The 40,679-nt window shown below is 39.2% G+C and carries 37 protein-coding genes, 1 tRNA gene and 1 pseudogene; 32 read left to right on the top strand and 7 right to left on the bottom strand.

Going from position 1 to position 40,679, the window contains the following annotated elements; translation table 11 throughout:
* Positions 1-144: 144 nt before the first annotated feature.
* Positions 145-735 (bottom strand): TetR/AcrR family transcriptional regulator, encoded by a 591-nt coding sequence (locus tag M0Q46_04450; GenBank protein MCK9582851.1) that lies wholly within the window; start codon positions 733-735, stop codon positions 145-147.
* 269 nt (positions 736-1,004) lie between these two features.
* On the opposite strand from M0Q46_04450, the gene M0Q46_04445 reads away from it, so the two are divergent.
* The 9 genes from M0Q46_04445 to M0Q46_04405 all read left to right on the top strand — a co-directional run bounded on the left by M0Q46_04445 (position 1,005) and on the right by M0Q46_04405 (position 14,140).
* On the top strand, positions 1,005-2,627 hold the full coding sequence (locus tag M0Q46_04445) for a peptide chain release factor 3 (protein MCK9582850.1): 1,623 nt from the start codon (positions 1,005-1,007) through the stop codon (positions 2,625-2,627).
* Between the two features lie 242 nt (positions 2,628-2,869).
* Positions 2,870-4,963: a U32 family peptidase gene (locus M0Q46_04440; protein ID MCK9582849.1), complete on the top strand. Its 2,094-nt coding sequence runs from the start codon at positions 2,870-2,872 to the stop codon at positions 4,961-4,963.
* Positions 4,964-5,277: 314 nt separating this feature from the next.
* On the top strand, positions 5,278-7,014 hold the full coding sequence (locus tag M0Q46_04435; protein ID MCK9582848.1) for a hypothetical protein: 1,737 nt from the start codon (positions 5,278-5,280) through the stop codon (positions 7,012-7,014).
* A 2-nt stretch (positions 7,015-7,016) separates the two neighbouring features.
* Positions 7,017-7,937: an NADH-quinone oxidoreductase subunit H gene (locus M0Q46_04430; protein MCK9582847.1), complete on the top strand. Its 921-nt coding sequence runs from the start codon at positions 7,017-7,019 to the stop codon at positions 7,935-7,937.
* A 7-nt stretch (positions 7,938-7,944) separates the two neighbouring features.
* Positions 7,945-8,571, top strand: a complete 627-nt coding sequence (locus M0Q46_04425; protein MCK9582846.1) for a hypothetical protein — start codon at positions 7,945-7,947, stop codon at positions 8,569-8,571.
* Positions 8,572-8,611: 40 nt separating this feature from the next.
* Positions 8,612-10,021: a hydrogenase 4 subunit F gene (locus tag M0Q46_04420; GenBank protein ID MCK9582845.1), complete on the top strand. Its 1,410-nt coding sequence runs from the start codon at positions 8,612-8,614 to the stop codon at positions 10,019-10,021.
* A 7-nt stretch (positions 10,022-10,028) separates the two neighbouring features.
* A complete protein-coding gene (locus M0Q46_04415; GenBank protein ID MCK9582844.1) occupies positions 10,029-11,612 on the top strand; it encodes an NADH-quinone oxidoreductase subunit C in 1,584 nt (527 codons plus the stop codon).
* Positions 11,609-12,136 (top strand): NADH-quinone oxidoreductase subunit B family protein, encoded by a 528-nt coding sequence (locus M0Q46_04410; GenBank protein MCK9582843.1) that lies wholly within the window; start codon positions 11,609-11,611, stop codon positions 12,134-12,136. The genes M0Q46_04415 and M0Q46_04410 overlap by 4 nt, the downstream gene beginning before the upstream one ends.
* Before the next feature lie 330 nt (positions 12,137-12,466).
* Positions 12,467-14,140 (top strand): diphosphate--fructose-6-phosphate 1-phosphotransferase, encoded by a 1,674-nt coding sequence (locus tag M0Q46_04405; GenBank protein MCK9582842.1) that lies wholly within the window; start codon positions 12,467-12,469, stop codon positions 14,138-14,140.
* 358 nt (positions 14,141-14,498) lie between these two features.
* Here the strand turns inward: M0Q46_04405 and M0Q46_04400 are convergent, their stop codons facing one another.
* Positions 14,499-16,463 (bottom strand): APC family permease, encoded by a 1,965-nt coding sequence (locus tag M0Q46_04400; protein ID MCK9582841.1) that lies wholly within the window; start codon positions 16,461-16,463, stop codon positions 14,499-14,501.
* A 218-nt stretch (positions 16,464-16,681) separates the two neighbouring features.
* Between M0Q46_04400 and M0Q46_04395 the strand changes: the two genes are divergently transcribed.
* The 20 genes from M0Q46_04395 to hydG all read left to right on the top strand — a co-directional run bounded on the left by M0Q46_04395 (position 16,682) and on the right by hydG (position 37,058).
* On the top strand, positions 16,682-17,173 hold the full coding sequence (locus M0Q46_04395; protein ID MCK9582840.1) for an LEA type 2 family protein: 492 nt from the start codon (positions 16,682-16,684) through the stop codon (positions 17,171-17,173).
* Positions 17,174-17,181: 8 nt separating this feature from the next.
* On the top strand, positions 17,182-18,129 hold the full coding sequence (locus M0Q46_04390; GenBank protein MCK9582839.1) for a WD40 repeat domain-containing protein: 948 nt from the start codon (positions 17,182-17,184) through the stop codon (positions 18,127-18,129).
* A gap of 107 nt (positions 18,130-18,236) precedes the next feature.
* Entirely contained in the window at positions 18,237-18,743 is a 507-nt protein-coding gene (locus M0Q46_04385) for a Spy/CpxP family protein refolding chaperone (GenBank protein ID MCK9582838.1), read from the top strand.
* 138 nt (positions 18,744-18,881) lie between these two features.
* Positions 18,882-19,820, top strand: coding sequence for a PorV/PorQ family protein (locus tag M0Q46_04380; GenBank protein ID MCK9582837.1), 939 nt, complete (start codon positions 18,882-18,884; stop codon positions 19,818-19,820).
* A gap of 228 nt (positions 19,821-20,048) precedes the next feature.
* Positions 20,049-22,397: a T9SS type A sorting domain-containing protein gene (locus M0Q46_04375; protein ID MCK9582836.1), complete on the top strand. Its 2,349-nt coding sequence runs from the start codon at positions 20,049-20,051 to the stop codon at positions 22,395-22,397.
* Between the two features lie 20 nt (positions 22,398-22,417).
* The gene (locus tag M0Q46_04370; protein ID MCK9582835.1) at positions 22,418-23,092 is read left to right on the top strand and encodes a sulfite exporter TauE/SafE family protein; all 675 of its coding nucleotides are present in this window, start codon (positions 22,418-22,420) and stop codon (positions 23,090-23,092) included.
* Between the two features lie 112 nt (positions 23,093-23,204).
* Positions 23,205-24,242 carry a deaminase gene (locus M0Q46_04365; GenBank protein ID MCK9582834.1) on the top strand — a complete coding sequence of 346 codons (1,038 nt, stop codon included), beginning with the start codon at positions 23,205-23,207 and terminating at the stop codon, positions 24,240-24,242.
* 49 nt (positions 24,243-24,291) lie between these two features.
* On the top strand, positions 24,292-24,558 hold the full coding sequence (locus M0Q46_04360) for a hypothetical protein (GenBank protein MCK9582833.1): 267 nt from the start codon (positions 24,292-24,294) through the stop codon (positions 24,556-24,558).
* The gene (locus tag M0Q46_04355; protein MCK9582832.1) at positions 24,559-24,834 is read left to right on the top strand and encodes a hypothetical protein; all 276 of its coding nucleotides are present in this window, start codon (positions 24,559-24,561) and stop codon (positions 24,832-24,834) included.
* Between the two features lie 12 nt (positions 24,835-24,846).
* Positions 24,847-25,302, top strand: coding sequence for a transcriptional coactivator p15/PC4 family protein (locus tag M0Q46_04350; GenBank protein MCK9582831.1), 456 nt, complete (start codon positions 24,847-24,849; stop codon positions 25,300-25,302).
* Between the two features lie 14 nt (positions 25,303-25,316).
* Positions 25,317-25,616, top strand: coding sequence for a YbaB/EbfC family nucleoid-associated protein (locus M0Q46_04345; protein MCK9582830.1), 300 nt, complete (start codon positions 25,317-25,319; stop codon positions 25,614-25,616).
* A 230-nt stretch (positions 25,617-25,846) separates the two neighbouring features.
* Positions 25,847-26,317: an NAD(P)H-dependent oxidoreductase subunit E gene (locus tag M0Q46_04340; protein MCK9582829.1), complete on the top strand. Its 471-nt coding sequence runs from the start codon at positions 25,847-25,849 to the stop codon at positions 26,315-26,317.
* 1 nt (position 26,318) lies between these two features.
* Positions 26,319-26,648 carry a (2Fe-2S) ferredoxin domain-containing protein gene (locus M0Q46_04335; GenBank protein MCK9582828.1) on the top strand — a complete coding sequence of 110 codons (330 nt, stop codon included), beginning with the start codon at positions 26,319-26,321 and terminating at the stop codon, positions 26,646-26,648.
* A gap of 5 nt (positions 26,649-26,653) precedes the next feature.
* Positions 26,654-28,399 carry a 4Fe-4S binding protein gene (locus M0Q46_04330; GenBank protein MCK9582827.1) on the top strand — a complete coding sequence of 582 codons (1,746 nt, stop codon included), beginning with the start codon at positions 26,654-26,656 and terminating at the stop codon, positions 28,397-28,399.
* Between the two features lie 11 nt (positions 28,400-28,410).
* The gene (locus M0Q46_04325) at positions 28,411-30,159 is read left to right on the top strand and encodes an NADH-dependent [FeFe] hydrogenase, group A6 (GenBank protein ID MCK9582826.1); all 1,749 of its coding nucleotides are present in this window, start codon (positions 28,411-28,413) and stop codon (positions 30,157-30,159) included.
* A 597-nt stretch (positions 30,160-30,756) separates the two neighbouring features.
* Positions 30,757-31,005: an iron-only hydrogenase system regulator gene (locus M0Q46_04320; GenBank protein MCK9582825.1), complete on the top strand. Its 249-nt coding sequence runs from the start codon at positions 30,757-30,759 to the stop codon at positions 31,003-31,005.
* Positions 31,006-31,017: 12 nt separating this feature from the next.
* Positions 31,018-32,382 carry an aspartate ammonia-lyase gene (locus M0Q46_04315; GenBank protein MCK9582824.1) on the top strand — a complete coding sequence of 455 codons (1,365 nt, stop codon included), beginning with the start codon at positions 31,018-31,020 and terminating at the stop codon, positions 32,380-32,382.
* 168 nt (positions 32,383-32,550) lie between these two features.
* Positions 32,551-33,606, top strand: coding sequence for a [FeFe] hydrogenase H-cluster radical SAM maturase HydE (gene hydE / locus M0Q46_04310; GenBank protein MCK9582823.1), 1,056 nt, complete (start codon positions 32,551-32,553; stop codon positions 33,604-33,606).
* Between the two features lie 378 nt (positions 33,607-33,984).
* A complete protein-coding gene (gene hydF / locus M0Q46_04305) occupies positions 33,985-35,226 on the top strand; it encodes a [FeFe] hydrogenase H-cluster maturation GTPase HydF (GenBank protein MCK9582822.1) in 1,242 nt (413 codons plus the stop codon).
* A gap of 347 nt (positions 35,227-35,573) precedes the next feature.
* Positions 35,574-37,058 (top strand): [FeFe] hydrogenase H-cluster radical SAM maturase HydG, encoded by a 1,485-nt coding sequence (gene hydG, locus M0Q46_04300; protein MCK9582821.1) that lies wholly within the window; start codon positions 35,574-35,576, stop codon positions 37,056-37,058.
* On the opposite strand, the gene M0Q46_04295 is transcribed toward hydG, so the two are convergent.
* The 5 genes and pseudogenes from M0Q46_04295 to M0Q46_04275 form a co-directional block, all read right to left on the bottom strand.
* The gene (locus M0Q46_04295; protein ID MCK9582820.1) at positions 37,049-37,261 is read right to left on the bottom strand and encodes a hypothetical protein; all 213 of its coding nucleotides are present in this window, start codon (positions 37,259-37,261) and stop codon (positions 37,049-37,051) included. The two genes, hydG and M0Q46_04295, sit on opposite strands and share 10 nt — an antisense overlap.
* A 3-nt stretch (positions 37,262-37,264) precedes the next feature.
* Positions 37,265-37,426 carry a rubredoxin gene (locus tag M0Q46_04290; protein ID MCK9582819.1) on the bottom strand — a complete coding sequence of 54 codons (162 nt, stop codon included), beginning with the start codon at positions 37,424-37,426 and terminating at the stop codon, positions 37,265-37,267.
* Between the two features lie 63 nt (positions 37,427-37,489).
* A complete protein-coding gene (locus tag M0Q46_04285; protein MCK9582818.1) occupies positions 37,490-37,783 on the bottom strand; it encodes a GIY-YIG nuclease family protein in 294 nt (97 codons plus the stop codon).
* A gap of 187 nt (positions 37,784-37,970) precedes the next feature.
* A pseudogene (locus M0Q46_04280) lies at positions 37,971-38,482 on the bottom strand (flavin reductase family protein).
* A gap of 2 nt (positions 38,483-38,484) precedes the next feature.
* Positions 38,485-39,177 (bottom strand): N-glycosylase/DNA lyase, encoded by a 693-nt coding sequence (locus M0Q46_04275; GenBank protein MCK9582817.1) that lies wholly within the window; start codon positions 39,175-39,177, stop codon positions 38,485-38,487.
* A gap of 256 nt (positions 39,178-39,433) precedes the next feature.
* Between M0Q46_04275 and M0Q46_04270 the strand changes: the two genes are divergently transcribed.
* The 3 genes from M0Q46_04270 (at position 39,434) to M0Q46_04260 (ending at position 40,401) form a co-directional block, all read left to right on the top strand.
* Complete coding sequence (locus M0Q46_04270) at positions 39,434-39,721, top strand: hypothetical protein (protein ID MCK9582816.1); 288 nt, start codon at positions 39,434-39,436, stop codon at positions 39,719-39,721.
* A 62-nt stretch (positions 39,722-39,783) separates the two neighbouring features.
* A complete protein-coding gene (locus tag M0Q46_04265) occupies positions 39,784-40,077 on the top strand; it encodes a YtxH domain-containing protein (protein ID MCK9582815.1) in 294 nt (97 codons plus the stop codon).
* A 251-nt stretch (positions 40,078-40,328) separates the two neighbouring features.
* Positions 40,329-40,401, top strand: a tRNA-Phe gene (locus tag M0Q46_04260).
* Positions 40,402-40,679: the final 278 nt, after the last annotated feature.

The raw sequence follows: 40,679 nt of genomic DNA, 5'->3' as shown, positions 1-40,679 counted from the left end.
TAGTATTCACTTCGTTCATACTTGGTTTGGCTAATATGATTTCGCCAAACCGCTCTACAAGGGAAAACCTATGGTTTTCCCGTTTCGTCGTCGCTCACTTCGTTCGCTGAACCCTTTCCTAAGTTGTGTAAAGACATTATAAGGTTATTTCAAATTTATTCCATTCATAAATATATCTGCTATCATGTCTGTGGTAACAGTGCGTGCTCCAGGCCTGTTAATCTGTTTATATTTTGATATGGTTAACATTGATGTCATAACAAGCGCTCCCATTAAAACCGGCGGATATTTCTTAAACATTTTTCTGTTAACTCCGTTTTCAAATATTTTTCCTATCTGTTTCAATAGTCCGCCATACATTTCTGTATACATCAACTGTATTTTCCCTTTAAGGTTTCCGGCTTCTGCCTTAGCTATTATAAATGCGTTACTATGTGAATCTGTGAACTGGTTCATTTTTTCAAGAAGTATTCGTACCTGTTCGGATGGATGGTTACTGCTTTTCATAGCAGTTTTGGCTATTTCTTTCGCTGTAGTTACCAGTTCAAACAGGATTGAATAATAAAGTTCCTGCTTGCTTTTAAAATACAGATAAATGGTACCTTTCCCTATATCTGCGGTTTTTGCAATCATGTCAATGAGACATTCGTGGTATTCTTTATTACTGAGCACCTTGATAGCTGCATTAATAATGTTTTTGCGTGTTTTTTCTTTCTTAACGACAGCTGATGACATAGAAATACCTCCTTCTTCGTTCCCTGTTTCCAAATTGTCTTAACTATTTATGAATCATTATGACTGACCGGTCAGTCATAATAGTATATTAACCATACTTAGTCAATCACTATTGCAAAATACAATTTGATTTTTTTGTGATATCGGGAATTTTATGTTGTTCTTGTCCATATCAGACAGTCAATTCATAATTTATGTTATAATAACAAAATATAGAAAGCTTAAAGTGTATTAGTAAATTTTAAAAAGTATTTTTATAAAGGAAGTTTATGGAAATTGTTGATGTAGTGCCGCAGCTGCAAACCGAAATAGAAAAAAGAAGAACTTTTGCAATTATCAGCCATCCCGATGCAGGTAAAACCACTCTAACTGAAAAGTTTTTGCTTTTTGCTGGCGCAATTGTTAGCGCAGGGGCGGTAAAATCCAACAAAATAAAAAAGTCCACAACTTCCGACTTTATGGAAATTGAACGCCAGCGCGGTATTTCGGTTGCATCCGCGGTTATGAGTTTTGAATATAATAACTGCAAAATTAACCTGCTTGACACCCCCGGTCATAAGGATTTTGCCGAAGACACTTACAGAACGCTTACCGCCGTTGACAGTGTTATTTTAGTTGTTGATAGCGTGAAAGGCGTTGAGGAGCAAACAGAAAAGCTTATGAATGTTTGCCGTATGCGCAACACGCCTGTAATTATTTTTGTAAATAAACTTGACCGCGAAGGCAATAACCCAATTGACCTGCTTGATGAGCTTGAGAAAAAGCTAAACATAAAGGTTTGCCCGTTAACTTGGCCTATAAGCCGCGGCTCAAGCTTTAAGGGTGTGTATAATTTGCACAACAAAAAGCTTTTTCTTTTTAAATCAAACCGCACGATGGCCGAGCAAGAAGATGTGCTTGAAACAGAGCTTAAAAGCCCATTGCTTGACGAACGAATTGGCTCAGTCCTTGCAAATGACTTGCGTGAAGATGCCGCACTTTTGCACGGCGTTTATGGTGAATTTGATAAAGCAAGTTATCTTGACGGTAATTTGGCGCCAGTTTTTTTTGGCAGTGCGTTAAATAATTTTGGCGTAAAAGAGCTTTTAGATACATTTGTTGCTATTGCCCCAACTCCCATTCAAAGAGTCGCAGAACAGCGTGTTGTAAACCCATTAGAAAAAAACTTTAGCGGTTTTGTTTTTAAAATTCATGCCAATTTAGACCTGCGCCACCGTGACAGAATTGCATTTTTCAGGGTTTGTTCGGGCAAGTTTGAACGCGGCAAGTTTTATAACCACACACGGTTAAAAACAAAACTGCGTTTTACAAGCCCCGCAAGTTTTATGGGTCAGAAAAAAGACATTATTGATACGGCATTTGCCGGCGATGTAATAGGGCTTTACGATAGAGGCAACTTTAAAATAGGCGACACGCTAACCGATGGCGAAGCCCTTTCCTTCAAGGGAATACCAAGTTTCTCGCCTGAAATATTTAAAGAACTTATAAACACTTCAACAAAAGCAAAACAGTTAGAAAAAGGTATTAAACAGCTTACCGATGAAGGTGTTGCCCAGCTTTTTACAATGAACCACGGCCGAAAAAAAATAGTTGGCACCGTTGGGCAGCTGCAATTTGATGTTATTTTATACCGCCTTGAAAATGAGTATGGTGCTGCTTGTCGTTTTGAGCCGTTAAATTATTATAAAGCGCTTTGGCTTTCGTCAACAAACCCAAAACAGCTTGAAGAATTTTGTGATTATAAGTCGGACCGTATTGGTAATGACAAAAACGGGAATATTGTATTTTTTGCCGAGTCGGAGTGGATGCTTAACCACTACATTGAAAAGTATTCGGATGTAATTTTCCATACAACCTCCGAATTTAAAGATGCCCTTACAGATACAGATTAATGTCCGTACCCTTGGTTTATTACTCATTATATGTGTCTAAATTAGACAGCATGTTTCAACGAAATATTCGATTAAAGATTTGAAATGAACCGCCCCTCTCCTCTTTCCTCTTCCTTGCTCGGTGAGCTCGGCCCAAAGACTTACCCTCGAGGGGAGAGGATGAAAGGTGAGGGTGAAATTTAGTTAATTTGGACAGCTATAATTACACATCAAATATTATTTAAGGATATTCTTTAAAAACTATGGAACTTTTAGCACCTGTTGGTTCAAAAGAAGCATTTGTTAGCGCAATTCGCGCCGGCGCCAACGCTCTTTATGTTGGTATGCCTGGTTTTAATGCCCGTATGTCGGCATCCAGCCTTAGCGTGTATGATTTGAGTGTGATGCTTGCCTTCGCCAAAGAAAAAGGGGTAAAAGTTTATATTGCTTTAAACACATTAATTAAGCACGAAGAGATAGCAGAGGTTGTAAAAAGTATCGCCCGCATTGAGCCGCTTATGCCAGATGGTTTTATTGTGCAGGACCTTGGCGTTGCAAGCATAATTAAAAACTACTTCCCGCAAATTAATATGCATGCCAGCACCCAAATGGCCGTGCATAATAGCATGGGGGTGGATTTTCTTGCAGGGCATGGGTTTAAAAGAGTTGTTTTGGCGCGTGAATTATCGTTTTCAGAGTTAAAACTCATTGCCAAAAATTCAACCGTAGAGCTTGAAGTTTTTGTGCACGGAGCGCTTTGTTTTTGCATATCGGGGCAGTGTTTATTCTCAAGTTTTATTGGCGGTTTAAGCGCAAACCGGGGGCGCTGTACCCAACCGTGCCGCCGTTTGTGGAAAAGCGGCACGCAAACCGGTTACCTATTTTCACCCAAGGATTTGGAACTTGCAAGTTACATTGGCAAACTAAAAGAAATTGGCATTTCATCATTGAAAATTGAAGGCCGTATGAGAAGCAGCGAGTATGTTTATAAAACAGTTAAGGCATACCGCATACTAATTGATGCTCCTAAAAGTGGTTTTGAAGATGCCCTAAAAGAGGCAAAAAGCATTTTGTTGGAAGATACGGCAAGGGAGAAAACAACATGCCTATTTTCCGGCCGCGATACGAATATATTCGCACCAAAAGATGCACAGTGTATGGGGAATTTAATTGGTAAAATAAATAATATTTCACAAAATGGTTTGGAAATTAAAGTCGATAGCGAAAAATGCTTAATAAACGCAGGCGACCGACTTAGAGTTGCAAACCCGCAAAAAGACACAACAATTGCTTTCTCGGTTAAAGAATTCACACAAGATGGTTTGCGTTATACTTTTGAGTTTAGAGATACGGCTGAGTTTAGTGTAGGCAACCCTGTTTACAAAACGATTGATGTTATGTGCGACCAAAAAGATCTAGAAAAAGAAATTAATGGTTTATACGCAAGCTATGCGCAAAAAAACACTGGGGGAAAAATTAAAGATTCCGAGATATCGCAAAAATATACTTCGCTAATTTCAAATGTTTGGAAAGAAAATAAGGCGGCCATCGCTGAGACAGCTAAAGAGCAAACACTTTGGGTGCGCTTTGCAAATTTAGAGTGGTTTGATATTTTGCCTGCGGCAAATAAAAATTTGAAACATGCTTTTTACCTTACAAAAGAAAACCTACATGGGTGTGAAAAAATACCGGGTAAATTTCTTTCAAACATAACTTTTGAGTTGCCGCCATTTATTGCCCAGCGGGATATCCCGGTGTTTAAGGAAAAGATAGATGCGTTAGTTGCATTAGGTGTAACTTCGTGGGTGTTAAATAATGTTTCTCATTTTGGGTTCTTCAAAGTTAGTGAGTGCACTCTTAGCGCAGGGCAATTTTTATATACATGGAACGCTTATACAGCGGCATTTTTATCAACAGTTGGTGTTAAAAACATAACCGCGTCTTGGGAAGATGATTTTTTAAATATCAGAAAAATGTGTGCCCCCGGGCTTGGCAAAAACACAGTTGTTTATATTTACGGTCACGCCCCTATAGTGCGTTCGCGTATGTTAGAAAAAGAAAACATAGGGCAAGAAGTTATCAGTTCTTATAACGCTTCGCAAGAAATGGAAAGTAAAACCATAGTAGAATTATTGCCCATTTATGAATCAGGGCTTGCTTTGTTAATACCGAAAAAACCAATTAGTTTTTTAAACGCTCAAAGAAAGTTAATTGAATGCGGAATAAATAATTTCGGAGTTGACCTTACATATATTGCACCAAACAAAAAGTTTTTAGATGAGCTTTTTAATGCCTATAAAACTCAAGAAAATATGCCAGATACCATGCGTTTTAATATAAAACGCGGTGTTATGTGATGAACCTGGATTTTACAATAGTTAAGTTGCACGCTGGGAATTATTTTAAAAATAATATATAATTCAAAAGCAAAGCATTTGATATTCTGACTCACGAAGGCGATCCAACGGCAATAATCAAAAGAAGAAAGAGAATATCCGCAGAATGAACCACAGATATATCCGCTTCTGTTAAACAATCGTATCAAAAAGAATGAAAATAAATGAATTATCTTAACCCCCAGTATTCGCTTTTATTGGATCCTTTTTCCCTGTTTTTTCTTTTCGTTATTTTCCTGATATCACTACCTTCCGCTGTGTACGCAGTGGGATACATGAAAAACGAATATACCGCAAAAAAGATAACTTACGGCTGGTTTCTTTTTGCGGCTTTTGTGTTTTCTATGGCCGCTGTTGTAACTACCGCGAACGCATTCGTTTTCTTGGTGTTCTGGGAAATAATGTCGCTTGTCTCCTATTTTCTGGTTGTTTTTGACACGGGAAAAAAACAATCGGTTAATGCGGGTGCACTATACATTATTATGACGCATATAGGAACCGCGTTTATAATCGCTGCCTTCATATTAATGTATAAGCACTCAGGCAGTTTCGAGTTCTCTGCTATCAAAAATGCCGCCGCACTTATGACTTCCAGTGAAAAAAATCTTATATTCGCTTTCCTTCTTATAGGATTTGGCACAAAAGCGGGTGTTGTGCCGCTTCACCTGTGGCTTCCTTATGCTCATCCACAGGCACCGAGCCATATTTCCAGCGTAATGTCCGGAGTAATGATAAAGATAGCTATTTATGGACTCGTAAGGTTTGTCTTCTTTGTGCTGGGGGTCAATTCATTATGGTGGGGCAATATTGTACTGTTAATTGCGGCTATTTCGTGTCTTGTGGGCGTAATATACGCTCTTATGGAGCACGATATTAAAAAACTCTTAGCTTATCACAGCGTAGAAAATATAGGTATCATTCTTTTCGGCGTAGGGGCCGCGATGGTGTTTATAAAACTAAATATGCCCGTGCTTGCCGTCCTTGCTCTTAGCGCGGGACTTTATCATCTTATTAACCACGCGGTTTTTAAGTCGTTGTTGTTCCTTTGTGCTGGGAGCGTTTACAAAGCGACGGGATTGCGCGATATGGAAAAAATGGGTGGGCTTATAAAATTCATGCCATGGACGGCGGCATTTTTTCTTTTTGGGGCGCTTGCGATTTCCGCGATACCTCCGTTTAACGGTTTTGTCAGCGAATGGCTTGTATTTCAGTCCTTTTTCGCAGGGGCACTAAATTGCCCGACAGCAGGAGCGAGAATAATGATGGGGATATATGCCTCCGTTCTTGCTCTTACCGGAGGGCTTGCCGCGGCGTGTTTTGTTAAAGCTTTCGGTATAACTTTTCTTGCCATGCCAAGAAGCAAGAACGCACAGGAAGCTAAAGAAGCGCCATTTTCAATGAAAATATCCATGGCGTTCTTGGCGATACTGACACTGGTTCTTGGCCTTGCTGCGCCGTTTATCCTGAAAATTATTTCAAATATTGCGGTTACTGCCACGGGACCAAACCAAACCGGCATTTGGCCGCCAGTTTTCTCGCTGAAGGAATTTACAACTTTACCATCATCAAACGGATTAATTGGTATTTCACCGGTTCTGATACTGTTGATGCTTGTCGTAACCGTAGGCATAACAGTCGCTCTTGTCTATGTCTTTGCGCGCAAGAGAAAAGTATCTACGGGCTTAACATGGGATTGCGGTTATTACAAACTTGATTCAAGAACGGAATATACGGCCACGGCATTTTCCAAGCCGTTTAGGATAGCGTTCAGTTTTTTTCTTAAACCCTATACAAAAACAGAAAAGATTAAGGAGTCTCAGTACCACATAAAGTCTTTCAGGTACGAGCTTTATAACACATATGTTTTTAAGAAATATTTTTACAAACTGGGATTGGAAATTACTCTTCGCGCAGCGCGGTACTTAAAAAGACTTCAAGCCGGGAGTATACACCTATATATAGCGTATATATTTTTGGCAATACTGGTTCTTATGTTTTTTTATGGTAAATAAATATGAAACTGTTTAACGCGGCTTTGCAATTATCCGTGCTTATAATCATCGCGCCTCTTTTAAGCGGCATTATCCGCAAGATAAAGAATAATTTACGCCTGCGAGTCGGGCCGGGTATATTTCAGCCTTATTATAATATCGCAAAGCTTTTCTCTAAAGACGAAGTAATATCGGTCAACAGTTCATGTATATTCCGTATCGCGCCTTACGTTGTCTTAAGCTCAAGTGTGGCGGCTCTTGCGCTTGTACCTGCATTTATGCCTCAAATATCGTTTTGGGCCGCGGGCGATTTTCTCGCGGTGATATTTCTACTTGCACTCGGGCGGTTCTTTCTTGCTCTTGCGGGGCTTGACACGGGAAGCTCGTTTGGGGGCATGGGGTCGTCAAGAGAGATGTTCATATCCAGTTTTGTTGAGCCGGCGGCGATACTTGCCATTTTTGCGGTTTCAGTTGCCGGGGGAACCACGAACATGGCGTCTCTAAGCCTTGTCAGTTTCGTAAGGCCTTCAGCAATTGTCGCTGCTGTAGCTTTTTTCATAGTGTTGCTTGCCGAAACTTCCCGGTTGCCAATTGATAATCAGGAGACGCATCTTGAGCTTACGATGATACACGAAGCAATGGTGCTTGAATACTCAGGGCCTTCGCTTGCGCTTATTGATATGGCCGCGCACATAAAACAGATATTGTTCATGACAATTGCCGTTAATGCTGTCTTGCCGCCAGCTGTCTCTAATGTTTTACTGCCTTTTGCACCTTTGTCAGGTTTTGCGTTTTACTGTTTGAAAATTCTTATTGTCGGAACATGTGTCGCTTTGCTTGAAGTTTCAATCGCAAAAATGCGGCTTTTCAGGTCTGTAGATTTCCTGCTTTTCGGTTTTCTGCTTTCAGCGATAACTTTCATAATTGCCATACTGGGGTTTTAAAATGAATATGATAATGGTGTTAATTGTATTAATGACTTTCATAATGGTGCTTTCAAAAAGAATTACGCCGCTCGTGAATTCTTTTGCCGTGCAATCATTGTTTCTTGCGGTAATTGTTTTTTCGGAAGCAGTGACTACAGGATTGGCTGGTTTGTATGCGATAGCATTTCTTATATTAACACTAAAAGCTGTATTTATCCCCAAAATGCTCAAAAATGTAGCCACAAGAACCAAAGCGGGAGAACATTTAGGTCTCGTGATAAACCCTATGCTTTCAATAGTATGCGCTGTGATACTCGCTTATTTGGGATGGATATTTGCAAGAAAGATTATGGGTTTAACCTCCATAGCAGACGCAAGCGCGCTTGCGGTCTCGCTTTCAATAATGCTTACAGGCCTGTTCATTATGGTCTTCAGGCTTAAGGCGATTGCACAGGTTGTTGGGCTCCTTGTGATGGAAAACGGTATATTTCTCGCGGCGGTGGCATTATGTGGGAACATGCCGTTCTTCTTTGAAATAGCCATATTCTTTGATGTTTTCATCTGTGTATTGATACTGGGCATTTTCGTATATAGGATAAACAGCCTGTTTACTCATATAAATTTAAGTAAACTAAACACGCTGAAAGGGTAACTATTTGGAACTATTTGTATTATTAGCGATACCGTTGTTGATGTCTGTGGTACCGCTATTTATAAAAAAACAGAAAACTATAGGTTTAATAAACGCTATGGGCAGCTTTGCCGGGCTTATAATGGCGTTTCTTCTTGCCGGTGAACTTGCCGCGCACTCACAGTCGTTTTTTGGTTTTATATATGCCGATGCTTTGAGTGGTTTTTTTATACTTACAATATCGGTTGTAAACTTTGCCTCGTCACTTTATTCGGTCTCCTACATTCAAAAGGACCTTGAAGATGGAGAAATATCCGAAAAAAAATCTAGATTGTATTATACCCTGTTTAACCTTTTTACATTTACAATGTATTGTGTTACTATCTTCAATAACTTGGGTTTTATGTGGGTAGCGGTGGAAATGACAACTCTTACATCGGCTTTTCTTGTGGGTTTCTACAACACAAAAAAATCAGTTGAAGCCGCATGGAAGTACATAATAATATGCTTCGTAGGGCTGGCATTCGCTCTTTTTGGCACTATTCTTTTCTATTACGCTTCAAGCACTCGCGATGTCAGTAGCCTTAATTGGACGGATATGATGCTCGCGGCGGCGACTTTTGACCCTAAAATAATAAAAATAGCATTTTTGTTCATTATTGTTGGATACGGCACAAAAGCAGGTTTTGCCCCTATGCACACATGGCTGCCCGACGCGCACAGCCAGGCACCTGCCCCTATAAGCGCTATGCTTTCCGGCGTGCTAATTAAAACATCTATTTTCGTGATACTGCGTTTTGCGTTGATAGTCAACAAAAGCGTTCAACCGTCATTTACGGCCGGGCTTCTTATTGGGTTTGGCGTTGTTTCGCTTATCATAGCGGCGGGTTTTGTGCTTGTTCAAAAAGACATAAAAAGGCTTCTTGCATATTCAAGCATTGAACATATCGGTATTATCGCCCTTGGGTTTGGATTTGGCGGACCGCTCGGTTGCGTAGGCGCATTGTTCCATATTTTCAACCATGCTGTAACGAAAGCCGCGATGTTTTTTTGCGCGGGGAGCATTGTAAAAAGATTCGGTACGAACAATATGAGAAAAATAAGTGGTGTCGTCCGGGCGCTGCCTTTTACGGGCACGCTTGTAATGATAGTTGCTTTTGCTATCGCCGGTACTCCGCCTTTTTCAATTTTCATAAGTGAAATAATGATTATCATATCTGGTTTTTCACGCGGGAACTATACTGCTACATCTATACTGCTTGTTGCTCTTGCAGTGGTTTTTGGTTCAATTATTTATTATATTTCAAAAGTTGTTTTCGGCGTAAAACCCGAGTCTGTTCCGGTGGCAAAGGAAAGCCGGGGGGTAAAAGCCGGTCTTATTTTTCTTGTTTTAATAATGGTTGTCTTCGGTGTTGCAATGCCGCCTTTCTTTACAAATATACTTAACTCGGCGGCGGCGATATTATGGTGAAACTAAAATGAACTTTCATATAAGATTAAAAGAAATAGAACAGAAATGTTCATTTAAATTTATCGGTGTTCCGGAAGAAAAAGACGGGGTTATATACCTTGACGCGCGGAAGGAAGATTTTCTTAAAGCCTGCCTTGCGCTTCATGCGGAACTTGGCTCGCCTGTGAAAATATTTTTTGCTGATGATGACCGCGAAGACGCGGAGAATTTCCGTCTTTATTGCGGTTTTGAAGATGCCGTGCGTGGCAAATGGATGTTTGTCAGGTTGCCGGTCGCAAGATCCGCGCCTGAATTTCCTTCGTTAGCCAAAGAGATATTTTCCGCGAACTTATTTGAAAAAGAAATTCTTGAAATGTTTGGTATTATACCCGTAGGCAATCCCGATACCAGACGACTCAGGCTTCATGATGAAGTTTGGCCCCGCGGCGCCTACCCGTTAAGAAAAAACTTTAATTCAAATTCAGATTGCCAAGGTGAACGCGGGATCTATAAGTTCAAAAAAATAGAGGGCTCGGGTGTTTTTGAAGTACCTGTGGGCCCTGTACACGCAGGTATAATCGGGCCTGGGCATTTCAGGTTCAGCGTTGCAGGAGAACCCGTTATAAACCTTGAAATAAGGCTCGGGTTTACTCACAGGGGCGTAGAAAAATTGATGGAAGGGAAAAATATACATGAAGCAGTACGCCTTGCCGAATGCGTGACCGGCGATTCATCTTTCGCTCACAGCCTTGCGCTGTGCAATGCCGCAGAAAAGATATGCGGCACAATAATCCCAGAGAATGCCGAATTATCGCGCGCCATTTTCCTTGAACTTGAAAGAATGCATAATCACATTATAGATATAGGTACCATGGCGCTTGACGCGGCATACAGTTTTCCCCACGCTTACGCTTCGGTAATGAAAGAATATCTTTTAACAGTTAACGAAAAACTTACAGGTAGCAGGTATTTGAGATCCGCCTGTGTTCCCGGAGGGGTTTCCAAAGACATTTCCGGAGCAGATTCAATATTTGTCTCCGGCTGCATGGATGAAGTGATGAAAGATTTCAAAGAGCTTAAAGAAATGCTTTTGTCCAATGCTTCGTTCATGGACAGGGTTGATTCTACCGGTGTTCTCGGAAGAAAAGTCGCCGAAGATCTCGGGGTTTCGGGGCTCGCTGCCAGAGCTTCAGGAATAGATCTAGACCTCCGCAAGGATTTTTCTGGAGTATACCGCAAAGTAAAATTCAATATCGCTAAAGAGGTTTCTGGCGATGTCCTTGCCCGCCTTAGTATCAGGATAAAAGAGTTTGAAGAATCGGCAAATTTGGTAAAACAATTCGCCGCTATGCTTAAAGAGGGAGATGCTTACAGGGTGGAAATAACCGAAATAAAACAGAGTTTCGCTCTCGGGTATGTGGAAGGATGGAGAGGCCCCGTGATTTACTGGGTAAGGCTAAATTCCGAAGGAATAATTGAAAGATGCAAGATAGTTGATTCTTCATTTAATAATTGGCAAGGCCTTGCCTATGCGCTTCCCGGGAATATAATACCTGATTTTCCGCTGATAAATAAAAGTTTCAATCTTTCATATTCAGGGAACGACCTATGAAAATATTTAAAAACAGACTTAAGAAAGGGCTTGTTACCATCAACTCATCGTGTTTTAAAACAATTTCCGCAGGTGCGCTTGAAATTGAAGGGCCGGGAAACGAACTGAAACAACTTATCATAAAAAAATTTTCCAGGTCTTTACATATCCGCGAAGTTGATACCGGCTCATGCTTCGGTTGCGAGTCCGAGATAATCGCGGCCACCAACCCGATCTACGACATTCAAAGGTTTGCAATAGATTTTGTAGCTTCGCCAAGGCATGCTGACGCGCTTCTTGTGACCGGGCCGTTGTCAAAGAATATGAAAATTGCTCTTAAAAAAACATATGACGCTATGCCCGGACCCAAAATGGTGATAACCCTCGGTGATTGTGCTTTAGACGGTGGAGCGTTCAAGGGTTCGTATTACACTCTGGGCGGGATAAATAAAATACTGCCGGTATTGTTGCATATTCCCGGCTGCCCGCCGAAACCGGCGGAAATTATCGCGGCTTTATTGAGCTATATGAAAGCCGGTAAATAGAGTTTTTTTTGCTACAAGCAAATAAATAATCCTCCAGTATGCTAATGTTTTACAGGCACTTGAGCGCACAAAGTTGCTGTGCGAAAACAAAAAAAATTGTATAATAGTCACGGATTAACGCACATTTATGGTTTATTGGCCGGTCGCAAAATGCCCCCTCACCTCAATCCTCTCCCTCGAGGGGAGAGGAAGCCCGAAGGGCAGGTGAGGGTGATGTAAAAGTATCGTTGGATGTGGTTGAGGGCAAAAATATTTTGAACTTTGCAATCCTGGACGGAAAAAGAGTTTCGTGACAGACTATTATGATTTATAAAATAAAGGGGAGCAGATATGCAACAGAAGAATTTGTCTGAATTACAAGTTGAAAGGTCAAAATTTAAACCAGTTTTGCCAATAATACTAAAAAGTGGCCCCGCGGCACTTGTTGCTAAAACGGGCAAACCAACACAGAGCATTTCCAATCAGGAAAACGTTAAAAAACTATTTGGTAATACTTATGGTTTGCCAGTTGTTTCTTTTGTTAAAGGCAAAAACAGCGCCATAGCAAAAAAACCCCTTAAGGTTGGTGTTGTTCTTTCTGGCGGGCAGGCACCAGGCGGGCATAATGTTATTGCCGGGCTTTTTGATGCGCTAAAAAAAACCAATCCTAAAAATAAACTTATTGGCTTTCTGGGCGGGCCTTCCGGAATATTGGAAAATAAATGCAAAGAAATAACCGCTCAGTTAATGGATAAGTACCGCAACACGGGTGGTTTTGACATTATACAGTCGGGGCGTACAAAAATAGAAACGCCTGAACAATTTGCCCTTACCAAAAAAAAATTGGTGGATAATAAATTCAATGCTTTGGTGGTTGTCGGCGGCGATGATTCAAACACAAATGCCGCTCTACTTGCCGAATATTTTAAGAACCAAAATGCGCCCGTAAGTGTTATCGGCGTGCCAAAAACAATAGATGGCGACCTTAAAAACGAGCATATAGAAACATCGTTTGGTTTTGACACCGCGACAAAAATTTACTCAGAAGTAGTCGGCAATATATGCCGTGATGTAAACTCGGCCCAAAAATACTGGCATTTTGTGCGACTTATGGGCAGAAGTGCTTCTCACATTACTTTAGAAGTTGGTTTTAAAACACAACCAAACATTGTGCTAATTGGCGAAGAAGTGCTTGAGAGAAAGTTAACACTTGCTCAAGTTGTTGACTCAATTTGCTCCATAGTTGCAGTTCGTGCTGGCACAGGTAAAAACTTTGGTGTAATTTTGGTGCCAGAAGGTTTAATTGAGTTTATACCTGAAATGAAAGAACTTATAGGTACGCTTAACGATGTTTTAGCGGAAAATGAAGCTGAACTTTTAGTTATTAATGGACTTGAAGCCAAAAAACAGCTTGTTTGCGATAAATTGCCATCAAAGCTCGCCGCTCTTATGCGGTCGTTGCCAAGTGCGATTGCGTTTCAGCTTATGCTTGACCGCGACCCGCATGGTAATGTGCAGGTTTCTCAAATAGAAACTGAAAAGCTTCTTGTAGATATGGTGAAATCAAAACTTTCTAAAATGAAAATTGATGGGCAATACAAAGGTAAATTTGGCGCTATCACGCATTTTTTTGGATACGAAGGCCGTTGCGGTGCTCCATCAAACTTTGATGCAAATTACACTTATGCTCTTGGATATACGGCCGCGGTGCTTGCGTTAAACTCATTTACCGGCTATATATCATCTGTAAAAAAGCTGCTTAGAAATCCTGAAAACTGGGAGTGCGGTGGTGTGCCATTAACAATGATGATGAACATTGAACGCAGGAAAGGCAAAGAAAAACCAGTTATTCAAAAAGCACTGGTAGATTTAAATGACAAACCATTTAAGGCGTTTGAAAAAATGCGCCAGGTTTGGGCAAATACAGAAAGTTATTTGTTCCCTGGCCCAATACAATACTTTGGCCCGAAGCAAGTGACAGATTTAACTACCAAAACTTTGGTTTACGAACTTATAAAGAAATAAAAAGATCTTTTAACTTGATAATTTCGCCTCCCGCTAAGGCGGGACTGGGTGGAGATTCATTTCATTTTCGTTTATTAAGTTTGTTGGAAAGTTTTTTAAGTATAACGAATTTGTATTAATTGCCAAAAAGAATTAACCTTTATTAATAATAAAAAATGTCTTGCGTAAATTTACGCAAGACATTTTTGTTTTTAAAACTATTAACTTTTGGCGGGCAGGGGCAGGAAAGACCCGCAACTTAAACTAAATATATGATTAGATTGCTTGCTCAAACTGGGCAATGACATGTATATGTGAAAGCTGGAATAACGGATTTTTCTGACTGGGATGTTAGCAGTAAACCCTAATTGAATTTAAGCTAAACTCTAATAGGAAGAAGTATGAAAGGTATGCCTTTTGAGTAGAACTTTCTCTGTAAGGCAAAAACCGTGTAGTTATGCAGCCAGCGGGTAATAAATGTATCTTCAGGGAAAACTAACTGACCGCCAAAGAAAACCGCGTTTGGAAATTTCTCCATAATTCTTGGGGCAAGTTGTTCAATTTCGTCTAATACATCTGTGCCAATCAAAGCTATACCATCGGCATGGCGGCCGCTTTTGCGAATGTAGTTTACATAGTGGTTAATGTCTTCTTTTATCTTTATTTCCAAATTATCAACTTCTTGCGCGCCTTTGTAGTTTCCGGAATTTATTATACCAACCTGAACAAAAATAAAGTTTTTAAAGCTGTTATCAAAAAGTCGTATAACGCCAAAAAGTGTGTGCAAGCCAAGCCCGTTATAACCGTTAACAAGCAAAATTGCTGTTTTTGCGTTAGGGTCAAATTCGCTTTTAGGGTTTTCTATAAGCCCATCATCATTTTTGTCTGTTATTGAGTTTATGTTTGCGGCAGTAATGAGTGTGTTTAGCCGGTGTAAAAGTTTCGCGGTTTTAAAGTAATGAGTTTTTATAGTAAAAGCAAAAATCACAAGAGCGCCGGTTACCAAAAGTGTAATCCAACCGCCATCGTAAAATTTGATTATAAGCATTACAATGAGAATAGTTGAGGTAAGCAAAAGCCCAAGCCCGTTAATTAATATTTTCTTTTTCCAACGCGGCTGTTTTTTTCTTTCTATCCACCAATGCTTAACCATTCCTAATTGCGTAAGCGTAAATGTAATAAAAACATTTATACTATAAAGCACCACTAAAAATTTAACAGAACCCTGGGCAAGAAGCATAATTGCAAGAGCCGCAATTCCCATAATAAGCACGCCGTTTTTGTTTACAAACCTGTCGCTAAGCGCGGTAAAACGGGTGGGAAACCAGCGGTCAAGTGCCATGTTAGCAAGCACCCTTGGGCCACCCAAAAAGCCGGTTTGCGCGGCAACAAAGAGCAGTGCGGCTTCTGAAAAAAGTGTTATCAGTACAAATAGCTTCCCGCCTGCACCCCAGCTTGCCGTTAAATGTTCAAAAGCAATGGCATTGTAGGTTTTGCCAAATTCTGGCTGAACATTATAAAACAGGTATGTAAGCATAAGCCCAACAACCATAAAAGCAAGTGAAAGTGACATATAAACCATTGCTTTTTTAGCGTTCTTAACTTTTGGTTCCCTAATAAGTGGCATACCATTGCTTACGGCCTCAATGCCTGTAAAAGTACCTGCACCCATACTATATGCGCGCATAATAATAAAAAATATCCCAAAAAGGCCTATCTGCGAATAAGATGTGGCAACATCGGTTTTAGTAGTTTCATAAAGCGCGGGAAAAGCATTCGCGTTTGAGATTAGGGAGTATATGATTACAAAAACATGAGTTGCAATAAAAACAAGAAATATAGGAATAAGTGGTTTAACCGATTCTTTTGCGCCGCGTAGGTTAAAAATTATCAGGCAAATTAGGGCAAGCATTGCAAACTCAAGTTTGTAAATATGAAAACTTTGCGGTAAAAAACTAAAAATTGCATCCGCGCCGCTTGCGACCGACACGGTTATTGTTAGTACATAATCAATAATAAGCGCGCAGCCGGAAATCATTCCGGTATTTGGGGAAAGTAGTTTGCTTGCAACTAAGTAACCGCCGCCGCCGTAGGGGAAGGCTTCAATAACCTGCGAGTAACTTGCACTTATTAAGAAAATGGTAATAGCGGTTGCCAGAGCCACAAAAATGCTTAAATGTGTGTGTGCTCCAAGTGCGAAAAATGCTTCTTGCGGTCCGTAGCAAGATGATGTAATACCGTCAGAGCCAAAGCCAACCCATGCCAAAAATGCGACTAAAGCTATGTTGTGGAATATTTTGGGGTCGTAGGGATTATGGGCTTTGCCAATTATAAAGCTAAACATACGTCCAATCAGGCTAAATGGGCCTTTGTTTTTACTGTCACCGTTATCCATGATTGGCGCATTATAGCATTTTTGCCTCTTTTTCTGTTAAAAATATATTTTGTAAAATTCTTTCTATTTTGTACAATCGCATTCAGATTGCAAATGTTATTTGAACGAGGACTAATTATAAACGATATAAATTCAAAGACAACAGAAATAAGATTTAACGGCTTAATATGGGAATAAGATTTGTAAATTCCTATAATTTTTATGTAAAAAGTGTTGTAAAATCACTATTTATTGTCGTGCTTTTTTCTCTTGTTGGTTGTGCGACAATACAAAAACATATTGCCGTGCGTAACTGTGAGTTTGAGCTTGAAAGTGTAAAGGTTGCCTCAATTTCTTTAACTGGGTTTATACTTGCAGTTGAGTTGAAAGCTCAAAACCCAAACTTATTTGATGCAGGAGCAAACTCACTTTCTCTTGATATGTATGTTAACAACAGTAAAATAGCAAAAGCAGTGTTTCCAAAGTTTGACATTAAACCATCAGAGTCAACAAAACTAATTGGTAAGGTTGAAATTCCTTACTGGGCTATTTCAAGTGCAGCGCAGTCACTTGTAAAAAATGGGAAGGTTGATTATCGCTTTGAAGGTTTTGTAAAAATTGAAACACTGATTGGTTCTTTTGATTTTCCTGTCGCGGTTTATAAAAATAAAGAAGGTTAAGTGAAAAAATGAAAAAGATATTTTTGATTTTTATTGCGATTTTTGTTTTTAATGCCATAGTTTTATGTGCGAACTATGAGTATGTTGGTACGTTAAATGGGCATACAAACAGGGTTGTATCTTTGGCTTTTTCGCCAGATGGCAAGTATTTGGCATCCGCTTCTGAAGATAAAACTCTTATGGTTTGGTCAAGCTCATCGGCTGATTGTGTTGCGGTTTTAAATGGCCATGCAAACTATGTGACTTCTGTGGTGTTTTCAACGGATAGCGCAAAAATACTTTCAGCAGGTTATGACCAGACAATTAAGCTATGGTCTGTTGACGACTGGTTGTGTAAACAAAGCATATTTAACAATGCGGGCAGATTTGAGTCTGCCGGTTTTTCAAATGACAATAAGTTAATTTGCTCTGCAGGATGGGATAGGTGTGTAAAAGTTTACAATGCTGACACAGGTGAGATAGTAGCGAACCTTAGCGGCTTTGCCGATACCACAAACGATGCCGGTTTCACGCTGGACGGCAGGTATATTGTAGGTGCAGGTTCAGATGGTACTATAAGGGTTTGGCAAACAGGACTTTGCCAGCAAAAAACAATTATCCTGGCACATACTAGTCAAATTTGGTCTTTGGCATTTTCTCCGGATGGCACCATAATGGCAAGCGGCAGTTTTGATGGAACTGTAAAGTTTTGGGAAACTGAAAATTTTGTGCTTAAGAATAAGATTGAAACAAAACAGGATGGTGTTTTTTCTGTGGCATTTTCTCCAGATGGTGCATACTTAGCAACGGCCGGAAAGGATGGAACGGTTAAAATATGGGACACAAAATCTCTAAATTGTTTTCAAACGCTCTTGGCTCATAAAGGAGCGGCAATAGCTGTTGTTTTTTCTCCAGATTGCAAAGATATCGCAACAGGCGGTGCCGACAATTTGGTAAAAATTTGGTCAATAAGATAGATGTGAAACTTTGACGATAGAAAAATGCTGTTGTTGACAATGCATTAAAATCGTAATAAAATGCCAAAAGCGTAGAAAAGTAAAATAAAAAGACAAGGAGATAATTTATGTTTAATAAAGATTTGGTTAAATTGGTCTTGGCAGTTTTTGTTATAAGTGTTGTTGCTATTGGTAGCGGTATTTGCGCGGATGTTGTAAATCAGGATGCGAAAAAAACAGATGTTATGTCAAAGATGTCCACAAGGAATGCTATTCGTTTTTCAAAAGAAATTGGATTGAGTGATAAACAACAAGAAAAGATAAAAGCAATTCAAAAGCAGTCAAGAGAATCTATGCAAGCTTTTATGACTGATTCTAAGTCAAAAAGAGAAGAGCTTAATTTAGTAACCAAAAGCACCGATATCGCTGTAAAGATAAAAGCACAATCTGAATTTGCAGATGTTTCAAAACAGTTAATAGATATGCGTATGACTGAAGCAAATAAGATAGTGGCAGTTTTAAGCGCAGAACAGAAAGCTAAACTTGTTGAGCTTTCAGATGCTGATATGCGCAATGCAGTTGAAAAAATGAAAGTCAAAACCCAGGAAAAACCAGTGGTTGAACAGAAAAAATAATTATAGATTTGTAAGTTTTAAAGATTTCAGAGGGGGTTGGATTTTTTTCCAGCCCCCTCTGTTTTGTTTAAGTTAAAGCTTTTGTTATAATCAGACAACATTTGTATTAGGTATTTATAGTATTTGTGTAAAAATACCATGAAACTAACAATAATAATTGCTCTTCTCCTTGTAACATTTGTACACGAGCTTGCCTTCAGCGCGGGAACTGCGACCGCGCAGTTTTTAAAAATGGGGGCAGATGCCAAAGCTGCTTCGCTTGGCGGGGCTTATTGTGCCATGGCTAATGATTCAACCGCAATTTATTGGAACCCCGCGGGTATCAGCGCAATGAGCTATGGTCACTTTGCGTTCTCTCATGCAATCTGGTTTGGCGATATGTCTTACGATTGGTTTTCTTTGGCGCACAGCTTTGACGGCATTGGAAGCTTTGGTTTTGCCGCGCAGTACTTTTCGTATGGCCAAATTATTGGTATGGATGAGTTTGGTAATAAAACATCTAACTTTTTTCCATCCGATACAGCGCTAACAATATCCTATGCAAGAGAAATGGAAAGTATTTGCGTTGAAGAAGAACTATTTGAATTTGCCAAAATTTCTCTTGGGGCAAACTTAAAATATATAACATCAACTATTAAACATACAGCTGATGCATTTGCCACAGACATTGGTGCCAAGGTGGAATATGAAAACATTTCGGCCGGGCTTGTTTTGCAAGATGTTGGTACATCTATGAAGTTTTTATCTGAAGAAAGCCAACTGCCGCTAAATATAAAAACTGGTATTGCTTATAAAATTGACCAAGAGTGGTTTTTAGTGTCAGATGTTAATATTCCTTTTGACTCGGATCCAAACCTCGCCGTTGGTGGACAATATAGTTATTCTTTTGATGATTTGCTTTCCATAGCTTGCCGGGCTGGCTTAAATACAACAACAAAAGATGTTTCTGGCATAAGTGGTATAAGTGTTGGTTTTGGCATTACTTACGATGGTTTTACATTTGACTATACCTTTTTACCAATGGGAGATTTAGGTGATACGCACCGCTTAAGTATTTCGTCAAATTTTATGTTTTAAAAGAAAATTATGATTAAACCCGGATTTTACAATAGGATTTGGAATTCATCGAAAGATATGGGACATTTTCTTTCGCAAAAACCTTGCGAATGGAATAACCATTCGCTGCAATTTTTGCGTCAAAAATGCCTCCGTCTCTTTCGCTTCGGTTCTCAAACCTATTGCAAAATACGGGTTGAAATTTTTTTTAAATTATTATCAATTACGCTAATTGCGCTTGCATTTTTCATGCCGCTATATGCCGATGCGTTAGATACTTCATCTGATGATGCTATTCTTGCCTCAATTGAAAAACACATATTTAATTACTTCAATAACGAAATAAACTCAGGTGGATACTCAATTCAAGATAGGGCCAGAAATTTTGAAACCGATTATCCAGTTGACGACCTAGTATACACCGCAATCGCATCCGGTTTTGGCATGGTTGCGGCATGTATTGGTCACAGTCGCGGTTTGATAACAAAACAGCAGGCATACGATAGAGTAAATAATATTTTAACTCATTATCTTGCCGCACCGGAAAGTTCCGGCACAGCTCTCACAGGTGGGCTTGTGCACCACAATGGATTTTTTTATCATTTCACAAAAGCCGATGGTTCCAGAAGCTCAAGTGGTTCCGAACTTTCAACAATAGATACAGCTTTTTTTATTGCCGGCGCGCTATTTGCTGGGCAGTATTTTTTAAATATAGACGGTTCAAGCACACTTTGGAATAAGGCGGATACAATATATAAAAGAATTAACTGGAACTGGATGCGCAACGGGGGTAGTTACTTAAAGTGGGCATGGCAGCCCGAGACCGGCTTTGCAGGTCAAGGTGATATAGCAGGATACAGTGAGGGTATATTTGCCTACATACTTGCTATGGGCTCGCCCACATATCCACTTACCGACACAAATGGTTGGAGTGGTTTATCGCGTACGCAAATAACTTACAGAGGTTTATCTTATGTTTTTACAGGTCCACTTTTCACACACCAGTACCCTGGTTTATTTGTAAAATTTTCAGGAATGCGCGACAATTATATGTGTATTGCGGCAAATAACTATAAAGCAACATTGCATAACCACCGTTATACTTATGACAACAGAGCTAAATACTCAACTTATGGCAAAAACAGCTGGGGAATTGGTGCAACCGATGACCCAAATGGTGGTTACACCGGTTATGGTATTGGTGAAAATGAGGATGGCACAATAGCCATAAGCAACCTGCTTGCCGCAATAACAGAACTGCCATCAAGCGTGATAGATGCAATAAAATATCTAAACACAAACTATGCTTCATTACTCTGGGGCACTTACGGTTTTTGCGATTCATACAACAAAGATTCCTCTAAACATTCAAAGTTCAATGTTTCAGGTATGTGGCGCGACCCAGATGTTATTGGCATACAATCGGGCGCAGGTATGATTGCCATAGAAAACTACCGCTCAGGGTTTGTAAAAAACACTTTTTCTGCAATAAGTTACATTCAAAATGGGCTTAGCTCACTTGGTTTTACACAAGACAGCACATTGCCTGGCAAAATCCGCGAGTTTGAATACATAAAAACAATGAAACCGCAAAATGCGGGTTTGGAAAGTTTGCAGTTGCGTTGGCTTGCATCAGGTGATAATGACTACAATACAAACATAGAAGACGGAATTTATGAAATAAGATTTTCAACTAATAGCGCAGACACTTGGGAAAGTGCTCCGGCAAACTACCTTGACTTTGATGTTGTTTGGTCAACCAACGCCGTTGCAAACCAAGTGCAAACAAAAACGCTAAGCGGCCTTTTGGACTTTACAACTTATTATTTTTTAATAAAAGTTGCCGACAAGGCATTTAACTGGAGTAGTGTTTCAGAAAAACTTAGGGTTTTTACGGGTGCCGCGCAAACTATAAAAACCGCATTTATAGATAGAACCATTGCAAATACAATTACGCTTTATGCCGAAAGGGGTGACATAGTTCTTAACATACCTGCCGGTACATTCAGCCAGGATGTTAACCTTACAATATCAACTGCCGCTGCGGCGCAGTCGTATGAGCAGGCGTTAAAAATAATTGCAGTTGGTTTTGGCATTACAAACGATAAAAACTTACAACCGCAAAAACCTATAATTATTACGGTAAATTACTTTTTAAGCGATGTTATTGACGGCAACAAAAGTCAGTTAACGCTTGCTCGGTATGATCAATCTCTTTTTCAGTGGATAGTATTGCCAAGTACATTACGATTAGATTCAAATCAAGTAGTTTCAAGTGTTGACCATCTCTCAAATTTTGCACTTGTTCAAATTTCACCAGCACAGAACTTATCGGAAATAAGAGTATTTCCAAATCCGTATTATCCGAAGGTGCATTTAAAAGGTTTAACATTTGATAAAGTGCCACAAAATGCCAGTATAAAAATATACACCATAAATGGTGAGCTTGTAAGAGAAGTGTCTTATGTTGCAAACACCGGTAGTGCTATATGGAATGGCAAAAATTCAAACGGGGAATATGTCGCAAGCGGAGTTTATATTGCCTTAATAAATTCCAATTTAGGTAAAAAAATAATTAAAATAGCAGTTGAGCGTTAATTAATAAAAGAGGTGATAATATGAATATCAGTTTTGAAAATATAAACAGCTTTACATATCTCGCGGTTTATGGCGCTGGTGTGCTAACTTCGCTAACTCCTTGCGTTTACCCTATAATACCGATTGTGGTTGGCTTTTTGGGCTCTCAAAAAGGAAGTACGAGGCAAAAGTTGCTTGCCGCACTTTCGTATGTTTCAGGCCTTTCTTTGGTTTATGCGTCGCTTGGTATGATAGCGGCATTAAGCGGCAGTATGTTTGGCGCATTAAGCGTAAACCCATTTGTTTACTTAGGTTTTGGTGTTTTGCTTCTTGCCCTTGGCGGCAATATGATGGATTGGTATGTGTTGCCAATGCCATCGTTTAACCCCAGAAAAAGCAATAACTCGTCAAACTTTTTTGGAGCTTTTTTATTTGGTATGACCTCAGGGCTTGTGGCATCACCATGTACGGCACCCGTGCTTGCCGGTTTGCTTGTGTTTGTTGCGGCAAAGAAAGCTGTTATAAGCGGCGGGCTTTTAATGCTCACATTTGCACTTGGACTAAACACAATATTGCTTATACTTGGTTTTTTTGCGGGGGCGTTGAGCGCTTTGCCAAAATCTGGCGGGTGGATGGTTTTAATTAAAAAAGCACTGGCATTTCTTATTATCGCGGCTGGCATTTATTTTGTTTTCAAAGCAGGAACATTATATTAACCCAGCTTTTGCAACGGGAATTTGAATTCCTGTTGCAAAGTATGTCAAAAATTACAAGCGTAAGCATTTGTAAAGTTTGACTTTCAAAGGCGTTTCGTATAAAATTGCCGCTATGATTATAGGTTTAACAGGTTCATATTGTTCTGGTAAAGATACGGTTGCCGATTACCTTGTAAATAAAAAGGGTTTTAGCCACATCTCACTTTCTGACATAATCCGTCAGGAATTGCAAAAAGCTGGTATCAAACCAACAAGAGAGAATTTAATTAAGAACGGCACAAGAATTCGCCAAGAAAAAGGCGATGGTTACCTGGCAGAAAAAGCGCTTACCGAAATTGCCTGCAGTAAGGATTATATAATCACATCTATAAGGCATCCCGCCGAAATAGCAGAACTTAAGAAAAAATCTAATTTCCGTTTAATATTTGTTGATGCGCCTTCCAAACTTAGGTTTGAAAGAATGCAAAAAAGAAAAAGGATTGGCGACCCTAAAACTTTCGCGCAGTTTGTAACTTTTGAAAATTTAGAGTCAAAAAGAACAGGTTCGGGCCAACAGTTGCAAAAATGCGCTGCCATGGCAGATATTAACATACAAAACGCCGGAACGCTTGTGAGTTTGAAAGCGAAAATTGATAATTTATTAAATAAGCTAAAAAAGGAAATACAGGTTTATAAACGCCCCAATTGGGATGAGTATTTTATGGAAATAGCCCGAGTGGTTGGCAGTCGCGGAACTTGCGACAGGGGCAGAGCTGGGGCGGTAATTGTAAAAGAGAAAAGAATAATAGCAACCGGTTATGTTGGCTCGCCAAAGGGTTTACCTCATTGCGATGAGGTGGGCCATTTAATGAGTGATGTTATAAATACCGATGGTTTAATATCAAGGCACTGTATTAGAACGGCCCATGCCGAGCAAAACGCAATCGTGCAAGCGGCATTGCACGGTGTCTCAACAAACGGCGCAACAATTTATGTAAAGTTTGAGCCCTGTTTAACTTGTGCAAAAATGATAATAAACGCCGGCATAAAACGCGTTGTGTGCGAAAAAAGGTATCATGCTGCTGCGCTTTCAAGAGAGTATTTAAAGTTAGCATGCGTTGAACTTGTTGTTGTAAAAGATGAATTAGAAAAGTATCCAGGTCAAAAATAATAAATTAATTAAAAAATTTGTAATTAGTGTATAAAAAGAACCTTAAAGTATGAGTATATTTGAAGTAATAATGCTTTTATGCTTCGGGGCCGCGTGGCCTTTTTCTATTTACAAGTCATATAAGTCAAGGCAGATAGGTGGAAAAAGTTTAATTTTTCTATACATTGTGGTTGTTGGTTATGCCGCGGGTATAACTCATAAAATTCTTTATAATCACGATATTGTTATTTACCTCTACATTTTTAACTGCCTGATGGTTTTAACTGATATTTTGGTTTATTACAGAAATGTTGCTTTAGAAACTAAGGGGAATTAATTGGTTGAGTTATTTAATTATTTAGATAAATTGGCTATTGTTGCGGCAGTTGCTTTGCCGTTATTTAACTTGCCGCTTATAATGCGAATTGTAAAAAGAAAATCTTCTGCCGATATAAGTTTGCTTTGGGCAGTTGGTGTGTGGGTTTGCCTTTTAATAATGTTTCACTCTGCCCTTCACTCAAAAGATGTGATTTGGAAAACATTTACTATTGTTAACTTAATTCTTTTTAGCGCCGTAGTTGTTTTTATAATTGTTTATAGAAAAAAAGAATAGGATAGGCGATTTATGCGCAGAAGTTTTGCCCCAAACAACACAATTTTCATGAACTCCACGATGGTTGGCAAAATTCAAAAAAATACCCTTGAAGAAATAAGGGTATCAGTATTAAAAAACAATAAAATTGATTTTAGAACATATTTTCAATTTCCAAATGAAGCTGAGCCAAAGCCAACAAAAAAGGGTCTTTGGCTTTCAATGAAAGATGTCCCGTTTATACTTTCTTCACTGTCTAACATTGAGAGTGAAAAGGGTAAAGAAATGTCTGCTGAAACGCCAATTGCAAATGAAGAAAAATTAAGAGTTTACTCAAGTTTATATAAAAAAAATATTATTTGTCATATCAGAGTTTTTTATAAAAAAAATGGTGAGCTTTTACCGAAAAAAGGGGTTTCTTTTTCACCGGAAATTTTATCACAAGTAAAAAAAGCAATTGAAGACGCTCATAAATTGAACGGAAAATAACGGAGGTGGCACCTATGGATATGTTTAAAATGGCAAAAGAAGCAATGGCAATGAGAAGCAAGCTTGCCGAGATGGAAAAAAATTTAAAGTCGCAGGTTGTTGAAGTGGAAACAAGTTCTGTCAGGGTAAAAGCCAATGGCAAGGGCGAGTTTACTGAGATAAAACTTTTACCGGAGTTAACAGGTGCATCGATTGAAAAAATTGAGAGAAGTGTGCTTTCAGCAGTTCAGCAGGCGAGCAAAAAAGCGCAGGAGTTAATGGCGCAAGAGGGTAAAAAAATTACTGGTGGTATGAAAATACCTGGTTTGATGTAAAAAAAGTCATAAGAATTTCAAAATTGAGCGTTGTAATTACTCATTTGTTTTTTTATAGAATTTTTATTATAATTGCGTTGCATTTTAAGAGTTGTCTTGCAGCGTCGCAAAACAATCCTGTTTTTTAAGCAAACATTTATTTTATTAAGTATATAGTTATTTTTATTTTGTTGTTCTAAACATTGTGAAATAAATCACAAAGTATTTGATTCTATTTTTGGAGTAATAAAATGGAGAGCAATTTAATAAGCACCATCGAGCCCATAATTAAACGGTGGAGGGGCAAAGATGGAAACCTAATTATGATTTTGCATGAAATTCAAGATCATTATGGTTATGTGCCAAGGAGTGTATCACTTTATATATCCTCACTTTTAAACATTCCTCTTGCAAGAATTTACGAAGTTATAACTTTTTACAATTACTTTAAACTTGAAGCGCCGGGTAAACATAAAATATCTGTTTGTATGGGCACAGCATGTTACTTAAGAGGTGCGTCGCAAATTTTTGATGAAGTAAAAACCGTACTTCAAATTGAAGAGGGTGAGACAACAAAAGATGGTATGTTTACATTGGATATAGTGCGCTGTCTTGGCTGTTGCGGCCTTGCACCTGTAATGATGATAGATGGGCATGTATATGGCAAAGTAAAAAAGAACGAAATTACGGAAATTCTCTCTAAATACAACGAGGAGCAGTAAAATGGTTAAAAACGAAAAAGCTCTAACTACCCCAAAAGGAGATTGGATAAAAGTTGGTATGAGCACCTGTGGCATAGCTGCAAAAGCAGATGAAGTTTACGCAACTTTGCTTGAAGAAGTAAAAAAAAGAAACTTGCAAATTGAAATAAAAAAATGCGGCTGCCTTGGTATGTGCTACTGCGAGCCAAACATTGAAGTTAGCATTAGCGGTATGCCAAGCGTTATTTACGGAAAAGTTGATAAAGAAATCGTTGTTAAAATAATAGACAAACATGTTTGCGGCAAGATGCTTGTTAACGACAATATTTACGACCTTCGGGCAAAAAGGTAATTACAATGGATAAAAAATTTATATTTCTAAAAGATACCAGTGCCAATAAACAAATAGATAAAACACGCGATATTTACACCAAATTTTTAGACCTATTGCGACAAGATAACTTGCAAGAAGATGTTCAGGTTTTACGCATTGCCGATGCAGGCATTTATAACAAGGGTGTTATAGCAAAGGTTTTCCCTGATAATATTGTGTATGCGAATATTACTGAAGACGATGTCAAAAAAATAATTGAAATTACAATAAAACAAAGCAAGATTATAAATGACTTGCTTTATAAAGATGAACCAAAGCAGTTACGCCTTGTGCTTAAAAATTGCGGTGTTATTAACCCTGAAAGCATTGAAGAGTATATTGCAAATGGCGGTTATGAAGCACTTGGCAAAGTGGTAAAAGCTTCCACTCCAAAACAGGTAATTGAAGAGCTTAAAACTGCTGGCTTGCGTGGCAGAGGCGGTGCAGGCTATCCCACATGGAAAAAATGGGAGTTTGCAAGAGAAATAGAGTCGGATCAAAAATATATTATATGCAATGGTGATGAAGGCGACCCGGGTGCGTATATGGACAGAAGTGTTCTTGAGGGCGACCCGCATGCAGTTATTGAAGGCATGATAATTGGTGGTTTTACCATTGGTGCTTCAAAGGGTTTTGTTTACATTCGTGCCGAATATCCGCTTGCTATTGAAAGAGTGCAAATGGCCATAGAGCAGGCAAAAGCAAATGGCTATTTGGGTAAAAATATTTTTGGAACTAATTTTAGTTTTGATTTAGAAATTCGTCTTGGAGCCGGGGCTTTCGTTTGTGGCGAGGAAACAGCTCTTATAGCTTCTATAGAAGGAAGAAGGGGAACCCCACGCCCAAGGCCGCCATACCCATCGGTTAAAGGCCTTTGGAATAAACCAACCGTAATTAATAATGTTGAAACACTTGCAACTATTGCTTTTGTAATTTCAAAGGGTGGCTTGTGGTTTTCAGGCATTGGCACAAACGAATCAAAAGGCACAAAAGTTTTTGCGGTAACCGGAAAAGTTAAAAACTCAGGCCTTGTAGAAGTGCCGATGGGCACAACATTGAGGGAAATTGTTTTTGATATTTGCGGTGGCAGTTATTCCGGCAAAAAAATAAAAGCTATTCAAACCGGCGGGCCTTCAGGCGGAGTAATACCTGAGAAGTTTTTTGATACGCCCGTAAGTTATGAAAACCTTGTAAAGCTTGGTTCTATTATGGGTTCCGGTGGTATGATAGTTATGGACGAAGATGATTGCATGGTTGATATTGCAAAATTTTACCTTCAGTTTTGCGTTGATGAGTCGTGCGGCAAGTGCGCGCCATGCAGAATTGGCGGCTTCCAAATACAAAATATATTGCAAAAAATTTCAAATGGCGAGGGTAAAATAGACGATATTGCAAAGTTAAAAAGAATAGGTGTTGCAATGCAAAAGGCTTCACTCTGCGGTCTTGGGCAAAGCGCGCCAAACCCGGTACTTTCCACACTGAACTATTTTGAAGATGAATATAAAGAGCATATAATTAATAAGATGTGCCCGGCACACAAATGTAAAAGTTTGGTTACTTACAGCATAATGCAAAACAAGTGTAAACGGTGCCGTTTGTGTTTTATTAACTGTCCTGTAAATGCCATTGGCGGTAACAGGGAAAAAGGTTTTTATGTTGATTTAGAAAAGTGTATAAAATGCGGCAAGTGTATGGAAGTTTGCAAATTTGATGCGATTTCAAAACAATAAAGAGGCTTTATATGATAAAAGCTATTATAAACGGTAAAAAAGTTTCAGTAGAGCAAGGCACAACAATATTAGATGCGGCAAAAAAAGTGTTTGTAAAAATACCAACTCTTTGCAAGCACCCAGACCTGCCACCATCTGCTGCTTGCGGTATTTGTGTTGTAAAAGTTAAAGGTTCTTCAAAAATGGTTCGTGCTTGTTGCACACCAATTGAAGAAAATATGGATGTAACCACTCAAGACCCCGAAATTGTTGAAATAAGAAAAACTGTTCTTGAGCTTATACTTTCCAGGCACCCAGACAGTTGTCTTACCTGTGGCAGAAATAACGATTGCGAATTGCAGCGCTTAACTGCGGATTTTGGAATAAGAAAGGAATCATTTCAAAAAAGTTTACGTGATTTGCCGATTGATGATTCAACCGGAACAATAGTGCTTGAGCCGCCAAAATGTATTCTTTGTGGCAGGTGCATTGAAGTATGCCAAGATATGCAAAATGTTTGGGCATTGTCATTTTTAGAACGAGGCATTGATACGAGAATTTCTCCTGCCGGCGATATTCGCTTAGCCGACTCGCCCTGTGTGCGTTGCGGTCAATGCTCAAACCATTGTCCAACCGGGGCAATAGTTGAAAAAGACGACACCGCTAAAGTTTGGCAGGTTTTGCAAGACCCGGAAAAGTTTTGTGTAGCTCAAATTGCCCCGGCTGTGCGTGTTGCCATTGGCGAAGCATTCGGGCTTGGTTCGGGTACTGTGCTAACCGGCAAAATTTACGCTCTTTTAAGACGGCTTGGCTTTAAGGCAGTGTTTGACACAAGCTTCGGCGCAGATGTTACAATTATGGAAGAGGGTAGTGAGTTTATTGAACGCTTCATTCATGGTAAATCGGAACTGCCTCTTATTACAACTTGCTGCCCATCGTGGGTTGACCATATGGAAAAGTTCTTCCCTGATATGCTCGGCAATTTCTCTTCTTGTAAATCACCACACCAAATTGTTGGCGTGCTTGCCAAAACATACTATGCGCAAAAAGCAAAGGTTGACCCTGCAAAAATTGCTATGGTTTCAATAATGCCTTGTACATCAAAAAAATACGAAATAACTCGTTCTACAGATATGTTTGCTTCCGGCCATCAAGACATTGACACAGTTCTTACCACCCGTGAGCTTGCAAGAATGATAAAACAGGCAGGTATTGATTTTGAACACTTGCCTGATGAAGAACCGGACCATATGCTTGGTGATTACGCAGGAGCCGGGGTTATTTTTGGAAATACCGGTGGTGTGCTTGAAGCGGCATTGAGAACTGTGGATGCTATACTAAGCGGGCCGGATGCAAAAACAAAAATAGAATTTAATGAAGTGCGTGGTCTTAAAGGTGTAAAAGAAGGTGTTGTTGAAGTTGGTGGCAAAAAGGTGCGCATTGCTGTTGCTCATGGCCTTGGTAATGTTGAGTATGTGCTAAATAAAGTTAGAGAAGCAAAGAAAAATAATCAAGAACGGCCATATGACTTTATTGAAGTTATGGCATGCCTTGGTGGTTGTGTTGGGGGCGGGGGACAACCCTATGGCGTAACCGATGAGTTTAGAACAAAAAGAGCCGAAGGAATATATAAAGATGATAGAAGCAAAGAACTAAGGTGTTCGCATCAAAACCCCTTCGTTCAGCAGCTTTATAAAGAGTTTCTTGATAAGCCATTAAGCGAAAAAGCAAAAAAGTTATTTCATACTGAGTATAAAGCAAGGCCTATTTACAGAAAGTAAGCTGGCATAACTATAATATCCTAAGGCAAGGATTTTTTCTGACCCAAAGGGATTTATTAAAATATATTTTCATATTTCAATTGTGAAAATTTTATAAACTTTTAATAAAACCCGTCTTTGCCTAAAGTTTGGCATAGACGGGCTTTTTATTTTTTGTAGTAAGGTTCGCCATTCCGTAGCATTCCGCGAAGGATGGTCATTCCCGCGGATAGTAAGCGGGAATCTAGTTTTTTTGAGCAAGTCTACAATTGTAAATTCAGACTAAGTCGCGGGGCTATTCTACCTCACCGCCTTTGGCGGGGGATCTTGGTTTTTACTGTCATTGCGAAACCCGAAGGGGTGAAGCAATCTCACCTTAACTATTAGATTGCCACGGGCTGAAGCCCTCGCAATGACACTGAATTGCCCAGTTTTGCTCGCCCGAGATGGCAAGTTAAAATCGGGCTTAGACATCCTTGACCACGACGCTCAAGGACATGCCCTCGCCGAAAGCTCCATAAAAATGCTCGTTCATTGTCTGCCCAAGGGGGCTGACTTCGCTAAAGGCGGGTTAGCCAAAGAGGCGATGGTGAAGCTAAAAATTTAAAGGAGTGCTTTATGAACAAAAGATTAGGTTTTGTTGGAATCGTTATTGAGAGCAGGCAAAAAAGTGCGCATTTTGTAAATGATGTGTTAAGTGAGTTTGGTGAACTAATTGTTGCTCGCACAGGTGTACCTTATAAAGAAAAGCACTGTAGTGTAATAACACTAATTGTTGATGCAACAAACGATGAACTCGGAGCGTTAACCGGAAAACTTGGGCAAATTGAAAATGTTTCCGTTAAATCGGCTCTCAGTAAAGTATAAAAAGGTATAAAAATGGCTAAACGCATAGAAAAAGATTTACTTGGTGAAATGGAAATTGATGAAAGCGCACTTTGGGGCATACATACCCAGAGGGCATTAGCTAATTTCAACTTAAGCGGTTATAAAATATCACCCAGATTAATTAGCGCATTGGCACTTGTTAAAAAAGCGTGTATGCTTTCAAACTTTAAACTTGGCTATATTGAAGAAAAAAAAGCACAAGCTATTTTAACTGCCTGTGATGAAATAATAAATGGGACTTTGAATTACGCATTCATTCTTGATGCCTTGCAAGGTGGTGCGGGTACTTCTATAAATATGAACATGAATGAAGTTATTGCAAATCGCGCGCTTGAACTGCTTGGTGAAAAAAAAGGCAGTTATAAAATAATAGACCCAATTGAAACCGTAAATATGCATCAGTCAACAAACGATGTTTTTCCAACTGCATTAAAAATTGCGGCAATAAACTGCATAAGAGAATTGAGTAGTGAAATTGCCTCTTTGCAGGGTGAACTTCAAAAAAAAGAAAAAGAGTTTAGCAGCATAGTTAAAATTGGCCGCACTCAAATGCAAGATGCCGTGCCTATAACATTAGGCGCGGAGTTTGGTGCTTTTGCTGAAGCATTTAGCAGAGACCGCTGGCGTGTTTTTAAGTGCGAGGAGCGCCTTAGATTAGTAAATATAGGCGGAACGGCCGTGGGCACTGCATTGGGCGCACCGCGCAAATATGTGTTTTTGGTTATTGAGGAACTGCGAAAACTCAGTGGGTTTGGCCTTGCAAGAGGTGAAAACCTGCTTGACCAAACCGCAAACAACGATGTTTTTGTGGAGGTGTCGGGTATCTTAAAGGCAAATGCTGCAAGTTTAATTAAGGTGTCAAAAGACCTGCGCCTTTTAGCTATGCTTGGCGAACTTCACCTTAAACCTTTGCAGGCTGGCTCTTCAATAATGCCGGGTAAGGTTAACCCTGTTGCCCTTGAAGCGGTAATTGGGTGCGCCTTAAAAGTAAAAGCAAATGATGTACTTATATTTGATGCCGTTTCTAACGGTACTTTACAGATAAACGAATATATGCCTTTAATTGCATTTGCTATGTTGGAATCTGTTAATTTGCTGCTAAATGCAAATAAATTACTTTGCGAACATATTAAAGATATCAGAGCAGATGAACGGGTATGTAAAGAGCTTTTATATAAAAGCCCGGGTGTAGTTAATGCATTTTTGCCATTGCTCGGTTATAAAAAAATAGAAGAGATAATAAATGAAGCAAGCAATGAAAAAAAAGATGTTATAGCTGTTATAGAAAAACATCTTGGCAAAGAAGTTGTTGAACAGGTGCTTTCTTCGGAAAATTTAACACGGACTTTGCAATAGGTTTGAGAACCGAGGCGAAAGAGACGGAGGCAGTTTTGAAGCAAAAACTGCAGCTAATGGTAATTCCATTGGCAAGGATTTTGCGGATAAAAATGTCCCGTATCTTTTGACGAATTCCAAATCCTATTGCAAAATTCGAGTTTAATTCATTTGGTTACAGGAAAGATAATGGCAAATGAAGTGGTTCAAAAAACTTTGCAAAGGGTATTTAACGCAAAAATACCGTCTATAGAAGATGTTGAGTTTTTGCTTACATTAGAGCAAGGACAAGGGCTTGAAGATTTATACGCATTTTCGCAAAAAGTATGCGATGAGTTTGTTGGCAAAGGTGTTCTACTGCGCGGCATAATTGAGTTTTCAAATTATTGTAAAAATGCTTGTCACTATTGCGGCTTAAATCGCAACAATTTAAATGTTAACCGTTATAGAATGAGCCAAGAAGAAATTTTAAAGTGTGTTGATCACATTTATTCTAAAGGCGTACGAACGGTTGTTTTGCAATCTGGTGAAGACCCTGCTATATCGGTAAATGAAATCGCTAAAATAGTTGAGCAAATAATGCAAAAGTATGACATTGCCATAACGCTTTCATGCGGTGAGCGTTCAAAAGAAGATTACAAGCTTTGGAAAAATGCTGGTGTTCAAAGGTACTTGCTTAGAATTGAGAGTACTGATGAGTTTTTATATAACTCCTTGCATGATGGAATGCTTTTAAGTAACCGCTTGCGTTGCCTGAAAGATTTAAGAGACCTTGGTTATCAGGTTGGTTCTGGAATAATGGTGGGGCTAAAGGGTCAAACTGTTAAAAGCATTGCCAAAGATATTATTTTTTTTGGAGAACAAAACTTTGATATGATGGGCATAGGACCTTTTATCGCACACAATCAAACACCCCTTGCTAATGAACCATCTGGCAAAGCAGAAGATGTATTAAAAGTTGTCGCGCTTACAAGAATTGTCACAAAAAATTCTCATATTCCAGCAACAACCGCGTTAGGTTCTCTTGATAGGGATTACAGAATAGACGCATTAAAAGTTGGTGCGAATGTAATAATGCCAAATTTTACAAAAGATGAATACAAAGTACTTTATGAAATATATCCAAATAAACGGTGTATAAATGAGCCGGCAGGTGCTTGTGTAAATTGCAATGAAGCTATGGCAAAAGCGGCTGGTAAATACATTGATTACTCAATAGGGCATTCGTTAAAGCCAATAAAGTAGCTTGTCATCCCAAAATGTATCAGAAAAGGTCTGTCATTCCCTCGGATTGTCAGCCCAAGGCTGACCCGCCTCGGGTGGGTAAGAGGGAATCCAGTGTCATTGCGGGGCTTTAGCCCGCGGCAATCTATCAGTTAAGATGAGATTGCTTCACCCCTTCGGGATTCGCAATGACAGCATGACCGCAACGACAACAAAAATTTTAGTCATTATAGCGATCATTGCAGCGAAAAGAATTAGTCATTGCGAGCGAAGCGCGGCAATCTGGTAATTAAGACAAGATTGTTTCACCCCTTTGGGATTCGCAATGACAGCATAACCACAAAGACGACAAAACATATCGGATAGTAGTGAATTTTAATTGAGGATAATTGAAGATATATGAATACCACACCAAAAAGTTTACGGTTGCAAATTGCGGTTTTTGGCCGTATGAATGTTGGCAAGTCAACATTTATTAATACACTTTGCGGCCAAAATGTTTCCATAACTTCAGCACAACCTGGCACAACAACCGATACGGTTGAAAAAGCAATGGAACTGTTGCCTATTGGCCCTGTGCTTTTTATAGATACAGCTGGAATAGACGACAAAAGTGAGCTTGGAACATTAAGGGTTGGGAAAACAAAAAAAGTTTTTCAAAGGGCAGATGTTGTTGTGGTAGTTGTTGAAAGCGAAGTGTGGGGTGAGTTTGAAGATTACATCGCGCAAAATGCAACGGAACGCAAATTGCCGTTTATTGTTGTTATAAACAAAGTTGACTTGAAAGCACCTTCAGAGAACTTTTTAAAGCTAATAAAAGAAAAGTCAAAAAACTACATAACCGCTTGCTCAATAGATTTGGAAGATAGAGAAAAACTACTTGAGGTGTTTAAATCCAAAATAATTTCTATTTGTTCGGCAGATTTTCTTAACCCCCCGCCGCTTATAAGCGATTTAGTTGGCGCGGGTGGTTTGGCTGTAATGGTAGTTCCAATTGATTTACAAGCCCCAAAGGGGCGGCTTATATTGCCTCAAGTGCAAACAATACGCGAAGCACTTGATTCAGACGCAATGTGCCTTGTTGTAAAAGAGCGCGAGCTGTCATTTGCTCTAAGCTCAATTAACATAAAACCAAGCATAGTTGTTTGCGACTCCCAAGTTGTACTAAAAACTCTGGCTGATGTTCCCAAGAATATTAAATGTACAACTTTCTCAATACTTTTTGCGCGTCTTAAAGGCAACCTGTCAGAAATGGCGCGTGGCGCGGCAGCGCTTGGCAAGTTAAAACGCGGAGATAAAGTTCTTATTGCCGAGTCGTGCACACACCATGCTTTGGAAGATGATATTGGCCGTGTAAAAATACCTCGTTGGATAAAACAATATACCGGTGCAAGCGTTGAAATAGATCATTCTTGTGGAATGGATTATCCCGAAAATCTTTCGCAATACAAATTGGTAGTTCACTGCGGAGGATGTATGTTAAACCGCGTGCAGATGCTTTCGCGAATACAGCAGGCACACTCAAGTGGCGTTGCCATAACAAATTACGGCCTTTGCATTTCTTTCGTTCAGGGTGTTATAGAGCGTGTTTTAGAACCGTTTCCCGATGCACTAGAAGCATATAAATCCGAATTTGATTAAAAAAAGTCGCGGGGCTATTCTGCCTCACCGCCTTTGGCGGGACCTTCGGCCTGCCCGCCCTTGGCGAGGTCTAGCCTCGGGCTGACGCCCCATGATACTTTTCTTTGTATGCCCAAAGAAAAGTAACCAAAAGAAATGCACCCACGGTGGCTATTCATTCGCATTTTTTTTGGCGTCTACGGAAACTCGCCTCGCCACTTTGTGGCGGGCTCAAACATCCTTGACGAAAACTCCAAAAAAATTCTCATTCATAGTCAGCCAAGGTGGGATGATTTTTCAAAAGTTTTGTCACGAGATAATAATCAAAAATTTTTTTACAAATATATACTTAACAAGGAAGTATCAAAATGAATGAAAAAAGCTGGATAGAAAGCCAAATAATACCTAACGAGATAGAAAAATATTTAAATAATGGTAAAGATTTTATAAATGAGTCCGAAATACTTGCGTACCTTTCAAATGCCTCCCCAGAAAAAGGCACGGTCCGCGCAATAATTGCAAAGGCATTGGCAATAGAAACTTTATTGCCACAAGAAACAGCTATGCTTTTGAATGTGCAAGACCCGGACCTGCTTTTAGAAATGCAGGATGCGGCACTAAAGATTAAATTAAAGGTATATGATAATCGCATAGTAACCTTTGCTCCACTTTACTTAAATGATTATTGTGTAAATAATTGCTCATATTGCGGACTGCGAAAAGACAATATTAGTTTACAAAGAAAGGCATTGTCGGCGACGGAGATAATTAGCGAGGTTGAAACACTCGCTGGAAAAATTGGCCATAAACGGCTTGTACTTGTTTATGGTGAGCACCCAACTGCCGATGTAGATTACATAACAGAAAGTATGCGTCTTGTTTATGGTGTAAAGGTAAAAGCAGGTAAAGGTTATGGGCAAATTAGAAGGGTTAATATAAATGCCGCGCCTATGTCGGTAGAAAAATTAAAAAAACTTGTTAACGCGGACATTGGAACTTATCAGGTATTTCAAGAGACCTACCACAAAGAAAGCTATGCAAAACTTCACCCTGCGAAAACACTCAAGGCAAATTATCTATGGCGGCTTTACACAATGCACAGAGCATTTGAGGCCGGTGTTGATGATGTTGGAATAGGTGCCTTATTTGGGCTTTATAACTGGAAGTTTGAGGTTATGGGACTTTTGTATCATACCATAGAGCTTGAAAAAAAGTTTGGCGTTGGTCCTCACACTATCTCTTTTCCTCGGCTTGAGCCAGCATTAAATACAAACTTTGAAGGCAGGGGTAATTATAAAGTTAGTGATGAAGAGTTTAAAAAATTAATAACCGTTTTACGCCTTAGCATACCTTACGCCGGTATGATACTTACCGCAAGAGAAAGTGAAAAACTAAGGAGAGAAACTTTAATGCTTGGGTGTACACAAATGGACGCGTCTTCACGCATTGGTGTCGGCTCATACAGCAAAGAGGATTTTAACCAGCATCAAGAAGGCGAAGGCCAGCAATTTGTTTTGGGTGATACAAGAACACTTGATGAACTTATTTATGAGCTTTCTTGCAAAGGAATGATAACATCTTTTTGCACGGCGGGGTATCGTTGCAAGCGCACAGGAAAGTGCATAATGGACCTGCTTAAAAATGGTGACGAAGGAAAGTTTTGCAAACTAAACGCAATTTTAACTTTTAGAGAGTGGTTAGATGATTTTGCAAGCCCAAAAACAAAAATTGCTGGTGAAAAAGTTATAGAAAAAGAATTAATGGAAACAAAAGAAAAAAATCCAATCGCCTACCCAATGCTTGCGCAATATTATGAAAGAATCAAAAATGGCGAAAGGGATCTTTACTTTTGAACACTAGCTTTTTTTGCTTTGGAAACTCTATGATTTTTATAAAGAATCAGCCCAAAGTGCACTAATCCAAAGCCAATAGTTGCAAATGCGCATTTTTTGTGTAGCTCAAAGTTTAAGTGCGTAATTCCTATGACAAATGTGGCAACAAGCGATACAAAAGCCGCAAAACCGCTAATACCAATCGCAACGAATATTTTTTTCATATATTAGTTTTGTGCCTCAAAAACTTCCTTGCCTGCTCCACATACCGGGCAAACCCATGAACTATCTACTTGCTCAAACTCCGTTCCTGCCGCAACGCCGTTATCCGGGTCGCCTAAAGCAGGGTCATAAACATAACCGCAAATGCTACATACAAATTTCTGCATAATTCCTCCTATTTCTTTTTGTCTGTCATACCGAATCCCGCAAAAGGCGGGATGAGGTATCTTTTACAAATACTCTATAGATAAATCATCCCAAGCTGGATTCATTTTTTCAACAAGAGAATCTTTCTTTTCTCTGCGCCACTTTTTGATTTCCTTTTCTCTATATATGGCGGCACTTACATCAGTTGTCTGCTCAAAATAAACTATCTTGTTAAGGTTATATTTTTTACTAAAACCGTTTATCAGTTTACTTTTATGCTCATAAATTCTTCGTTCAAGATTGTTCGTCATTCCGATATACATAACTTTATTGTTCCAGTTTGTGAGAATGTACACATAGTAGTTATTGTTCAACATTAAGATCTCTCCTCACTTCGTTCGTCGAGATGACAGGATGGGGGAAAGCAAAAGTCGAGATGACAAGTCCCGCCAAAGGCAGGGGCTGAAACCCTTGGGAATGACAGACTTTTTTTTAGTTTGTCATCTCGAATCCCGCCGATGGCGGGAGAGGGATCTTGTTTTTATCATTTATTTGCACTAGATATTACAGTTTTTTCTCTTCAACATAGGTTGTTGCTGATTTTGGTGTTTTGCCGCCTTTAATAAGGTGATAATCAAAATATGTAAGCGGTTCTTTTTCGTTTAATACTTTCGCATCAATAACCTTACCTATAAAAAGTGTGTGGGTGGCAGCATCAGAGGTCGCAATAACTTCAGCAACAATATGTGCAACGCAATAATCATTTACGCATGGCATAGAGTTTTTACCAATGTCAAAGCTTACCCCTTCAAATTTATCAATGTTTCTGCCGCTTTTAAAGCCAAACTTTCCAATAAAAACAAGCGGCACATCAGAGCAAAGCACTGAAATTGAAAAACTTTTACTACTGCTTATAAACTCATGCGTTAAGTTTTGTTTATACTTACTGCAAAAAGTGCCGGTTCTGCCGATACTTGAAATACAGTGTTTGCAATTTGACCGTTAAATTTACCATCTTTTTGAGAACTTACAATGTAAACCCCGTAGCTAAGTTTAGTAAACGCTTTTGCATCCATAATTATTTAAAAACCTCTCCTGTTTCCTTTTGCCAAAAAAGCAGGTCCATATGGTCAAGTGGAATGCCTGTTTTCTTTGCAAATTTTTTCATCAAATTTTCAATTTCAAAATACTTACTTTTTGTCAGTGTTTTTGGAATTTCAGAAATTACGCCAAAGTATTTAAGGTTTTTTAGTATGTGCCTGTCAAGTATCGCAAGTTCTTGGGCGAAGCCAATGTTCCTTAAAAAATGTCCGGCCTCTTTATACCCAATACCTTTAATATTTTGTACAAGCCATTCGCGTTTAAGTTGACAGTTTGTATGCTCGTTAAGAATTTTTCTAAGAGAGATTTTACCCCGCCCTTCGGGCGAGGTCTCGCCCGCACAAAGATGCGAGGCGGACTTTATTGTTACTTTTTCTCGTGCTTCAACAATTCTTTGTGCTTTTGTATATTTAAAACGCACGCCAAAAAGTTCTTTTTCAATTTGTTCCTTTTTACCCTTAAGTAGAAGGTTTTTGTTCTTTAAATTTTCTATGGCGCGCCAACACATTTTTGCGCTTGACTGTGGGGTTAAAATACAAAACGCAAGCTCTCCAAAAAGTTCTTCTTCAGGGTAGGTTTTCCAAACTTCATGAAAATCTTCCAGCCGTTTAGAAAGTTTGTTTTTAATAGGTTTCCAAATGTTTAACAATTCATTTTTAGAACTTTCCATACGAAAGATTATAATTAACACTCAAAGTAAAGTCAATAAAATGGTTGCAGTTTATGGTTTGCTTGTCATCTCGATGAGCGAAGCGAAGAGAGATCTTTAACTCAATTACAAGATCCCTCACTGCGTTTCGGGATGACACAGGGGAGTCAGCCTGAGGCTAACAGAATAGCCCCGCGACTTAAACATTTTTTGAAAGGTTTGACTTGCACTGGCACATTTGTTAAAATTCCAAACAAAATAAAAAAGAGGTGATAATATGAACATACTGCTTGGCATTTGTTTGGTAATAATTACCGTAGCGATTGTTGTGGCGGTTGTTTATCTTGTTCAAACATTAATACAGTTGAAGCAAACGGCTCAACAGGTCTTTTACACCGCAAGTGAAGCAGAGGAACTGTTGAAATCAATAAATGCCGAGGCATCAGTTATAGCTGGTCTTGCAAATAACATAGCGGGTTTTTTTGGCAATGTCGTCCCTTATTTCAAAGTTGGTTCATTATTTACGAGTATAGTTTCAGGTTTTTTCAAAAAACGCTCTAAATAGGCAAATTTTCTGATACGCCACTTGTTACGCGAAGTAATAATTCAAGTAAAGGAGATATTTAAATGTCTGAAAAAAATTCAGCTGGTATTACACTTGCATTTATTCTTGGTGGTTTAATTGGTGCCGCTTTGGGTGTGCTATATGCGCCAAGCTCAGGTAAAGAGACAAGAAAAAGAATTAAAAATATGACAGGTGACTTAATTGACAATGCAGGAGATTTTGTTGAAAATGTTAAAGAAAAAACAATCAATGCTGTTGAAGATGCAAAAGAAAAGTTGAATTCAAAAAAAGAACGCCTTGAGTTTGCATTTGAGGCAGGCAAGAAAGCATACAAAGAAGGCAAAATAGAAGAGTAGTTTTCTTTATGTTAGAAGGTCTGTCATATGCGCCACCAGCACTTGACTGTCATTGCCATCCACCTTGCTTGTTATTTCCGTCCCGCCTCGGCGGGATTAGCGGGAATCTATAAATGGTGTGTCAGTAAAAAGCTGGATTCCCGATTAAGACATTCTGGAATGACAAAACATGTTGAACACCAATGGTTAGATGTTTTATAAATTTTGTTGCAGCGTTTTTTGATAATTTTGATTTATGGTTAATTTTATGTGCTGGGGTAGCTCAGTTGGTAGAGCACAGGTCTGAAAAACCTGGTGTCGACAGTTCAATTCTGTCCCCCAGCATTTTTTTATTTAGTTGTCATATTGTCAGCCCGAGGCGAGACCTCGCCAAAGGCGGGAAATGCAATGAGGTATCTTGTTTTTACTGTCATTGCGAATCCCGAAGGGGTGAAGCAATCTTGCCTTAATTATTAGATTGCCGCGCTTCGCTCGCAATGGGCATAATACTCAAAAAGTGTTGCTAAAAACAAGGGATAAAGTCTTAAATATAGACGACAAGTAAAAACATTTGATACTCTTTTATTGAAACGGTTCAATAAAGGAGCATGAATGCAAAAAAA

The organism is Endomicrobiales bacterium (genome assembly GCA_023228045.1).
Taxonomy (GTDB): Bacteria; Elusimicrobiota; Endomicrobiia; order Endomicrobiales; family JALOBY01; genus JALOBY01.
The sequence above is the reverse complement of the archived record's forward strand: the minus strand, read 5'-3'. Positions and strand labels throughout refer to the sequence as shown.

Coding starts and splice junctions, on each gene's coding strand:
- M0Q46_04450 (MCK9582851.1), bottom strand. CDS start 735: ATGTCATCAGCTGTCGTTAAGAAAGAAAAAACACGCAAAAACATTATT.
- M0Q46_04445 (MCK9582850.1), top strand. CDS start 1,005: ATGGAAATTGTTGATGTAGTGCCGCAGCTGCAAACCGAAATAGAAAAA.
- M0Q46_04440 (MCK9582849.1), top strand. CDS start 2,870: ATGGAACTTTTAGCACCTGTTGGTTCAAAAGAAGCATTTGTTAGCGCA.
- M0Q46_04435 (MCK9582848.1), top strand. CDS start 5,278: ATGAAAAACGAATATACCGCAAAAAAGATAACTTACGGCTGGTTTCTT.
- M0Q46_04430 (MCK9582847.1), top strand. CDS start 7,017: ATGAAACTGTTTAACGCGGCTTTGCAATTATCCGTGCTTATAATCATC.
- M0Q46_04425 (MCK9582846.1), top strand. CDS start 7,945: ATGATAATGGTGTTAATTGTATTAATGACTTTCATAATGGTGCTTTCA.
- M0Q46_04420 (MCK9582845.1), top strand. CDS start 8,612: ATGTCTGTGGTACCGCTATTTATAAAAAAACAGAAAACTATAGGTTTA.
- M0Q46_04415 (MCK9582844.1), top strand. CDS start 10,029: ATGAACTTTCATATAAGATTAAAAGAAATAGAACAGAAATGTTCATTT.
- M0Q46_04410 (MCK9582843.1), top strand. CDS start 11,609: ATGAAAATATTTAAAAACAGACTTAAGAAAGGGCTTGTTACCATCAAC.
- M0Q46_04405 (MCK9582842.1), top strand. CDS start 12,467: ATGCAACAGAAGAATTTGTCTGAATTACAAGTTGAAAGGTCAAAATTT.
- M0Q46_04400 (MCK9582841.1), bottom strand. CDS start 16,463: ATGTTTAGCTTTATAATTGGCAAAGCCCATAATCCCTACGACCCCAAA.
- M0Q46_04395 (MCK9582840.1), top strand. CDS start 16,682: ATGGGAATAAGATTTGTAAATTCCTATAATTTTTATGTAAAAAGTGTT.
- M0Q46_04390 (MCK9582839.1), top strand. CDS start 17,182: ATGAAAAAGATATTTTTGATTTTTATTGCGATTTTTGTTTTTAATGCC.
- M0Q46_04385 (MCK9582838.1), top strand. CDS start 18,237: ATGTTTAATAAAGATTTGGTTAAATTGGTCTTGGCAGTTTTTGTTATA.
- M0Q46_04380 (MCK9582837.1), top strand. CDS start 18,882: ATGAAACTAACAATAATAATTGCTCTTCTCCTTGTAACATTTGTACAC.
- M0Q46_04375 (MCK9582836.1), top strand. CDS start 20,049: ATGCCGCTATATGCCGATGCGTTAGATACTTCATCTGATGATGCTATT.
- M0Q46_04370 (MCK9582835.1), top strand. CDS start 22,418: ATGAATATCAGTTTTGAAAATATAAACAGCTTTACATATCTCGCGGTT.
- M0Q46_04365 (MCK9582834.1), top strand. CDS start 23,205: ATGATTATAGGTTTAACAGGTTCATATTGTTCTGGTAAAGATACGGTT.
- M0Q46_04360 (MCK9582833.1), top strand. CDS start 24,292: ATGAGTATATTTGAAGTAATAATGCTTTTATGCTTCGGGGCCGCGTGG.
- M0Q46_04350 (MCK9582831.1), top strand. CDS start 24,847: ATGCGCAGAAGTTTTGCCCCAAACAACACAATTTTCATGAACTCCACG.
- M0Q46_04345 (MCK9582830.1), top strand. CDS start 25,317: ATGGATATGTTTAAAATGGCAAAAGAAGCAATGGCAATGAGAAGCAAG.
- M0Q46_04340 (MCK9582829.1), top strand. CDS start 25,847: ATGGAGAGCAATTTAATAAGCACCATCGAGCCCATAATTAAACGGTGG.
- M0Q46_04335 (MCK9582828.1), top strand. CDS start 26,319: ATGGTTAAAAACGAAAAAGCTCTAACTACCCCAAAAGGAGATTGGATA.
- M0Q46_04330 (MCK9582827.1), top strand. CDS start 26,654: ATGGATAAAAAATTTATATTTCTAAAAGATACCAGTGCCAATAAACAA.
- M0Q46_04325 (MCK9582826.1), top strand. CDS start 28,411: ATGATAAAAGCTATTATAAACGGTAAAAAAGTTTCAGTAGAGCAAGGC.
- M0Q46_04320 (MCK9582825.1), top strand. CDS start 30,757: ATGAACAAAAGATTAGGTTTTGTTGGAATCGTTATTGAGAGCAGGCAA.
- M0Q46_04315 (MCK9582824.1), top strand. CDS start 31,018: ATGGCTAAACGCATAGAAAAAGATTTACTTGGTGAAATGGAAATTGAT.
- hydE (MCK9582823.1), top strand. CDS start 32,551: ATGGCAAATGAAGTGGTTCAAAAAACTTTGCAAAGGGTATTTAACGCA.
- hydF (MCK9582822.1), top strand. CDS start 33,985: ATGAATACCACACCAAAAAGTTTACGGTTGCAAATTGCGGTTTTTGGC.
- hydG (MCK9582821.1), top strand. CDS start 35,574: ATGAATGAAAAAAGCTGGATAGAAAGCCAAATAATACCTAACGAGATA.
- M0Q46_04295 (MCK9582820.1), bottom strand. CDS start 37,261: ATGAAAAAAATATTCGTTGCGATTGGTATTAGCGGTTTTGCGGCTTTT.
- M0Q46_04290 (MCK9582819.1), bottom strand. CDS start 37,426: ATGCAGAAATTTGTATGTAGCATTTGCGGTTATGTTTATGACCCTGCT.
- M0Q46_04285 (MCK9582818.1), bottom strand. CDS start 37,783: ATGTTGAACAATAACTACTATGTGTACATTCTCACAAACTGGAACAAT.
- M0Q46_04275 (MCK9582817.1), bottom strand. CDS start 39,177: ATGGAAAGTTCTAAAAATGAATTGTTAAACATTTGGAAACCTATTAAA.
- M0Q46_04270 (MCK9582816.1), top strand. CDS start 39,434: ATGAACATACTGCTTGGCATTTGTTTGGTAATAATTACCGTAGCGATT.
- M0Q46_04265 (MCK9582815.1), top strand. CDS start 39,784: ATGTCTGAAAAAAATTCAGCTGGTATTACACTTGCATTTATTCTTGGT.